We start from the raw sequence: 55826 nt of genomic DNA on the forward strand, positions 1-55826 counted from the left end.
ACCGCGTTTCCAAGGTCGTCAAGGGTGGTCGCCGGTTCAGCTTCACCGCGCTGGTGATCGTCGGCGACGGCAAGGGCATGGTCGGCGTCGGCTACGGCAAGGCCAAGGAAGTTCCGGCGGCCATCGCCAAGGGCGTCGAAGAGGCTCGCAAGAACTTCTTCCGGGTTCCGCTGATCGGCGGCACCATCGTGCACCCGGTGCAGGGCGAAGCCGCCGCCGGTGTCGTGATGCTGCGTCCGGCCAGCCCCGGTACCGGTGTGATCGCCGGTGGTGCGGCGCGTGCGGTGCTGGAATGCGCCGGCGTGCACGACATCCTGGCCAAGTCGCTGGGCAGTGACAACGCGATCAACGTGGTGCACGCCACGGTTGCCGCGCTGAAGCAGCTGCAGCGTCCCGAAGAGGTGGCGGCCCGTCGCGGCCTGCCGATCGAGGACGTGGCGCCGGCCGGCATGCTGCGCGCCCGTCGGGAGAGCGAAGCGCTGGCCGCCGCGGCAGCGCGTGAAGGAAATGGCTGATCATGGCTGAATTGAAGATCACCCAGGTGCGCGGCACCGTGGGGGCCCGCTGGAAGCAGCGCGAGACCCTGCGCACCCTGGGCCTGCGCAAGATCCGCCAGTCGGTGGTTCGCGAGGACAGCCCGCAGACCCGCGGCCTGATCCGCGTGGTCGACCACCTCGTGGAAGTGGAGGAGGTCCAGTGAGCGACGTCATCAAGCTGCACGACCTGAAGCCCGCCCCCGGCTCCAAGAAGGCCAAGACCCGCGTCGGTCGCGGTGAGGGCTCCAAGGGCAAGACCGCCGGTCGCGGTACCAAGGGCACCAAGGCGCGCAAGAACGTGCCGGCGGCCTTCGAGGGTGGCCAGATGCCGATCCACATGCGTCTGCCCAAGCTCAAGGGCTTCCGCAACCGGTTCCGCACCGAGTACGCCGTCGTCAACGTCGGCGACATCGCCAAGGCGTTCCCGAACGGCGGCACCCTGGGTGTCGACGATCTGGTGGGCGCGGGCCTGGTCCGCAAGAACGAACTGGTCAAGGTGCTCGGCGACGGCAAGCTGTCCGTCAAGATCGACGTCACCGCCAACAAGTTCTCCGGCAGCGCCCGGGAGGCGATCACCGCCGCCGGTGGTACCGCCACCGAGCTGTAGTCGCAGCATTTTCCGTCGCAGGGCCCCGCTTCGGCGGGGCCCTGCGACGTATCCGGCACCGGCTTGGGCCGGGATCCCTCGGTAGGCTCGGCGCCATGCTCTCCCTGCTTTCCGGGCTGCCCGGATCCCACGACCTCAAGGCATTGGCCCGCCGCGTCGACACCGCTCGCCACCACGGCATCCCGGCCGGCGTGGTGCTCGAACTCGACCTCACCCGGATGCCGGCGGAGACCGCCGGGTTCGATCCGGTGACGGCGCTCGCCTCGCTGGCCGGAGCCAAACGACCGCTGGTGCTGCGGGAGACCATCGCCGCCATCGAGCGCGCAGCCGCCGACGACCGGGTGGCGGGGTTGATCGCCCGGGTCCAGCTGGAGGCCGCGGCCCCGGGCGCGGTGCAGGAACTGCGGGCCGCGATCGCCGCGTTCAGCGCCGTCAAACCCTCGCTGGCCTGGGCCGAAAGCTACCCCGGCACGCTGTCGTACTACCTGGCGTCGGCGTTCGGTGAAGTCTGGATGCAGCCGTCGGGCACCGTCGGCCTGATCGGCTTCGCCACCAGCAAGATGTTCCTGCGCAACGCCCTGGACAAGGCCGGCATCGAGGCCGAGTTCATCACCACCGGCGAATACAAATCCGCGGCGGCGATGTTCACCGAGGACGGCTACACCCCCGCCCACCGGGAGGCCGACACCCGGCTGCTGGAGAGCGTCGCCGAACAGGTCTGGGCCGGCGTCGCCGAGAGCCGCGGCATCGACATCGCCGACCTCGACGCCCTGGCCGACCGGGCACCGATCCTGCGCGACGACGCCGTGGCCGCCAACCTGGTCGACCGGATCGGCTTCCGGGACCAGGCCTACGCCCGCATCGCCGAACTGACCGGCACCGAGGCCACCGACCCCGACGACGAGGACGCCCCGGACCGGCTGTTCCTGGCCCGCTACGCCCGGGCCGGCAAGTCCGAGCTGCCCACGCCGCCCATCCCGGGCCGCGGCGCGGGCACCACGATCGCGGTGGTCAACGTCGTCGGCCCGATCGTCAGCGGTCGCGGGGACCGCACACTGCTGCCGCTGGGGGAGAGCAGCGCCGGCGGTGACACCATCGCCGCCGCCCTGCGCACCGCGGCCGCCACCGACGGGGTGGCCGCCATCGTGCTGCGGGTGGACAGTCCCGGCGGGTCGGTCAGCGCGTCGGAAACCATCTGGCGGGAGGTGGTCCGGGCCCGCGAGCGCGGCATCCCGGTGGTCGCGTCGATGGGCGCGGTCGCCGCCTCCGGCGGCTACTACGTCTCCATGTCCGCCGACGCGATCGTCGCCAATCCGGCCACCATCACCGGATCCATCGGGGTGATCACCGGCAAACTCAACGCCCGCGACCTCAAGGACCGGCTCGGGATCGGCTCCGACGGCGTGCGCACCAACGCCAACGCCGACGCCTGGTCGCTGGACGCGCCGTTCACCGAGCAACAGCACGCCCAGATCGCCGCCGAGGCGGACCTGCTCTACGACGACTTCGTGCAGCGCGTCGCCGACGGCCGCGGTCTCGGCATCCCGGAGGTGCAGCAGGTGGCCCGCGGCCGAGTGTGGACGGGCGCCGACGCCCAGGCACGCGGCCTGGTCGACGAACTCGGCGGACTGCAGACGGCGATCCGTCGCGCCAAGGTCCTGGCCGGCCTGGATCCCGACAAGAAGGTGAAGGTCGTCGAGCTGCCGGGCGGCTCGCTGCGCGACATGCTGCGGCCCAAGGCCTCCTCGCGGCCGGCGGCCGGGCTCACCGAGCTGCTGTCGAACGCGGTCGTCGGATCGGTCACCGGCATGATCGACGGCGCCCAGCGGCAACTGACCGGAACGACGGCGCTGTGGCTGGGGCAGGCCAGGTTCTGAGCCGGCCTCAGCCGGGGGTGGTCGCGCTCACGTAGACGATCTCGCCGAGCGCATCGCCTTCGCCCGCCGGCGGGAGCGCGAGGCCGTGGCGGGTGAACAGCTCGGTCCGCGACACCCCGGTCACCTGCCAGCCCTTCTCCGACAGGTAGTCCATGACGTGGCTGCGCTGGCCGGGATAGATCAACGCCGTCATGTCCAGATCCAGGCCGTGTTCGCGCAGCACCGCCGAGGATTCGCGGGCCTTGTCCTCGTCGAAGTCGAAGATGCCCGGGACGTACTCGGTGGCCGCGGCGCTGCCCGGGGCGGACAGCGCGGTGATGGTGTCGAACAGGGCGTCCTGGGCGGCGGGCGGCAGATAGATCAGCAGCCCCTCGGCCAGCCACGCCGTCGGCGCCGACGGGTCGAACCCCGCGGCGGTCAGCGCCGCCGGCCAGTCCTCGCGCAGGTCGATGGCCACTGTCCGGCGGGTCGCCCGCGGGCCGGCGCCAAGCTCGTCGAGCACCCGTGACTTGAAGGTGATGACGTCGGGCTGGTCGATTTCGTAGACCACGGTGCCGGCCGGCCAGTCCAGCCGGTAGGCCCGGGAATCCAGGCCCGACGCGAGGATCACCACCTGGCGGATACCGGCGTCGGCGGCCGCGGTGAAGTAGTCGTCGAAGAATTTCGTCCGCACCGCCATCCCGTCGATCATCGCGCGGGCACGCTCCGGCGAGGCGTTGGGGAACGCGTCGGGGTCGATGTCGCCGTCGAGGACCTTGGTGAAGAACTCGATGCCGACCGCCCGGACCAACGGCTCGGCGAACGGGTCGTCGATCAGCGCGTCCGGCTCGCGGCTGGACAGGGCGCGGCCGAGGGCCACCATGGTCGCGGTGGCGCCCACGCTGGACGCCAGATCCCAGCTGTCGTTGTCGGTACGTGCCACGGGGCCCTCCTAGATCTTCACGGCGGTGACGGCCACCGAGTCGCTGAGCGGGACGACGGCGGGATCGGACGGGAGCGCGCGACCGTAGTCGGCGAACACCTGCGTCCGCGGGCGGGCGTGCACCTCCCAGCCGCGTTCGCGCAGAAAGTCCGACACGTGATTGCGTTCGCCCGGATAGAACAGCTCGGTGAAATCCACCACCGCGCCGTCGCCCTGCCAGGCCGCGGCGATGTTGCGGGCGCGGTCGGCCAGCGCCGCGCCGAAGTCACCGCCGTGGAACTCGGTGGCGACCCGGCTGCCCGGCGCCGACAGCGCGGTGATGTTGTCGAACAACCGGTCCTGGGCGTCGGCCGGCAGGTACATCAGCAGGCCCTCGGCGCTCCACGCCGACGGCTGGTCCAGGTCGAAACCGGCCGATCGCAGCGCCGCCGGCCAGTCGTCGCGCAGGTCCACGGCCACCGCGCGCCGCGTCGCGGTGGGGGTGGCAGCCAGTGCGGTCAGCGCGGCGTCCTTGCCGGCCAGCACCTGCTCCTGGTCGATTTCGTAGACCACGGTGCCGGCGGCCCAGGCCAGCCGGTAGGCCCGGGCGTCCAGGCCCGAGGCCAGGATCACCGCTTGGCGCACCCCGGCCGCCCCGGCGTCGAGGAAGAAGTCGTCGAAGAACTTCGTGCGCACCGCCATGGTGGCGGTCATCAGCGCGATCCCGCTGGCGGTCTGCTCGTCGGGCAGCGTCGCGGTGCCGTCGACCAGCGCGGTGAAGTAGTCGATACCGATCGCCCGGACCAGCCCGGCCGCGAACGGGTCGTTGATCAACGGGTCGGGCTCGGCGGTGGCCAGTGCCCGGGCCGCGGCCACCATCGTCGCCGTCACCCCCACGCTGGAGGCCAGGTCCCACCGGTCGTCGTCGGTCCGCGTCATCTGCCGATCCCTACCGTGTCGCCGTGATGTAGATCGGCCGGCCGGCGTTCTCGTCGCGCTCCACCGGGTCCAGCCCGTACCGGGTCAGCATGTCGTTGCCGTCGAGGACGGTGGTCTGCCAGCCCAGGCCCCCGAGATAGGCGGGCACCTCGGTGCGCGCGTCGGTGTACACCAGCTCGGAGAAGTCCAGGTCAAAACCGTGGTTGCGCCACCGCTCGGTGGACTTGAGCGCGCGTTCCCGCTGTTCGTCGGGGTCCAGCGGCACCTCCGGCGGGGAGACGGCCTCGACGGCCAGCCAGCTGCCGGGTGCGCTGAGCTCGGTGATGGCGTCGAGCAGCCGGTCCTGGGCGTCGGCGGGCAGGTACATCACCAGCCCCTCGGCGATCCACGCCGTCGGGGCGGTCGGGTCGAAGCCCGCCTCGGCGAGTGCGGCCGGCCAGTCCTGGCGCAGGTCGATGGCGATCGGGCGCAGGTCTGCGGTCGGCGTGGCGTCCAGGGAGGCCAGGGTGGCCGTCTTGAAGGCGATCACCTCGGGCTGGTCGACCTCGTAAACCACCATGTCGGCCGGCCAGTCCAGCCGCCAGCCGCGGGCGTCGAGCCCGGAGGCCAGGATGACGCCCTGGCGCACCCCGGTGGCGGCGGCGTCGGCGAAGACGCCGTCGAAGAACAGGGTCCGGGCGGCCATCGCGTCGGCGAACCGGTCGATGCCGAAGCGGCCGTCGTCGGAATCGAGCGCGTCGGCGTCGAGTTCACCGGCGGCCATCCGGCTGAAGAAGTCCACCCCGACGGCCCGGACCAGCGGCTCGGCGAACCGGTCGTCGATGACGGCCTTCGGGCTGCGGGTGGCGACTGCGCGGGCGGCGGCGACCATGGTCGCGGTGGCGCCGACGCTGGAGGCCAGGTCCCAACTGTCGTCATCGGTGCGGGCCATCGGCCACCTCGTTTCGGGGAGAACGATTATTTGGTTAGCGAATATAATCATGGTACCGGGTGCGATTGTGAAGTCGCTGTATCGGCGGTGATGGGGGACCCGCAAGCTTCAGCTGTTAGTCTCGTAGACTGTTCGGCGCCCGACTCCGACGGCATTTCAGCCGGTCGGTGTCGACGCGTGACACTGGACTATCCGATGCTGGCCAGGCCAGCCCCACCGGCATGCCGCGACCCGTTTCGGCTGCCCAGGAGGAACTGAGTGCTCTCGGCTTTCATCTCGGCGATGCGGACACCCGACCTTCGGCGCAAGATCCTGTTCACCCTCGGTGTCATCGTGCTGTACCGGGTCGGCGCGTCGCTGCCCTCGCCCGGCGTCAACACCGCCAACATCCACTACTGCCTGGAGAAGGTGTCCGACAACGGCATCTACTCGCTGATCACCCTGTTCTCCGGTGGTGCGCTGCTGCAGTTGACCGTCTTCGCGGTCGGCGTGATGCCCTACATCACCGCCAGCATCATCGTGCAGTTGCTCGTCGTGGTCATCCCGCGGTTCGAGCAGCTGCAGAAGGAGGGGCAGGCCGGCCAGGCCAAGATGACCCAGTACACCCGCTACCTGTCGATCGCGCTGGCCGTGCTGCAGGGCACCAGCATCGTCGCGCTGGCCGCCAACGGCGGGCTGCTGCAGGGCTGTGACCGCGGCACCGAGATCCTGGTCGACCACGAGATCTTCACCGTGGTGGTGATCGTCATCGTGATGACCGCGGGCGCGGCGCTGGTGATGTGGATGGGTGAGCTGATCACCGAGCGCGGCGTCGGCAACGGCATGTCGCTGCTGATCTTCGCCGGCATCGCCGCCCGCATCCCGTCCGAGGGGCAGAGCATCCTGCAGAGCCGCGGTGGGGCCACCTTCACCCTGGTCTGCGTCGCGGCGCTGATCATCATCATCGGCGTGGTGTTCGTCGAGCAGGGCCAGCGCCGCATCCCGGTGCAGTACGCCAAGCGCATGGTCGGCCGCAAGATGTACGGCGGCACCTCGACGTACCTGCCGCTGAAGGTCAACCAGGCGGGCGTCATCCCGGTCATCTTCGCGTCGTCGCTGATCTACGTGCCGGGCATGATCACCAAGCTGGTCCAGGGCGGTGACCCGAACAAGGGCGGCGGCTGGTGGGACAAGTTCGTCACCGGCCATCTGACTCAGCCGGCCGACCCGATCTACATCGCCGTCTACTTCGGCCTGATCATCTTCTTCACCTACTTCTACGTCTCCATCACGTTCAACCCCGACGAGCGGGCCGACGAGATGAAGAAGTTCGGTGGCTTCATCCCCGGTATCCGGCCGGGTAAGCCGACCGCGGACTACCTGCGGTACGTGCTCAGCCGGATCACCCTGCCCGGCTCGATCTACCTCGGTGTGATCGCGGTGCTGCCCAACCTGTTCCTGGAGATGGGCAACGGCAGCGGCGTGCAGAACCTGCCGTTCGGCGGCACGGCCGTGCTGATCATGATCGGCGTCGGTCTGGACACCGTGAAGCAGATCGAAAGCCAGCTCATGCAGCGCAACTACGAGGGTTTCCTGAAATGAGAGAGGGTTCTGCCGTGAGAATTGTTCTGCTCGGCCCGCCCGGTGCGGGCAAGGGAACCCAGGCCGAGAAGCTCGCCGAGCGCCTCGGCGTCCCGCAGATCTCCACCGGAGACCTGTTCCGGCACAACATCAGCACCGGCACCCCGCTGGGCATCGAGGCCAAGAAGTACCTCGACGCCGGCGATCTGGTCCCGGCCAGCCTGACCAACGACCTGGTCGACGACCGCCTTGATCAGGCCGACGTCGCCGACGGCTTCATCCTTGACGGCTACCCCCGGTCGGTGGCGCAGGCCGAGGCGCTGGCGGCGATGCTGGCCCGCCGCGGCCTGTCGCTGGACGCGGTGCTGGAGTTCCGGGTGCCCGAGGACGAGCTGGTCGCCCGGCTGCAGGGCCGCGGCCGCGCCGACGACACCGAGGACGTCATCCGCAACCGGTTCCGGGTGTACCGCGACGAGACGGCTCCGCTGCTCGACTACTACCGCGCCGAGCTCAAGACGGTCGACGCCGTCGGTGAGCTCGACGACGTGTTCGCCCGGGCCCTGCAGGCGCTGGGTAAATAACCCGTGGGGTTGCCCGGCCTGCGCAGCCGCAAGGTGGTGCCCCAGCGCACCCCCGGTGAGCTCGACGCCATGGCCGTCGCCGGCGCCCTGGTGGCCGCGGCGCTGGCCGCGGTGCGCGACGCCGCGGTGGCCGGGGTCTCCACCAAGGCGCTCGACGGCGTCGCCGAGTCCGTCATCCGCGACGGCGGTGGCATCCCGTCGTTCCTCGGCTACCACGGCTTCCCGGCCACCATCTGCGCGTCGGTCAACGACCGCGTCGTGCACGGCATCCCGACGGCCACCGAGATCCTCATCGACGGGGACCTGGTGTCCATCGACTGCGGCGCCATCGTCGACGGCTGGCACGGCGACTCCGCGGTCACCTTCGGGGTGGGCGAGCTCAGCGCGGACGACGCCGCCCTGAGCGAGGCCACCCGGCTGTCCCTGGAGGCCGGCATCGCCGCGATGCTGCCCGGCAACCGGCTCACCGACGTCTCGCACGCCATCGAGGGCGGCACCAAGGCCGCCGAGAAGCAGCTGGGCCGGCGCTTCGGCATCGTCGCCGGCTACGGCGGCCACGGCATCGGCCGCGAGATGCACATGGACCCGTTCCTGGCCAACGAGGGCGCCGGCGGCCGAGGGCCGCTGCTGGCTGTCGGTTCGGTGCTGGCGATCGAGCCGATGCTGACCCTGGGCACCACCAAGACCCGGGTGCTGGCCGACGACTGGACCGTGGTGACCACCGACGGCAGCCGGGCCGCACACTGGGAGCACACCGTCGCCGTCACCGCCGACGGGCCCCGGATCCTCACGATCGGGTGAAGCGGTGTCCGACAGCCCGCAGAAGCCGGACCCGATAGCCACCGCCCGCGCCAACTGGGTGCGGGCCGGCTGGGGCAATGTGGCCGACGGGATGGTCGCGGTGACCTCGGTGATGCGGGCGCACCAGATCCTGCTGGCCCGGGTGGAGACCGCGCTGCGGCCCTACGATCTGAGCTTCTCCCGTTTCGAACTGCTGCGGCTGCTGGCGTTCAGCCGGCTCGGTGCGTTGCCGATCGCGAAGGCGTCGGCGCGGCTGCAGGTGCACGTCACCAGCGTCACGCACGCCATCCGGCGGCTGGAGGCCGCCGGGCTGGTGCGCCGGGTGCCGCACCCCACCGACGGGCGGACCACGTTGGTGGAGATCACCGATCGCGGCCGGGACCTGGTCGCTGAGGCGACCGGCACCCTCAACGAAGAGGTGTTCGCCGACATCGGGATGCCCGCCGAGCAGTCACGCGCGCTGGTCGAGGCCATCGATACGCTGCGCCGTCACGCCGGGGACTACTGACACCCCGGTCGCCTGTGACCATTTTCTCAGCGGCCTGCGTAACCTAAATTACCTAGCTTGGCTTAAGATGATTCTCAGCACACGCGGCCCCGATGGCTGCAGGTGTGAGAAGGAGTTCGGTGTGGCTGCACATTGGAGTGCCGCGCGCTGGGCGATGCGGATACTGGGTACCGTCGCGCTGATCGGCGCGGCCGTGGTGATGCTCTACCCGGTGGCCGTTCCGGCCGGCCCGTTGGCCACGAGCATGTTGTCCTGCGGCACCGCGGTGTCCATCGACACCGCCGGGGCGGGCGAGCGCGCCTGCGTCTCCGCCATCGCCGATCAGCGCACGCTCGCACTCGCGCTGACCGCGATCGGCATCCTCACCCTGCTGAGCTGCGCCAGGCTGGTGCTCTCGCCGGCCACCCGGGCGCCGCAGGGCGAACCCGGGCGCCCGGACTGGGTGACGGCCTAACTGCTGAGCGCCTCGCTGGCCGCCCCTAGGCGCGGAGCGCCTCAATCACCGCGGAGAAGTCCAGGCCGGCGTGCTCGGCGGCGAAATCCGCATAGATCTGCGCGGCGTGGCTGCCCAGCGGTGCCGCCGAGCCCGTCGAGGCCACCGCCGACATGGCCAGCTGCAGATCCTTGTGCATCAATGCGGTGGCGAAGCCGGGCTTGAAATCGTTGTTGGCCGGTGAGGTCGGCACCGGCCCGGGCACCGGGCAATTCACCGCGACGGCCCAGCAGTTGCCGGTGGCGCCGGTGATCACGTCGAACAGCGACTGGGCGGACAGGCCCAGCTTCTCGGCCAGCACGAACGCCTCGCCGACGGCGATCTGCTGCACCGCCAGCACCATGTTGTTGCACACCTTGGCGGCCTGGCCGGCGCCCGCGGCGCCGCAGTGCACCACCTTGCCGGCCATCGGCTCCAGCACCGGGCGCGCGGTCGCCACGGCGTCGTCGGCACCGCCGACCATGAAGGCCAGGGTGCCGGCCACCGCGCCCTTCACGCCGCCGGAGACCGGGGCGTCGAGCTGGGCGAACCCGGCGTCGGTGGCCAGCTTGTTCACCTCGCGGGCGTCGTCGACGGCGATCGTCGAGCTGTCGATGAGCAGTGCGCCCGGTTTGGCCGACGGCAGGATCTCGTCGTAGCAGCTGCGCACCAGGGCGCCGTTGGGCAGCATGGTGATGACGACGTCGGCGCCGACGACGGCCTCGGCGCCGCCGGGGAAGGTGCTGATCCCGGCGGCCTCGGCCGCGGCGACGGCCGCCGGCACCGGGTCGAAGCCGCGCACCGTGAACCCGGCCTTGACCAGGTTGGCCGCCATCGGCCCGCCCATGTTGCCCAACCCGAGGAACGCCACCGTCGTCGCTGCCATTGCCTGCCTTTCGTCGCCTCTGCTCGTGTTCACGCCAGGTCGCGGGCGCGGGTCGCCTCGGCCCGGCCGACGACCACCCGCATGATCTCGTTGGTGCCCTCCAGGATCCGGTGCACCCGCAGATCCCGGAGGATCTTCTCGATTCCGTATTCGCGCAGGTAGCCGTAGCCCCCGTGCAGCTGCAACGCCGAATCGGCGACGTCGTAGCAGGCGTCGGTGACGTACCGCTTGGCCATCGCGCACAACTCGACCTTGTCGGGGGCGCCCGCGTCCAGCGCCGCCGCCGCGCGCCACAGCAGCAGCCGGGAGGTCTCCAGCGCGGTGGCCATATCGGCCAGGGTGAACCGGATGGTCGGTTCGTCGATCAGCGCCCCGCCGAAGGCCTGGCGGTCCCGCACATAGGCGCAGGCCCGCTCGTGCGCGGTGCGGGCACCGCCCAGCGAGCAGGCGGCGATGTTGATCCGCCCGCCGTTGAGCCCGTTCATCGCGATGCCGAACCCGGTGCCCTCGCCGTCGGGCCCGCCGAGCATGGCCGACGCCGGCACCCGGGCACCCTCGAAGATGACCTGGGCGGTCGGCTGGGCGCTCCAGCCCATCTTCGCCTCGTTGGCGCCGAAGCTGACGCCGGGCGTATCGCGGGGCAACAGGAACGTCGAGATGCCGCGCGGCCCGGGCACCCCGGTGCGGGCCATCACCACGTACAGATCCGACACCCCGGCCCCGGAGATGAACTGCTTGACCCCGTCGAGCACGTAATGCTCGCCGTGACGGACGGCGCGGGTACTGAGCCCGGCGGCGTCGGATCCGGCACCCGGCTCGGTGAGGCAGTAGCTGGCGATGGTCTCCATCGAGGCCAGTCTCGGCACCCAGTGCGCCCGCTGCTCGTCGGTGCCGTAGCTGTCCACCATCCACGCGCACATGTTGTGGATGGACAGGAACGACGCGATGGTGGGGTCGGCGGCGGCCAGCTCGGTGAAGATGCGCACCGCGTCGACGCGCCGCAGCCCCGAACCACCCACCTCCTCGGCGCAGTACACCGCCGCCATGCCGAGTTCGGCGGCCTCGCGCAGCACATCGACGGGGAAGTGTTTGGTCTCGTCCCACTCGGCGGCGAACGGGGCGATCCGCTTGGCCGCGAACGACGCGGCCGTCTCGGCGATGACCCGGTCGTCCTCGTCGAGCTCGAATGTCGCGGTCAAGGCCCCTACTTGAACGTCGGGATGACGAACTCGGCGCCATCCTTGATGCCCGACGGCCAGCGCTCGGTCACCGTCTTGACCTTGGTGTAGAACTGGATCGACGCCGTCCCGTACTGGTTGAGGTCGCCGAAGCCGGACCGCTTCCAACCGCCGAAGCTGTGGTAGGACACCGGCACCGGGATCGGCACGTTGACGCCGACCATGCCGACCTGCACGCGGGAGACGAAGTCGCGGGCGGTGTCGCCGTCGCGGGTGAACACCGCCACGCCGTTGCCGTATTCGTGCTCGCTGGGCAGGCGCAGGGCCTCCTCGTAGTCCTCGGCCCGCACGATGCACAGCACCGGGCCGAAGATCTCGTCGGTGTAGATGGACATGTCGGGCCTGACGTGGTCGAACAGGGTCGGCCCGAGGAAGAAGCCCTTGGACAGGTCGTCGTCACCGAAGGTCAGGTCGTCGCTGCCGCGCTCCCGGCCGTCGACCACCAGCTCGGCGCCCGACGAGACGCCCTCGCCGATGTAGGTCAGCACCCGCTCGCGGGCGGCGCCGGTGACCAGCGGGCCGTAGTCGGCCTTGGGGTCCAGGCTGTGGCCCACCCGCAGCGCGGTGATCCGCTCGACCAGCCGGTTGCGCAGCCGGTTCGCGGTCTCCTCGCCGACGGGCACCGCGACGGAGATCGCCATGCAGCGCTCACCGGCGCTGCCGTAGCCGGCGCCGATCAGCGCGTCGACGGCCTGGTCCAGGTCGGCGTCGGGCATCACGATCATGTGGTTCTTGGCGCCGCCGAAGCATTGGGCCCGCTTGCCGTGGGCCGCGGCGCCGGAATAGATGTACTGGGCGATGTCGGAGCTGCCGACGAAGCCGATGGCCTTGATGTCGGGGTGCTCGATGATGGCGTCGACGGCTTCCTTGTCGCCGTTGACCACCTGCAGCACGCCCGGCGGCAGACCCGCCTCGAGGAACAGTTCGGCCAGCCGCAGCGGCACCGAGGGGTCACGCTCGGAGGGCTTGAGGATCAGCGCGTTGCCGCAGGCCAGCGCCGGTCCGGCCTTCCACAGCGGGATCATCGCCGGGAAGTTGAACGGGGTGATGCCGGCGACGACGCCCAGCGGCTGGCGGATCGAGTACACGTCGATGCCGGTGCCGGCCCCCTCGGTGAACTCGCCCTTGGACAGGTGCGGGATGCCGACGGCGAACTCGATGACCTCGATGCCGCGCTGGATGTCACCGTGGCTGTCGGCGACGGTCTTGCCGTGCTCTTTGGACAGCAGTTCGGCCAGCTCGTCGACGTTGGCGTTGACCAGCTCGATGAACTTCATCAGCACCCGGGCGCGGCGTTGCGGGTTCCAGGCGGCCCAGCCCTTCTGCGCCTCGACCGCGGAGGCGACGGCGGCGTCCACGTCGGCGGCCGAGGCCAGCAGGACCTGGGCCGCAACTTCGCCGGTGCTCGGGTTGAGCACGTCGGCGGTGCGGGTGGAGGACAGGGTGGAGCGCTTGCCGTCGATGAAGTGCGGGATCTGGTTGGTCATTTTCTTCCGTCCTGGCGAGTGTGTGCCGGGCCATGTGCAGGTTACTAGGATATCCTAGTAATTTAGTGGGATGGATGGCAAGAGTTGTCGGCGAAGTTTTCAGCGAGCGGTGAATTCCGCGAGCGCGCGGGTGTTCTCCGGCGCGCCGAGCAACTCATCCAGGCAGGCATCCTCGCGTTCGAGCGCGGCACGGATCCCGGCGAGACGAGGGGCCATCATGGTCCGCTTGACCGCGAGCAGGCTCGAAAGCGGAACTCCTGCCAGTACTTCGGCGTGCCGACGGGTCTCGGCGAGCAGATCGGTTGGCTCGGATATCCGCCAGGCCAGCCCCATCGCGTGCGCCTGCGAAGCGTCGATCCACTCCGAAGACAGCAGTATCCAGGCGGCGTTCTGACGGCCGACGAGAGCCGGTAGCAGGTAGGAGGAGGCCGCCTCGGGGGCCAGCCCGAGAGCGGTGAACGGACACTTCAGCCGAGCAGTGCGGGCCATGAAGACCAGATCGGCGAACCCGAGGATCGTGGCGCCGATACCGAGCCCGACGCCATTGACGGCGCAGATCAGCGGTTTGGAGAAGTCGGTCAGAACCTCCATCAATCCGGTGAAGCCGTACCGGCCGGGCGTGAACCCGCTGCCCGAGGCGCGGGCCTGCAGCTCGTGCAAGTCGGTGCCGGCGCTGAACGCACGCCCTGACCCGGTCAGGATGACGACGGACACGGTGTCGTCGGCCGCAGCGGCGAGAAATGCCTCGGCGGTCGCGTCGTAGAGCGCTTCGTTGAACGCGTTGAGAGCTTCGGGCCGGTCCAGCGTCAACGTGCGGACGCCGTTTCGGTCATCAACGCGGATCATGCTGGGGCTCCTAGGGATGCGATCGTGCGGATGTGTTCGGGACTGCGGGCCTTCACCACCACGGTGGTGACGCCGGCGGCCGCCCAGCGGGCGACCTCAGCCCGGGCGTGGTCGATGTTGCCGACGATCGCGGCGTCGTCGACCAGTTCGTCGGGGATGACGGTGGCGGCTTCGTCCTTGCGGCCGGAGCGGAACAGCCGGGTGACGTCGTCGACCACCTCGGCGTAACCCATCCGGCGGTACACGTCGGCGTGGAAATTGGTGTCCTCGGCACCCATGCCACCCATGTAGAGCGCCAAGAAGGGTTTGATGGCGGCCAGCACCGCGGGCCGGTCGTCGGTGACCACCACCTGCGCGGTCGCGCAGATCTCGAAGTCGGCGCGGCTGCGCCGGGCGCCCGGGCGGGCGAAGCCCTCGTCGAGCCATTCGTTGTACATCGGTGCCAGCCGCGGGGAGTAGAAGATCGGCAGCCAGCCGTCGGCGATCTCGGCGGTCATCGCGATGTTCTTCGGCCCCTCCGCACCCAGCATGACCGGGATGTCGGCGCGGAGTGGGTGGGTGATCGGCTTGAGTGGTTTGCCCAGGCCGGTGGCGCCCTCGCCGGTCAGCGGCAGCGGATAGTGCGGGCCGTCGCTGGTCACCGCGGCCTGCCGCGCCCACACCTGGCGCAGAATGGAAATGTATTCGCGGGTCCGGGCCAGCGGCTGGCCGAATTTCGCGCCGTACCAGCCCTCCACCACCTGCGGCCCGGACACGCCCAGGCCCAGGATGTGCCGGCCACCGCTGAGGTGATCCAGGGTCAGGGCCGCCATTGCGCAGGCGGTCGGGGTGCGCGCGGACAGCTGCACCACCGAGGTGCCCAGCCGCAGCCGGGTGGTCTCCCGACCCCACCAGGCCAGCGGGGTGTAGGCGTCCGAACCCCACGCCTCGGCGGTGAAGACGGCATCGAAACCGGCGGCCTCGGCCGCGGCCACCAGTTCACCGTGATTGGTCGGCGGCTGCGCGCCCCAATAACCCAGCTGCAAAGCGAATTTCATGGATCTCCTAGCCGGTGGTGATCGATGGTTCAGTACGATCGGGGCAGGCCGAGGCTGTGCTGGGCGACGTAGTTGAGGATCATTTCCCGGCTGACCGGGGCGATCTGCAGGAGTCGGGCCAGGCCCCACTGCGGAAGTAGGCCGTATTCCTGCGAGATGCCGTTGCCGCCGTGCAGCTGAATCGCGCTGTCGACCGCGGCCACCGCGGCCTCGGCGGCGAAATACTTGGCGATATTGGAGGCTTCGCCCGCGGGTCGGCCCTGATCGTAGAGCCAGGCCGCCCGGGCGGTGGCCAGCGCGGCGAGATCGACGTCGATCTTCGCCTTCGCCAGCGGATGGGAGATCCCTTGGTGGGCACCGATTGCGGCTCCCCAGACCGTACGGGTGCGCGCGTATGCCGCACCTTGATCGATGGCGTGTCGGCCGACGCCGACGCACACCGCGGCACCGGTGATCCGCTCGGGATTGAGTCCGTCGAACACCTGGCGAAACCCCTCGTCTTTGGTTCCGACCAGACTCTCCGCCGGTACCCGGACATTGTCGAAATGCAGGGTGTATTGCTTTTCGGGCAGGCTGATGCCAACTGGCAGGCGGTGTTTGACCAGCCCGGGGGCATCGGTGGGTACCAGAAACAGCGACAACCGCTCTTCTCCGGTGCGGGTGACCACGATCAGTGCGTCGGCTTCGTCGACACCGGAGATGTAGTACTTGGTGCCGGTGATCAGGAAGTCGCTCCCGTCGGCGGTGGCGGTCGTGGTGATCCGGCGTGTGTTGGAGCCCGCGTCTGGCTCGGTGATGGCGAACACCACCTTGGTCTGTCCTGCCGCCATCCGGGGTAGCCAATGGGCCCGCTGCTGGGGACTGCCGTAGCGGGCCAGTAGCTCCCCGGATATGGCACTGGACACCAGCATCAGCAGCAGTGGGCACCCGCGAGCAGCCGTTTCCTCGCAGACGATGGCGAGTTCGGCCATCCCGGCGCCGCCACCGCCGTACTCCTCGGGGAAGTTGATTCCGATGAACCCGTGCTGGGCCAGCTCCAACCACAGCTCGGTGGTGGGCTGGTACGCGACGGCTCGTTTTGCGTAGTAACCCGGCCCGTATTTGTCGGTGACCGCGGCGACGGCTGCGCGCAGATCGTGATGCTCGGGAGATTCTGAGAAGTCCATCGGCTACACCAGCTTGTCGGGGATGTCGGTGTGCAATGCGCGCAGGAACTCGCCCATGCTCTTGGCCTGCGCGTCCGGCCGGGTGCAGGACGCGACGCCCTCACCGAGGAATCCGACGACGACGAAGTTGAGCGCCCGCAGGTTGGCGAACTCGTACCGGTGCACCGGGTACCCGGCGGCTTCGCAAACCAGCTCGCGGAACTTCTCCACACTCAGATGCGACCGCAGCCACTCCCATCGTTCGTCGGTGTCGGCCCATAGGCCGATGTTGACGTTGCCGCCCTTGTCCCCGGACCGTGCGGCCACCACGGTGCCCAGGGCGCGCCGGCTCCTCGGGCCGAAGTCCTCCGGTTCCGGCGCCGGCTGCTCCACGTAGGGCACCGGCGGGGAGCACCGTGGCGGATGAGGGATCACCTCGCGGGAACCGTCACCGTGAACGACGACGTGCTCGACCGCCGCCGCCGGCACCAGAGTCGGCCAGTAAACCCCGAATTCGCTTGCCGAGGCGGGCGAGGTGGTGGTGTAGAAGCCCGGATAGCCGGCCACGTAGAGCTCGATGACTGCGTTGGAGAAGGCGCGATCGACCTTCGCCCGGTCGCGGTCCTTCACTGTCACCCGCAGGTGCGCGGTGGCGTCGCTCATGCGGGTGGGGTCGGGCCGGTCGTAGCGCAGCAACTGCACCTCGAAGGAGTCGAATTGCTCGGTGCCACCCAGGATCTCGGTGAGTTCGTCGATCGCCCAGGCGGCCTTCTCGTCAATGTCCAGACCGGTCAACGCCATCGTCATCGTGTTGCGGTAGCCGCCGACGTAGTTCATCGCGACCTTGAGAGTGTCCGGGGGAGGCGTGCCGGTGGTGCCGGACACCAGGACCCGGTCCGGTCCCGCCGACGCCACGCTCAGGGTGTCGAAGTGCGCCACCACATCCGGGTTGGCATAGGCCGGTGTGGACACCTCGTAGAGCAGCTGGGCGGTCACCGTCCCCGGCGATACCAGCCCGCCCGATCCGGGTGGTTTGGTAATGACGAAGCTGCCGTCGTGGGCGAGTTCGGCGATCGGCGAGCCCGGGTAGCGCCGGTCGGTGATCTCGCTGAACCGTGAGTAGTTACCCCCGGTGGCCTGCGGACCGCATTCGATGATGTGCCCGGCGGCGACCGCCCCGGCCAGCGCGTCGTAGTCGGTCCGGGACCAGCCGTGCCACCAGGCTCCCACCCCGACCACCAGCGCCGCGTCGGTGACCCGACCGGTGACGACGACGTCGGCGCCGCCCGCCAGCGCGGCCGCGATACCCCAGCCGCCGAGGTAGGCGTTGGCCGAAACCGGTGTCACCTCGGCGATGTCGAGTTCGGCGCCGGTATCCAGATGGGTGAAGGCAAGCCCGGCCGCGTGCAGGTCGTCGAGACTGGGCAGCAGATCGTCGCCTTCGACATGGGCGACGTCGAGATCGACGTGCAGTTCGGCGGCGACGGTGCGGAGCTGCCTCGCCAGCCCCGCAGGGTTGAGCCCGCCGGCATTGACGACGATCTTGATGCCGCGCTGCGCGCAGGCCGCGGCGACGTCGCGAAACTGGGTCACGAAGGTCTGGGCGTAGCCGGTATCGGGATTCTTGTTGCGGGCCTTCCACAGGATCAGCATGGTCAGCTCGGCGAGGTAGTCGCCGGTGATGACGTCGATGTCGGCGTGTTCGACGAGGTCTTTCATCGCCGAGAGTCGATCACCGTAGAACCCGGAGGCATTGCCGATCCGAACCGGGCGCCTCATCGCTGCACCGCCCCGGGGCTGCGACGGCTGGCGGCACCGGCGTACGCCTGGGCGATGTCGAGCCATCCGGTGGCAACCGGACCCCTCACTGCCAGCCCGGTTTCGGTCCAGTGTCGGCGTTGGGTCACCACGAGGACGAAATCCTCGGCGTCGCCGGAGACGGTGTCATCGGCATCCGAGGGCCCCCATTCCCACTGTGCCCCGGACGGCGCGCGGAGTTCGATCCGTACCGGCTCCGTGGGCACATCGAGTCCGTGGTGGATGTGGGAGAACGCGAAGGTTGCCACTCCGAGGTGGGCGATGCTCCGCAGACCTGGACTGGCCGGGTGCGGCGTGTGAACGGTGTCGTAGATGTCGTGGCCGTGCGCCCAGGTTTCCATCAGCCGGGCGGTGGCGCAGGACGCTACGCTCATGTCCGGACCGAACCATGGAATCCGCCGCTTCGGGTCGTCGGTGCCGAGAGTTGCCAGCAGAGTGCGTCGTGCCTCGCGAAACCACTGCAACGATGCCATCGGGGCCAGTGACCGGTACTGCTCGGCGAGTCGGTCGGGAAAATCCATGCCGCCGGCAATCAGGGCGGCTGCCTGCGTGCCGAATTCATCGGGTCGGGTCAGGGCGAGGACGGCGGCGTCATCGAAGAACGCCAGGTGCGACACCTGGTCCTGAATGGACCAGCCGCGGGCGGGAGTCTCCAGCGCCCACCGATTGCCGTCCAGCCCCTGCAGTCGCCGGGTCAGCTCGTCGGATTCTGCCTGCAGGTCCGCCAGTAGCCGCGGGTAGTCGAGGCTCATTACACGCCCTTCCAGACGGGTTGTCGTTTGTCCTTGAAGGCCGACATGCCTTCCTGGGCGTCCTGGCTGAGATACACGGGAGCCCAGATGTTCTCGGCCCGGTCGAATGCCTCGCTGAGCGGGTACTCGGCGGTCAGGACGGCGGTCTTCTTGCCTGCTGCCACCGACAGCGGCGCGTTCGCGGCGATCCGTTCGGCGAGCCGCTGGGCGGCCTCCCGGAGGCCGGCGGGCTCGGCGAGTTGATTGACGAAACCGATCTGGTAGGCGCGCTCAGCCGACAGCGGCTCGCCGGTCAGCGCGAGTTCGGTGGCAACGCGCCGGGGAACCATCAACGGCAGCGGGGCCGCCCACGGCGATCCCCGACCGACCTTCACCTCGGTGATGCCGAACTGCGCGGTGGTGGCCGCGACGCAGAGATCACAGGTCTGAGCCAGCAGGAAGCCGCCGGCAAACGCCACGCCATTCACCGCGGCGATCGTCGGTTTGTCCACGGTGATGTTGCGGCCGAACTGCGGGACGAAGTCGACCGGGGGAATGGTCAGCTGGGACTCCGACATCTCCTTGAGGTCTCCGCCGGCGCAGAACGCTTTGTCTCCGGCGCCGGTGAGAACCAGGACCTTGGCGCTGTCGTCGTCGTTGAACCTGCGGACACCGGCGAACAGCCCGTCGCGGACCGCCTTGTTCAGGCTGTTGCGCGCCTCCGGGCGGTTGATGGTCAGCCAGGCGATCTCGTTGTGAACCTGGTACGTCACGCTCATGAGTCGGCTCCGGCGGGCAAATCCTGATCGGTGCCGCTGACCACGGCCAGCACCTGCCCGGTTTCGACTTGGGTGCCCACCCGCACCGAGATGCCCGACACCATGCCGTCGGCTGGCGCGCGCACTGTGTGCTCCATCTTCATCGCCTCAAGAACAACGATCGGCATCCCGGCGGTGACCGGTGTCCCCTCGGCGACCTCGATGCGCACGACCGATCCCGGCATCGGCGCCAGCAGTGAGCCGGATTCCTGGACCGAGCTTGGATCCGGGAACCGTTCGATCTCCTTCAGCGCCGTTGCGCCCAGGGCGCTGTCGACGTAGTGGATGTTGCCGCACCGGGTGATCCGGTAGCGGCGGCGGACACCCTCGATCTCGGCGTCCACCAGTTCCGAGGTCGCCGACAGTAGGTGAACCTCGGGCTGCCAGTCGTGCACCGTGGCGTGCAAGGTGGAGCGGTCGAAGCGATAGCGGACCGTGAGGTCCTCCGAACCTGCCGCATACGTCACGCACTGGTCCTGACTGGGCAGGGTGCGCCAGCCCGACGGCAGTCCGGGCAGGACGGTCGTCGATGCTCGCCGTCCGGCCTGGTCGGCCAGGGCGGCGACGAGTGCATGCGTGCGCCACCGCGGGTGGCCGGTTTCCTCGTCGCCCATCAGCGTCGCGGGACGGTGACGTTCGAGGTACCCGGTGTCGATGGCGCCGGCCAGGAACTCGGATTCGCCAAGGATGCCGATCAGCAGATCACGGTTGGTCGATACACCGTGGATCCGGGTATCGCGCAGCGCGCGGGCGACCCGGGCACACGCCTCGTCGCGGGTGCGTCCGTATCCGATCACCTTGGCGAGCATGGGATCGTAGAACGTGCTGACCGTCGATCCCGAGGTGAAGCCCGCGTCGACGCGCACGTTCGGCGAATCCGGGAATTCCAGTGTGGTCAGTTCACCGGACGCCGGGATGAACCCTGCCGCAACATCTTCGGCGTACAGGCGTACCTCGACGGCGTGTCCGTTGGGGACGGTGTGCAACATCTCGGGGGGAAGGGGATAGCCGGCGGCAACCAGCAACTGGGCGCGGACCAGGTCGATGCCGGTGACCAGTTCGGTCACCGGGTGCTCGACCTGCAGCCGCGTATTCACCTCCAAGAAGTAGAAGGTGCCGTCGGGTGCCATCACGAACTCGACTGTCCCCGCACCTTCGTAGGACAGGGCCTTGCCCGCGGCGACCGCGGCGCGTCCCAGTTCGTCGCGCAGTGCTTCGTCTACGGCGGTGGACGGTGCTTCCTCGATGATCTTCTGGTAGCGGCGCTGGATGGAGCATTCCCGCTCGCCGAGATGGACCAGGGTGCCGTGACGGTCCCCGAAGATCTGGACCTCGATATGGCGGGGGGATTCGACGAACTTCTCCAGGAATACCGTTCCGTCGCCGAACGCCGAAGCAGCTTCGCGCCGGGCGCCGGCGACGGCTTCGGCCAACTCGGATGCGTTGTGTACGATGCGCATTCCGCGCCCGCCGCCCCCGAAGGCGGCCTTCACCAGGATCGGGAACCCGATTCCGGCGGCCGCTTCGGCCAGCAGTGCCGGATCGGCGTCGCCGTCGGATTCGACGGTGACGCCGGGCAGCACGGGTACCCCCGCGGCGCGCATCATGTCCTTGGCGGCGATCTTGGACCCCATCGCCTCGATGGCTTCGGGGCTGGGGCCGACGAACCGGACTCCGGCGGCGACGCACGACCGGGCGAAACTGGCGTTCTCGGACAGGAATCCGTAGCCCGGGTGGATCGCGTCGGCTCCGGTTGCGGCCGCCGCTGCCAGCACCAGATCGGCGCGCAGATAGGTGTCGGCCGGCGTGGTGCCCGGAAGGTGCACGGCCTCGTCGGCGGCCGCCACGTAGGGCGCGAATCGGTCGGCGTCGGAGTAGAGCGCGACGGTCGCGATGTCCATATCGCGGGCGGTGCGGATGATCCGCGCCGCGATCTCCCCGCGGTTGGCGATGAGCAGCTTCTTGATGGGAGCGGTCCGGTCGTTGGTCACGGTGGTGGTCATCCTTCTCACATCCGGAACACGCCGAAACCGCGGCGGCCGGAGACGACATTGGAATGTGCTGCGGAAAGGGCCATTCCGAGCACGGAGCGGGTGTCGCGCGGGTCGATGACCCCGTCGTCGTAGATCCGTGCGGAGACGAAGAACGAACTCGACTCGTTCTCGATCTGCGCCTCGATCTCGGCGGTACGCTTCGCGTCGGCCTCGTGATCGAATTCCCGCCCGGCGGACTGGGCGGCGGCCTTGCCGACGATGGACAGCACCCCGGCGAGCTGCGCGGCTCCCATGACCGCGAGTTTGGCGTTGACCCAGCTGAACATGAACCGGGGATCGTAGGCGCGCCCGGACATCCCGTAGTTGCCCGCGCCGAACGAGCCGCCCATATTGATGGTGATGTGCGGGACGGTGCTGTTGGTGACCGCGTTGATCATCTTCGCGCCGTCCTTGATGATGCCGCCCTGCTCGTATTCGGTGCCCACCATGAAGCCGGTCACGTTCTGCAGGAAGATCAACGGGGTGTCGGTCTGGTTGGCAAGCAGAATGAATTCTGTTGCCTTCTTGGACTCCTCGCTGAACAGGACACCGCGGGTATTGGTCAGGATGCCGACCGGGAAGCCGTGGATAAAGGCCCAACCGGTGGCAAGGCTGGTGCCCCAGCGAGGCTTGTATTCGGAGAAGCGCGAACCGTCGACGATGCGTGCGATCACCTCGCGGGGGTCGAACGGGACGCGCGGATCACCCGAGGCGATGCCTAGCAGTTCCTCGCTGTCGTACAGCGGCTCGTCGGCGGGTTGGCTGGGGCCCGGGCCCAGCTTGCGCCAGTTCAGGTGTGCGACGATATCGCGGCCGATGCGGATGGCATCGACCTCGTCGACGGCGAAGTAGTCGCCCAGACCGGACACCCGGGTGTGCATGTCGGCCCCGCCGAGGGATTCGTCGTCGGCGTCTTCACCGGTGGCCATCTTCACCAGCGGCGGCCCGCCGAGGAATACCTTTGCCTGCTGGTCGACCAGCACGCAGTAGTCGCACATGCCGGGGACGTAGGCCCCGCCGGCAGTCGAGTTTCCGAAGACCAGGGCGACGGTCGGGATGCCCTGCGACGACAAGTCGGTGAGATCGCGGAAGATTCGCCCGGCATGGACGAACAGTTCGGACTGGGTGGGCAGGTCGGCGCCACCCGATTCCACCAGATACATCACCGGCAGGCGGTTGACCCGGGCGATCTCCAGGGCGCGCAGGTTCTTGCGCAGGGTGTACGGGTTCATCGTGCCCCCCCGCACGGTGGGGTCGTGGGCGATGATCATGCATTCGACCCCGCTGATGACGCCGACACCGGTGACTATCGCCGCGCCGACGTTGAATTCGGTGCCCCACGCGGCCAGCGCCGATAGCTCCATGAACGGCGCGTCGCGGTCCAGTAGCAGTTCGATCCGTTCCCGGGCGAGTAGCCGGCCGCGCTGGTGATGGCGGGCGACGTAACGCTCGCCGCCACCGGCGGCGGCAACTGCCATTTGTTCATTCAGCGCCGCGACGGCCGCCGATTGAACCTCGTGATTGTTGAGGTAGATATCGGAGGTGGTGTCCACCTGCGAAACGAGACCTGGCATCGATGTCCTTAAGGTCAAAGGTGAATACAGACACAGTCATGTCTGCGATGGTCGAGTTCAAGGGAATCTCCGATATGCACCCCCAAGAGGTGACAAACGAAGCCCCAGGGGGAGATTGGTTGTCTCAGGTGCCGGCGGAGGGCAGCTTCCTGGTGGTGGCGCGGGCGTCGCGGTATTCGCGGGCCAGGGTGTCGACCAGCTCGGCGACGCCGGATACCGCATGTATGCCGGAGACGCTGTGCCCGGCGCTCCACGCGTCGCCGTTGTCGAGCAGCCGATCCTGGGCGAACCCGTCGCCGGATAATTCCGGGTGTCTCTGTTGATCGAGCCAGCAGGCGAGCAGGCTGGCGGGGATACCGCCGACCCGGTCCGAGAGCCGCACGTCATCGAGGGTGGCGGTGGTCAGGGCCTGCCGGTAGTCGTCGGCCGCCAGGCTTTCCCGGGTGGCGATGAATCTGGTCCCCAGGTAGGCGAGGTCGACCCCGAGTATCTGCGCCGCGTACACCGCGTGGCCGTCGCTCATGCCACCGGCCAGCACCAGTGGTCCGTCGAAATGTTCGCGGACGGCGCGGACGAAGGCAAACGGATTCAGCCAGCCGGTCTGGCCGCCGGCGCCGGCGGTGAGCAGGACCAGACCGTCGGCACCGGCCTCGAGGGCCTGCCGGGCATGGCGCAAGGTGGCGACGTCGGTGTAGACCTGGGCGCCGGCGGCGTGTAGCGGCTCCACCACCGCGGCGGGGTTGCCCACGCTGGTGATGACCAGTTCGACACGGTGGGTGACGACGCAGGCCAGGTCGGCGGCAAGTCGTTTGTTGCTGCGGTGCACGACGAGGTTGGGCGCGACCGGTGCGGCCGTGTCCGGGATCTCTCGCCGGAAGCGGTGTAGCCAGTCGTCGAGGATCTCCGGCGTTGCGGCGTTGTGGGTGGGGAAGGACCCGATGACACCCGCCCGGCAGGCGGCAATCACCAGGTCGGGGCCGGAGACTGCGGTCATGGGGGCGGCGATTGCGGGTAGGGCCAGCCGGTCCAGCCACGAAGAGGTGAGGGCCAAGGTGTCTCCCGCTGTCGGATTCCGCCGTTATTAGTGAATCAAGATTTACTAAGCGCCGAGGGCGTCTGTCAACTCTTGCGCTGGCGACGAGGGGGTAATCCCTAGTCAGAAGGTAAAAACCGGCGTTGAATCCGAACGTTGACAAAGTGACTCGCATCACCAATGATGAGGCGGATAGTTACTCAGAATCCGCATTTGTTCTCTCTTGGAGGGAGACGCTCCAATCGGTACCGACCTTCTGCCGGAACTGCCGGAACTGCCGACCGCGGCCGAGATTGCGCGATTTGTCGCGCCGCCGGATGATCTCGTTGCCGACGGCGTCGCGGCGGTGTTGGGGGCGTCGGCGCGGGTCCGCGGGATGGAGACCGCCCGGGCGGTCCTCGACGGCGCGTCTCGCGAGCTCTGTGCCGCAGGAATATTCGACCGGGTGATGTTTTCGCGGGTGGTCGGCTCGGTATGGATACCGCAGGAGTATCACCTGGCCGGCAGGGACGGGCGGGTGCGCAGGTACGTGGTGGTGTCGTCGGATGGCCAGCCCGAGGAACTGAGAATCGGCCTGGCTTCGCCGTTGGTTGAAGCCGAGGTGGTGCGGCGCAGGCTTCCGGCGCTGGTCACCGATGCACAGGGCGAGGCACGCGTGTACCGACCGCTGGCCGAGCGCTCGGGGACTCGCGAGTACGTGGTGGCGCCGGTGTTGGCGGGATCCTCGACGATCGCGCTGATCCACGCCGATGCCGGCGCGGGTGGTCGTCCACTCGCCCCGGTCCATCGCGATCTGCTCAGGATGTTCGCCGACGCGGTGGGGCTGGCGTACGAACGGGCCGTGATTGCCGAACGCTTTGCGGTGCAACGACAGCAGGTGGCCGACGTCTGCGGTCGCGCCTGCGCCGAGTTGGAGGACTTCGGACCCGGTTCGCTGTCCCGGACGCGCATCGCGGCGCTGGCGGTCGTCTCCGGGGACACCGGCGCCGAGCTCGTCGCGCCGGAGCGGCAGCGGCCGGCGGAGCTGCGGAGCTCTTCTCGCTTGGCCCGGCTGACCGGCCGTGAGCGCGAGGTGTTGGGTCTGATGGCCAGCGGTGCGTCCAATGCGCAACTGGCCGACCAGTTGACGGTAGCGGAGAGCACGGTCAAATCCCACGTGAAACACATTCTGCACAAGCTGGGTGCGGCCAACCGGGCGGCGGCGATCGCGTGTTTCCTGCACGAAACACGCAGTGAGGGACGGATGCAGCGATGACTGTCTTGATGGCGGGAGAGTCCACGCGGACCGTCGGCCCCGGCCGGGTCAGATCTGACTGGTGCGCCAGGGAACTCGAGCTCGTGGAGCGACTGAGGGTTTTGCGGGCTCGAGCCGCCGTCGCGTTGGGCGTCGACACGACCTTGCCGACCGTGGAATGGGATGTACCCCGACGCTCGGTGGCGGTGGTCGCCGAGCTCGCTCATGCCTGTCTGGATCGACTGCACACCACCACCACCGCCGACGTCGAAGCGGTGCGAGAGCTCGGCGAACTGCTGCTGGGCTTCCAGGGACTGGTCATCGACTGGTATCTCGGCGACACCGCGATGCGAAGCCAGCGGCTCGCCGGTTGCGCCACGGCGCTGAGCCGGTTGTCGACACTGCCGAATTCGGCGGCGTTGATCGAGGGTGCCTGTCAGGAATTGGTGACGCGGTGCGGCTTTCACCGGGCAGTGCTCTCCACCGTGGAAGCCGGTGCATGGAAGCCGATGATTCTCCTGGACCGATCCGAGCCGGCAGAAGGTTCCTGGTTCCAGCCCTGGCGCAACCAGACGATTCCACTGGAGGAACGGACGCCGGAAGCCGAGGCGAGGGCCCGTCGGCGCCCGGCGCTGATCCAGGACACCGACGACGCCCCGGTGTTCCGGCCGCTAATCGTCCAGGCGGGGAGATCGCGTTCCTATGTGGTCGCGCCGATCGTGCTCGGTTCCGACGTGATCGGTTTCCTGCACACCGACCATCATCCGCATTCGCGCCGTGTCGGGGAGGGGGACCGCGACGTACTGTGGGCCTTCGCCGACGGTTTCAGCCACATCTATGAGCGCGCGGTTCTGTTGGAGCGGATCCGCGCCCATCGAGACAGTGTTCGGGAGCTTTTCTTCGGTGCGGTCGGTCGCCTGGATGCGTTGTGCGAGTCCGGTTTCAGCACTTCCCTCAGCGCCGAACAGGACCGCGGCCTGCCCTTCCGCGCGGATGCTCAGGGCTTCGGCAGGGATGCGCGGGTCGAGCTGACCGAGCGTGAGGTCGAGGTGTTCGAACTGATGGTCACCGGGGCCAGCAATCAGGAGATCGCCGATCGGCTGGTGATCACCGAGGGCACCGTCAAGTCGCACGTGAAGCACATCCTGCGAAAGTATGGAGCCGTCAACCGTGCCCAGGCGATCGCCATCGCGCTGCGGCAGAACTGACGGTCGCTCAGTCGATCGGGACCGCACGGTGGTACCCGCCGTCGTGGTAGATCAGCGGCCCGGGGGTGGTCGCGTCGCAGTGGATCTGTTTCACCCCGGCGATCGCGAGGGTCGAGTCCCCGGCGGGAATGAGTCGATCGATCTCGGCGCGCAGCCAGGTCGTTGCGCCGACCAGCACCGGCTCCCCGGAATCGATGATGGTCCAGGTGCTCCGATCGGCGAACCGCTCCTCCGCGGACCGGGAGAACCGTTGCGCGACGGGGAGTTGGCTCGCGCCGAGCAGATGGACCACGACGGATGTCGCCTCACGCAGGGCGTCGATGCTAGACGACGTGTCGGTGATATTGAACGAGACCAGCGGCGGGGTCAGGGACACCGACGCGAATGAGGTCGCGGTGAATCCTACTGGGCCCGTCGGCGCCATCAGGGTGATCACGGCGACGCCGGCCGGGTGACGACGCAGCGCGGCGCGGTACTCGGAGGCGGAGATCGTCACCGGCTCATCCTGGCGTGTAACTCCGGTACCACAACCTGGTGCAGCAGCTCGATGGCGTCGGGATCGTTGCGGACCGGATGGATCACGGCGCCCTCGGCGATGCCGAGGCTGTGGATGTCGGCGATCAATCCGGCCAACCCGGTCGGCGTCCCGACGTAGAACAGGGTGTCACCGTGGTGGCTGCCGGCGGCGGACATGGCCTCGTGCGCCGATGGCGCGATGAGCGCGTCGATATCGACGACGATGTCGGTTTCCGGGTACTCGTCGCGCACGTCGGCGGCGACCCGAGTCAACGCGCGCAGGTCTGCCGCGCGGACGCGAACTGACTCGGCCGAGCTGTTCATCCAGAGGCGGTCGCCGACGGAGATACCCAAGCGCAACGGTCTGCGGCGAAGGGTGGCGCACGGCGTCATCACGGTCATCACGACTCCGGATCGATGACGATGGCGAATGCCTTGTTCTCGATGCCGCCGGACCGGTCCAGCGCGATGAACTTCTCCTCGGTGTATTCGCCGAGGGCGTCGGGTCCACCTTCGCGGCCCAGGCCACTCTCCTTGTAGCCCCCGAAGGGATAGGCGGGGTGGATGACGTGCCAGTTGTTCACCCAGACCATGCCGGACTCCAGCCTGCGGGCCATCTGCAGCGCCCGCGGTTCACTACCCCACACACCGGCCGAGAGTCCGTATCCGGTGTCGTTGGCGATCTGGACGGCTTCGTCGTCGGAGTCATAGGTGAGGACCACCAATACCGGACCGAACACCTCCTCCCGGGCAATCCGCATGTCGTTGGTGACATCGGTGAAGATCGTGGGCTCTACCCAGTAGCCTTTACCGAATCCCGGTCCGTCCGGCGCCTTTCCGCCGAGGGCCAGCGTGGCGCCTTCTTCGGCGGCGATTTGGAAGTAGCTCAGGATCCGGTCTCGCTGGGTTGCCGAGATGATCGGCCCGACGTGGGTAGTGGGGTCCATCGGATCACCGAGTCGTAAGGTGGCGGCGCGGTTGAGCAACTTGGCGACGATCTCCTCACGCCGCGAGGAGGGGATGAGCAGCCGGGTGCCGGCTTCGCAAGCCTGGCCGTTGTTGGCCATGCAGGCGAACAGTGCACCGTCCACGGCCATGTCGATATCGGCATCGTCGAGGATGATGTTGGCGCCCTTGCCGCCCAGCTCCAGGGTGACTCGTCGGATGTTGTCCGCGGATTGCCGCAGGATGCTCTTGCCCACCGCGGTGGACCCGGTGAAGGCGACCTTGCGCACGTCGGGATGCCCGGCCAGATGCGCTCCGACCGGCTCGCCGTCCCCGGTGATCACATTGAGCACCCCCGGGGGCAGACCGGCGGATTCGAACTCGCGGGCCAGCTCCAGCGCCAGCAGCGGAGCGTGCTCGTCGGGTTTGAGTACCACCGAGTTGCCGGCTGCCAACGCCGGCCCGATCTTCCACACGGTGGTCAGCAGGGGAATGTTCCACGGCACGATCGCCGCAACGACGCCCAGTGGCTCCCGGACCACGACGCCCTCGGCGGCAACCGGCTCGATCGCCGGTCCGGAGGTTTCCCACTGGTACTGCTCGGTGATGGCGGCGAGATACTGCAACTGCGCCACGGACAGGCCGATGTGGAAGGCCCCGGTGATCCTGATGGTGGCGCCGTTTTCGTTGCTCTGCAGCGCGGCTAACTCATCGACGCGTCCGCCGAGGCGCTCGGCGACGGTGTTGATGAGTGCGGCACGCTCGGCCGGCGCGGTGTTGCGCCAGCCGCCCTGATCGAAGGTGCCTTTGGCGGCGGCCACCGCGGCATCTACGTGAGAGACGTCGCCCTTGGCGACGGTGGCGATCAGCTCTTCGGTTGCGGGACTGCGCAGTTCGTAGACATCGTCGGCATCGACCCACTTGCCGTCGATGTACATGCAGTAGTGCGGTGTCATGTTTGAGTCCTTTCTCAGCCGACCTGGCGGGATCGGTGGTGCCAATAGGGTCTGCGGAGTGCTTTCTTGTCGACCTTGCCGGCCGGATTGAGCGGCAGGGCGTCGGTGAAAAGGACGGATTTGGGTGCGTGCACGCTCCCGAGTGCCGTCTTCACATGGCCGATCAACTCCGAGCCGAGGTCCGGACCGGTGATTTCGCCGGACCGGGCCACCACGAACGCCAGCACCGCTTCGCCCCACTTCTCATGCGGAATACCGATGACCGCGGACTGGGCGACGGCGGGATGGGTGGCCAGCGCGTCCTCCACCTGACGGGGGAACACGTTGAATCCACCGCTGACCACCATGTCCTTCTTGCGGTCGACCAGGTGGAGGTACCCGTCCTCGTCGAGACGGCCGATATCGCCGGTGTGCACCCAACCGTCGCGCAGCGTTTCGATGTCGCGTTCGGGGTCCAGATAGCCCAGCATCTGTCCGAGTTGGTGCGAGCAGATCTCACCGGAAGCCCCGATGGGCAGGATGTTGTCGTTCTCGTCCTGGATGCTGACCTGGACCGGGAACATCGGTTGGCCGGCCGAGGCCAGGCGCGCCGTCCAAGCCTCGGCGGATTCCCCCGCCCGCTGCAGGTGGTCCTGCTTGCGCAGGCAGGACACGTAGCCGGGTTCGCTGCCGGCGTAGGTCTGAATGAAGATCGGGCCGAACGTTTCCAGCGCCTGCCGCAGCCGTTCGGGGGCTATCGGTGAACCGGCGTAGACGACGGTCTGCAGTGAACTCAGGTCGTTGTCGTGGGTGCGCGCATGATCGATCAACAGGTAGATGATGGTGGGGACCAGCGCGACCGCGGTGACACCGAACTTTTCGATGTTCGATGTCAACCCGGCGACGTCCAGGCCCGGCAGCATGACGTTGGTGCCGCCTCGGACGAATGTGGGCATAACGAAGATCTGGGAGAAATGGGTCAGCGGCGCCCCGTGGGCGAAGACTTCGCCGAACCGGATGTCGCCGATGTCCAGGCCCGCGGAGATGGCGTAGTGGCTCCAGCTCAGGTGGGAATTCACCACGCCCTTGGGTTCCCCGGTGCTGCCGGAGGTGAACAGTACGTAGGCTTCGTCGTGCTCATCGATGTACACCGTCGGCCTGGTGAGGGGCTGTTGCGCGACGAATTCGTCGAAGTCGACGGCATCCACCAGGAGCTCGCTCCGGGGTTGGCCCAGGCGGATCAGGATACGCAGTTCGGGCAGATCCTCGCGGATCGTCGCCACGGCCGCCTCGAACTTCGCGTGGTAGATCAGCGCCGTGGCGCCGGTTTGCGCGAGGTTCGCCTTGAATCCCTCGGGGGCCGAGCGGGTGGCCATCTGCACCAGTGACGCGCCGGCCGCCCAGATTCCGTGCTGCGCCGGAATGAATTCCAGGCAGTTCGGCATCAGCAGGCCGACGCGTTCACCTTTCTCGACCCCGGACTTGATGAGTCCGTTGGCGATTCGGTTGCGCCAGTGGTTGAGCTGGCGGTAGGTCAGGGATCGGCCGTCGGCGGCGTCGAGGATCGCGGTGCGCCCCGCGTAGTAGGTGCATGCGCGATCCAGGACGTCCGGTAGCACGCCCCACATCCCGGTGGCGTGTGCTGCCGTCGTCATCCCGACACCGACGTGGGGTCGAATCCCTCGACCCAGTACTCCGGAGTGACGATGGGCAGGCGGAGTTCCTGGAGGACCGGGGTGTCGTTCCAATAGGTGGTTTCGCGGGCGATCCTGCCGGTGCTGTCGAGCTGATGCCAGGTGATTCCCCGGGTGCTCAGCGTCCGGCCGGCCGAAGGTACGCCGCGGAAGGTCGCCAAACCCTCGCCCGTCCAGCTCCACAGGATGACCACGGCGGGATCTCCGCCGGTCCCCGCCAACTGGAACGCCTCGTCGACGACGAAGCGGTGTTGGCCTGCACCGTTTTCGGGGTTCTTGTTGGCAAACGGTGCCAGACGCGGTTCCAGCTCGGCCTTGGTGATGGCCGTGTCGACCATGTGGTCGGAGTCCCCGTGGTCGTCGTAGACCAGGTCGTCGTTATAGAGGGCCACGGCGGCCACCGTGTCGGTCGTCAGTGCGGTGGTCCAGCGCTGTGCGTGTTCGCCGGCCAAAGAGGTATTCAGGCTCATCGGGTATTTCCTTTCAGGCGGTGGCGTCGGTCCGGGCGACCGCGCGGGGGTCGACGGGCAGGCCGAGGTCGCGAACGGCCGTGGAGACGTCCCAGAAGCTCGCTTCGCGTTTGATCCGGCCGTCGCTGTCGTAGACGTGAAAGGTGATGCCGCGCGCCCCGGGTACCTTGCCGTCGGTGGGTACGCCGACGAATGCGGTGGCGGTCGGAGCCTGCCAGGTCCACCGGTAGATCGCGGCGTTGGCATCGCCGACCACCTCGTCGATCCGGAAATTGTTGATCCCGATGCCGTTGTCGGTGTCGGTGTTGGCGTATGGCGCGAAGACCCGCAGCAGCTCCTCTTTCGAGGTGATCTTTTGGCCGAGAATCGGGTCCTCGAATAGGAAATCGTCGGCGTAGAGCGCGACAACGGTTTCCGGGCTCGTCCGGAAGGCTTTCAGCCATTTCACGGCGAATGTGTGACTCATCGTCGGGTACTCCCTGGGCGTTGTGTGCAAGACCTGTCTGACGCTATGGAGCACACCGGACCGGTGGCGACTACCGGAGGGGGGAAACCGGACGCCCGTCGGGGGGACATGCCCGATTACCGCTCCTGAGGGCGGGCCGGAGCCGGCCTGGTGGCTACCCCGATGCCGGATCGAGTTCCCCCCTGTGAGGGGTGTGTAGGGGCGGTGCGCGGGCGGAACATCGGGAAGGAAGCGATGCACTCGTTTGCCGCCATTCGTTTGACAGGGAGCAAAAATGCTGGAACAAGACATGACCGATGAGGAATTCGTCCCGTACTTCGCCAAGGCGCAGGAGGTCTCGCAATTCTTCCGGGAGATCGGTCCCAAGTACGACACCGAGAATACGTTCGCCTACCCCTCCATCGAGGTGTTCAAGAAATCCGGATTGGGGGCGTTGCCGGTGCCGCGGGCGTTCGGCGGGCCCGGCGGCAACATCCTGCAGGTCTCCAAGGTCGTCTCGGAGCTGTCCAAAGGCGATTCCGCGATCACGCTGGCCTACAACATGCACTACATCATGCTGGGCATCGCGGGGAACCTGATGACCGAGGAGCAGAACAAGTACTGGCTGGGCCGGGTGCTCGACGGTGAGCTGATATTCGGGCCGTTCTCCGAACAGCGGGCCGGGTTCTCCGGGCTGGCCGATATGACGGCGGTGCCGCAGCCCGGCGGCGGCTGGCGACTCTACGGCAAGAAGACGTGGGGAACCCTGTGCGAGGCCGCCGACATCATCACCACCAACGCCACCGAGACCGACGCCGACGGGAACCTGCCGGAAACCTTCGAGGGCCGGGTGGCGGCGGAAAAGCTGTTCATCGGCGATTTCACCGTCGATGCGGACGGAGTGGGCGACGGGATCCGCATCGAGAAGACCTGGGATGCCCTGGGGATGCATGCCACCGGGACGCAGACCATCGTGTTCGACGGCTACTTCGTGCCCGAAGACGGCTTCGTCGCGCCCTGGCGGGCGGGCGCCTTCGGCGTCCTGGAGTGGGCGTCGCTGATGTTCGCCAGCATCTACCTGGGCATGCAGGACCGCATTCTGGAGGAGACCACCCGGGCACTGTCCAAGAAGCACCTGGGCGCCACTTTCGGGGCCATCGTCGCGGCCGACACCGCGGTCAAGAATGTCGGCCACGTGATCGACGGCATCGGAGACATGGCGTCGCGCTACGAGTTCTCCCGGCGGGTGCTCTACCAAACCTGTCAGGATCTCATCGAGGGCAAGGACAAGCGGTGGGCTCCGGAACTGCGCTTTCCGTACCTGGGCCTGGCCAAGACGTTCATCGCCGACAACGTGATGCACATGTCGCGGCACGCGATGAGCCTGCTGGGCGGATCGTCGTTCCGCCGGGGCACCATTTTCGAGCGGCTCTACCGTGATTCCGCGGCGTCGATGTTCCAGCCGCTCAACGCAGACCAGTCCCGCACCTACATCGGTGAGTTCCTACTCAACACGGCTGCGGCGCAGCAGTAGCCGCGCGTATCCCCTCGACGACCTCGGCTCGCGCGGAGTCGTCGAGGGGATAGGGCGTGTAGAGGGTGAACCGGTCGATCAGTCCAGCGAACCGAGCGGTGATCTCGCATGCCACCGCGCCGGGTTCACCCACCACCGCAAAGGTGTTCAGCGCCTCGTCGTCGATGAGGTCGGTCATCGTCGCCCAGTCGCCGGACTTCGACAACCGGTGCAACTCGGTGTGCAGCTCGCCCCAGCCGTGCAGATCCAGCACGGCGCGGTAGGCCGGCGTCGCGCCGTAGAACGCGATCTGTCGACGCACCCCGGCGATCGCGTTGTCCAGGTCACGCTCATCGCGGCCGGTCGCCACCAATCCCGGATAGCACACGGTGAAATTCGCGCGGCTTCGCCCCGATTGCGCCAGGCCGGCCGCGACGATCGGGGTGGTCACCTCGCGCAGATACCTGGCGGTGGTGAACCCGTGCACGAGCAGTCCGTCGGCGTATTCGGCAGCTACCGTCGTCATCTTGTGGCCGACCGCGGCGAGCACCACCGGTGGTGGTCCGTAGGGGTGCGGTTCCGGGGTGAACATCGGCGTCATCAGGGTGTGCCGGTAGTGCTCGCCGCGGAAGTCGAGCCGCTCGCCGGTATGCCAGCTGCGCCAGATCGCTTGCAGCGCCATGATGTATTCGGCCATCCGCTCGACGGGGGCCGACCACGGCATCGAGTAGCGGCGCTCGATGTGCGGCCGGATCTGCGAGCCCAGACCGAGGATGAAACGCCCGGCGCTCAACGACTGCAGGTCGTTGGCGGCAAGCGCGGTGGTCATCGGGCTGCGCGCAAACGCCACCGCGACCCCGGTGCCCAGGCGCAACGTGGTGGACTTTTCGGCTGCGATTGCCAAGGGCAGGAACGGGTCCCGGTTGACCTCGGTGGACCACAGACCGTCGAAGCCAATGCGTTCGGCCGCCCGCACCTGGCCGGTGAGGGTGACGGTATCCGCACCGGAGGTGCCGTCGATTCCGCCACCGATGTTGGTGTCGATGAACATGCCGGAAGGCTCGCACAACCGGCGGGGTGAGTGACCAGTTATTCCCCGGATGGGGGAGCGATATCCATCGTCGTGGGGCCGTCGGGAGTGTCCCAGGTCACTAGCGTTGGGTCTGCTCACCGCGGGAATGCCGGGCAGCGGTTTCTCTGCCGAGTGAGCAATCCAACTGAGGAGGGCCCGTGGGCCGGATGTCGCTCGACGTGCGAACGCATGAGCTGGACCTGATATGGCAGAACGTCTTCACCTGGGTCAGTTGGGCGATCGTGGCGGTGATGGTCGTCATCGCGATCCGGATGGGCATCCGGCAGCGGACGCCGTTCTATCTGATCGCCTGTCTGGCCGCCGGTATCGCCGCGTATGCCGAGCCGCTCTACGACGTGGCTTTCGACCTCTGGTTCTACGACGCCCACGATGGCCAACCCGGTGCCGGCTACATGCACTTCTCGGCATTCGGTGTGGTCCAACCGAACTGGACGCATAGCGGCTACATCATCCTGTACGCCAGTGCGTGCCTCTACGCGGGCCGGCGGATCTACGAGGGACGGCTGGGTCGCCGGGGCCTGTTTCTGGTGTGGGGCGCAGAGGTCGCCGCGTCCTGTCTGTTCGAGGTGATCGGCACCGGTACCAACGTGTACACCTACTACGGTCCGTTCGTTCTCCGATTGTGGAACTACCCGATGGTCATCGGGATCCTGGAGGGCACCCAGGTCGTCCTGTTCACCGTCGTCGCGGTTCTGGTGTGGCGGAAGGTGACCACGGCGTGGGGCCTGCTGAGTCTGTTCCTGGTGTTCCCGATGACCTTCTTTGCAGCCAACTTCGGCATCGGCTTCCCGGTCATCATCGCGATGCACCTGGACAACGGCCTGGCCACCGGGGGAATGATCTGGTCGGCAACGTTGCTGACCATTGCACTGTGCACCGTCGTGGTCAACGGTTTGAGCCGGTTCCTGCCGACTGCGCCTCCCCCGGCCGATCCGATCGCCGCCGACGCGGTGGCGGTGCCGGTTCCGTCGAGGCCGATGGTGTAGTCGAGTCAGTCCGAGACCGCGAGGTCGATACCGAGGATTGCGTGTGCTGCGTCGGTGAGCAGCACACGCAATCGGTCTTCGGCGAGTCCGGTGTTGTGAAACAGCGGGGACTGGACCGCACCGATGGTGGCGTGCACGATGGCCCGTGAGTCGGTGTCACTGAGCTCCCCGCGCAGTTCGTTGACCAGGTGGACCCACTCTTCGAGATACAGCCGTTGTTTGCGGCGAAGCCGCCGACGGTCCTCGTCGGGCAGGTTGTTGACCTCGTTGTGATACACCTGGGCGAGCTGGCGCTGACCCACCACGAATTCCACCTGGCCGGCGACCAATTGCGCCAGGGCGGAGGGCAGGTCGTCGGATTCGGCAAGGATTCGCTGCTCGTCGTTCAGGAGGTCATCGATGACCTGGTCGAACAGGGCCACCAGGATCGCTGATTTGCTGCCGAAGTGGCGGTACACCCCGGAACCGGTGATGCCCGCTGCGGCGCCGATCTCGGCGATGGACACCGCGTGGAAACCTCTCCGGCCGACAAGATCCGCCGCTGCTCGCAGTATCCGGTGTTTGCGTTCCGGATCCCGGGTTCGCGCGCGGCCGCTTGAAGCGGCGATGGCGTCGGCGGCGATGGTTCCCCCCTTTAGCGGATTTGAATTCATCAAAAGGCCGGATCGGACAGGTATTTTAGCGTGTTTCTAGTGAACTTCTGGTCACTGTCCCGGATAGGCCGGGGGAGGGTAGACCCCGCGCAGGATGAACGGCAGCCAGGAGATTGCGTATTCCACCTCGTCGGTGCCGTCGTAGTCGGGGACCGGCGACAGCGGGGTGTTCTCGGCGAGCACGGTGCCCGGCGGTAGGCCGGCATCGGGACCCACGTAGGGCGCCGGCGGTACCGCCGGCTGCCCGTACATTGCGACGACGACCGTTCGATCGAGGCTGTTCACCGACCACACGCCGATCTCGGTGTTCGCGCAGTTCTGCATGATGGCCAGATCCGTGGGGTCGCCGTGCCAGCGGTTGAGCAGTTCGACGCCGCTGATCGCCAGCGCCGGGTGGATCGCCACGGTTTCGGCGGCGACCCCGCGGTAACCCGCGGCGTCGGCGCGGCTCTGCGGAGTCGAGCCGTCGGTGCCGATATCGCCGTCGAGTTCGCGGTTGTTCAGCACATCCTCGGCGTGCCATTGGGCGGCCAGCTGCAGCTGCGGGTTGATCTTCACGTCGTTGACGCAGCCCGCCTGGTGTTGCACGGTGTACACGTTGGCGACCACGCCGTCGTTGAGGCGTTTGTTGTCGGCGTGCGCCGCAGGTGCCTCGATGGTCAGTAGCAGGGCCGTGGCCGCGGTGGCCGACAGAAGTGCTGTGCGGTAGTGCATCTCGGCGTCCCTCCGGATCAGGAAGCAGGGGTCGGTGATCGGTATCCGGCGGCGGATTCACGCAGCCGCCAGATTTGGGCGGGACACAGTTCGTTGGTCGCCTGGGAGATCAGGTACAGCGCCTGGTATTCGTCGGTCGTGTCGAAATCGGTGCGTACTTCGGCCATCAACTGTGCGAACGGAACCGCGGCGGTCACCTTTTCGCAGATGCCGTTGCCGTAGGCCAGTGCGGTCTCGGCATCGGGGAATCCGTAGCCCGGGCGCATGTGCACATTGACCAGGTATGCCACCTCGTCGGCGCGAGCTGTTCCTGCGGAGCCGGTGGCCGCGGCCACCGCGGCGACGCCCAGGATCGATGCCAGCAGACATCGGGCCGGTGCCGGGCTGCTCATTGCGCTCACACCGGCTTGAATTCGGAGATCAGCCAGCGTTGGCCCACCCTGTCCAGGGTCACCCGCACGCTGGAGCTGGTGTTCGCCGGCGCGTCATGGCCGACCGTCACGGTCTGGTCGACAAACAGCAGAACCACGGCGTGGTCGGGGCCGGCGGAAACCGATGACGCGGCCGGGACGGTGGCGTTGGCGGTCACCTTCTTCAGTCGGGCGCCCGGTATGACGACATCGTGGGCAAGTTTGGTGTATTCGTCGAGGAATGAGCCGGTCAGCCGGTCCTTGGCCGCGTCCAGGTCCTGCTCGACGGAATCCGGATGGTAGGTCAGCATGGCGACCGCCCCGTCGGCGGCTGCCCGTACCGCTGTGTCGTCGGGATCGGGCCCGGTCAGTGTGCCGGTTTGGTACTTCACGAATCCGGAACCGAGGGCCAGCAGCATCGCCGTCACGGGCACGGCGAGGCGGGCGAAGGTCCGCAGACGGCCGGCCCGTGCACCGGCTTCGGCGTCCGGTTCGAGGTCCTCGATTTCGAGTTCGTCGATATCGACGCTGTCATCAATGATTTCGTTCGTCATGAGGGAGCCTTCGTCCATGATTTCGGTGTGTCGTTCGTCGGTCATGGCCCGGCTCACGCAACGAACTCGACGTTGGAGACCCGTACTTGATCGTCGACCTGGGTGACGTACACCCGCAGTCGCCAGTACCGAGGCTGGGGATCAGGGGTTCCGGCGTTCGAGGTCAGCACCGAGACCGCCACCAGAGCCTGTGCAGCATCGTCGGACACCGCCTCCAGGCCGGCCTCGACGATCGTGCCGACCGTCACCGCCCGGGCCTTCTGGATCACGTCGATGAATGGCCCGGAGCGTATTGAGAAATCGTCGTGGAACTGACCCGTGGCGCTGTCGAGAATCCGTTGGACGTCGTCTTGGGCATGCTGCCAGTCGATGGTGGTCAGATTCAGCGCTCCCTGCTTGGCCACCTGCAGCAGCGCGGCGCGGTGGGCCTGGGCCAGGCGCGCCTGATGGTCCTGGAATGCGAGCCAGCCCAGCAATGTAGCCAGCGCCACCGTCATGACAACGCTGATTGCCGCTGCGGACCGCCATCTGGGCCGCGCCGGCGCATCGGTGGTGTCGTCTGCGGCGTCTTCCTCGGTGTCCTCGTCGGGTGCGTCGGCGAGGCAGGGTTCGTCGCCGACCGTCTCATCGATATCGAGCGAAAGGGTCATCTGCGCTGCTCCTTGTCGTGAATTCGTTACTGCCCCGGCGGCGCCAGCATCGACTGCCAGGTCTGGTCTCCGGCGTGTCGACCGAGATCGGTCTGGGTGTAGCTGCGACCGTCCGGTCCGGTGTACGAGCCGGTCGCCGGGTTGTACTCGGCGATGGCGATCGGGGGCCGCACGTCGACCGCTCGCGGCGCCGGTGCCGTCCCGGGAGGGAACTGGGGAATGTCCTGGTTGGTCCAGGTGGCGTTCGGATCGCCTTTCCAGTTGTCGCCGTCGTTGAGCGGCACGTACTCCTCGTTACTTTCGCAGAGCTTCACCGTCGGGGCGCGCTTCCCGGGACGAGTCGCGCACGGGGCGTTCTTCGCGCCCCGGACGTTGTACGCACCGTTCTGCGGTGTGCGGCAGTACAAGTCGCCCGCCGGCCGGTCCGGATAGTCCTCCGAGACCGGGGTCCGCCGTTGGTCTGCAGGCAGGAACCCGGTGGTGCACGGGGGAGGCAGATTCAGGTTCAGGTTGAAGCTCAGGTACTCACCCCGGTAGTCCTGCTTGGTGTTCTTGTTGGCCACGAAGGTTCCGCCGGCCTCGGCGGTGACCTGGGGGAACAGCACCAGCAACTGCTCGATGTTGGGCTGGTAGGTCAGTGCCACCTGGCCGATGCTGACCATGTTGGTCAGCAGGATCGGCAGCGTCGGCCGGAGTTCGGCGATCAGCTTGGTGCCCTCGGCCAGCCCCGTTCCGCCGTCGACCAGCAGTCCGGTGAGGTCGGCGTCGCGGTTCTTCAATCCGGTGGTGAGGCCCGCCAGGTTGGATGTCCAGGTGTTGATCGCACCGGCGGTGTGGGACTGAGAATCCATGACGGGTCCGGACTTCTCGATCAGCGCGATCATCGGATCGAGGTTGTCGCGGGCGTCGATCGACAGCGCGATGGAGCCGTCGACCAATCGGTTCAGCTCAGGCCCGAGTCCGCCGACCGCGGTGCTCGACTCGTCGATGACGGTCTTGAGGTTTTCCTTGGGGATCGCCTGCAGCCCGGTCACCACCTGGCCGAGGATCGTGTTGATGTCCGTTGGCACGCTGGTGTCGGCGGCGGCGATCACGTCACCGTCCCGCAGTGGCGGTGCGTCACCGGTGCGGGGCAGCAACAGGACGTACTGTTCGCCGATCGCCGACTGGCTGTGCACCTCCGCCCTCAGATTCGAGGGAATATCGATCCCGGACGTCAGCGACAGGGTGGCGGCCACCCCGGTGTCGGTGAGTTCCACCGATTGCACCCGGCCCACCTCGACACCCCGGTAGGTGACGTTTCCGGTGGCGTAAAGTCCGGCGGCGGTGGGTAGTTCGAGTGTGACGGTGTAGCGCCCGATGCCGAACAGCCGCTCCGGCAAGCGCACGAACTTGAGCCCCATCACCGTCATCGCCAGCAGCGCCAGCACCGTGAAGAGTGCGAGCTGGATCCGGATCGTCCTGGTCAGATGCATCTATGGCCCCTGGTCCATGAGGTACGGCGCGACCAACGGGTTCCCGGCGTTGCGCGGCCCGCCCGCGGTGCACGGACTGGGGAACTGGCCGATGGTCCGGCCCCACTGCAGTTCGAGTTCGGTGAGGTTGCATTCCCACCGGGTGCCGGTGAACCAGGCCGCGTCGATACGACTCAGTGTGAGGTCGATGATGGCGGTCAGGTTGGCGAAGTCGCCGCGCTGCCATTTCTCGATCGTTTCGTTGGGGAACGGGAAGGTCGCCAGGCCGCTGAGCGCGCGGGTCATGCTGGGACCGGCGTTGGCCGCCGACTCCAGCACCGGTCCGGCGGCCCGCAGAATGCGGGCGATGTCGGCCCCGGAGTCGTTGATCGTCTCCGCGAGCAGGGCGGTGAAGTTGCCCGCCTTGTTGGCGGCGTCGACGATACTGTCACGCCGGGCGCTGAGCACCTCCAGGGAATCCGGAATGGTCGCCAGCGCACGATCGAGGACCGGCCGGCGGTCGGCGAGCTGACCGACGAGGCGGTTCAGGCTGTCCGATGCGGCGATGATGTCGCCGGACTGGAGATCCAGGTTCGTACTCAGGGTGTCCAGTTGGCCGATCAGGCTACGGAAGTCGGCGGTCCGGCCGTTCAACGCGGTGCCGAAAGCCTCGGTGATGTCCTGGATCTGTCCGATGCCACCGCCGTTCAGCACCGATGAGAGCGCAGCCAGGGTCTGCTCGGTGGTGGGGTAGGCGCCGCTGTGTTCCAGTGGGATCACCGAGCCGTCGTGCAGCCGCCCCTGCGGTCGTTCGTTCTTCGGTGCCGCCAGTTCGACGTGTTGTGAGCCGAGCAGGCTGGTCTGTCCGAGCCGGGCCGTCGCATTCTGGGGGAGGTCGACGTCGGCGTTGAGGTGCACGGTGACCAGTGCATGCCAGCCCTGGCGCCGAATCCGGGTGACATTGCCGACCGTCACGTCGGCGACCCGCACCCGCGAATTCTGTTGCAGATTGTTCACGTCGGGCATCTCGATCTGTACCTCGAACGCGCCGGGGCCCTTGCCCTCGGTGCCGGGCAGCGGCAGCGAGTTCAGCCCTCGCCACTCTGCGCAGCCGGAAATCCCGAACAGTGCGGTACCCGCGACGATGGCCGTGGTGAACACGCGGAATCGGAATCGGAATCTCATCGGCCGGCTCCGTTCGGGATCATCATCCCCGACAGTCCGTCGTCGGGGTTCGTCGGAACAGCGGAACTTTCCGCGGGGACGGGTGGGACGAAATCGGGTCGCATCCCCGGCTCGCTGTAGGTGACCTCGTTGGGCCGGGCCTGCGCTCCGACAACCGGATTGATGCCGATCGGCGGGAAGTTGTACTGGCGGTTCTTGACGATTGGGGCGAGATACTGCACGCACAGCTTCGATGCCTGTTCGGATCCCAGCCGGGAGGCCGCCTGGATGGCGCCGCACAGGAAGGTGATCGGGTCGGCGAAGTTGTTGACCGCCAGTGCGCCGGTGAACGACCCGTTCGCCGGCTCGTAGATATTGCTGAAGTTCTGCAGGGCCGTCGGCGTGATGTGCAGCACCTGCTCGATGTCGGGACGACTTTCGTTCAGCGCCGCCATCACCGACGACAGTTTCTCCCCGGTGGTTCCCAGCGCCTCCCGATTGTCCGCGGCGAAGGTCCGAAGGTCGGCCATGGCGCTGTTGAGGTCGGTGACGGTGCGGCCCACCTTGTCCGGGTCGTCGGCCAACAGCGCCGAGACCGCCGCCAGGTTGCCATTCAGTTCCTCCAGCAGATCCGTGCTATCACTGAGGCCGGACACCAGGGTGGACAGGTTCTTGAAGGTGCCGAACAGATCCTTGCTGTGGTCGCCGAGGGCCGAAATTGTCTGGGACAGTTTGACGACCGTGTCGCGGATGGTCGCGCCCTGACCGCGCAGATTGTCCGCGGCCGTGTTGATGAACTGGCCCAGCGTGCTGACGCCACCGGGCGTGGTGGGTTTGAGCAGTTCGTTCACCCGCTGCAGCTGCTTGCGTACGTCGTCCCACTCGACCGGAACCGCCGTCCGTTCCTGTGGAATCTCTGCTCCGTCGGACAACTCCGGGCCACCGGTGTAGGCCGGGGTCAGTGCGATGGCCCGACCGGTCACCAATTGAGGGGACAAGATGATCGCGGCGGCATTGGCGGGAACGCGATACTTGCGGTCGAACCAGAAGGAGATCTTCACCCGTTCGGGTTCGGGCTCGATCTTTTCGATCTTGCCCACCGGCACCCCGAGGATCCGGACGTCATCACCGGCGAACACCCCGATGCTGGTGTCGAAGTAGGCGACCACCGCCACCCGGGAGCGCTCGCTCACTACCCGTGTCGCAGCTACCAGCCCGCCGGCCAGCACCGCGACGAGAATCAGCGTGAGCACGGCCCGTGGCGGCCGCCGTCTCATCATGGGGTCGCCTCCGAATCGGGTGCAGCCGGCTGCGCCGGGGGACCAGGCGGAGGACCGCCGGGCTCGGGTGCCGGGAGCGGCTCGCGGTAGGGGTACCGACCCGGGGACTGGGCCGGCAGATTCGGGTCGGCGTTGCCGGTGATCGCTTCGGGGAGATTGAGTTTGGGCTCGCCGCCCTGGCCGGTCCGCGGCATCGGCATCGGCAACGGCGGGGTGGCGCGCTGACCCACCTGCGGATCGGTCAGTTGCGAAGGCAACAGGGTTGCCGGATCCAGACCCAGGTCGGAGAAGGCCGCCTCCACGAACGGCTGGACGAACTGTCCGGGCAACAGGTTGACGACATAGGCCTTGAAGAAGGGACCCGAACCGACCGATTCTCCCAGGGAGAACGCGTAGGTGCCCAGCCCCTTGATGGCCTCCTGCACTCGCTGCTTGCGGTTGTCGATGATCGTGAGAACTCCGTTGAGCCGTTCCAGCGTCGGTTTCAGGGTCTGGCGGTTCTCGGCGACGAATCCCCGGAGTTGTTGCGCGGCGGCCGAAAGGCTGGTCCAGACTCGGCTCAGTGCGGCGCTCTGCGTGCGCAGTTCGGCGAGTAGCAGGTTGGAGTCGTGCAGCAGCCGAACCACCTGCCCGGTCCGGTCGGCCAGTACGGTGGTGGCGTTGTGGGCGTTCGTCAGTAGGGTGCGCAGGTTGGCGTCCCGGGCGTTCAACGTGTCGGCGAGCCGGGAGACCCCGCGAAGCGCGGCCCGCACCGACTCCGGGGTGTCGGCAAAGGTCTGAGCGATCGTCGCCAATGAATCGGATAATCCTGCGGTGTCGAGACCGTCGATGGTTTTCGCCAGATCGCCGACGGCATCGGGAAGCTGATAGGGCGACTGGGTCCGCTCTCGCGGAATCGGCCCGTCGAGAGCAGCCTCGCCACGGGGCAGGACCTCCAGCACCTTGGTGCCGAGAGCACTTTTCGCCCGGATCCGGGCCTCGGACCGATCGCCGACGAAGACGTCGTCGTCGATCTGGAAGCTGACCCGAACCTGATCGCCGTCCAGATCGATGGCGGAGACCTTTCCGGTCGGATAGCCCGATACCTCGACGCTCGCCCCGGTGAACAGACCCCCGGCCTCGGCGAAGTAGGCGGTATAGGACTTGCCGTCGCCCAGGAACGGCAGTTTCGTGTAGTTGAGGGCCGCCAGCGTGATGGCCAGCACCAGCGAGATCCCGACCATCCCCACGAACAACGGGTTGCGCTCTTGGAAGGCTTTCATTTCGGCGCGCACCTTCCTGTGTTCTGCCCCGCCACCTTGACGTACACGGGTTGACCGCCCTTGCCGTTGAGCTTCAGGACCGCATCGCAGAGATAGAAGCTGAAGAAGTCGCCGTAGATCGCCTGGCGGTTCAGTGCCCGGTACTTGTCCGGGAGCTTGTCAAGGAAGGTTTCCAGGTACTCGTGGTCGTTCAGCGCGAGTACCGAGGCGCGGTCGAGTTCGGTCGTCAGTTTCTGGACCGGCCGGCGGATTTCGGCGAACAGGTCGGCGAACGAGGAGGCTCCGGCGTCGACCGCGGCCACCGCCGTGGACAACTCACCGCGGTGTTCGGCGAGTCCGTGAACCAGCTCTGACAGTGAGGTGACCGCCTTGTCGAATCGGGCGGCCTGCCCGCCCACGGAGCCGAGGACGACATTGAGGTTGTCGATGACCTGGCCGATCAGCTGATCGCGATCGGCGAGAATGTTGGTGACCGCGGCGGTCTGGGTGAGGAAGGAGTTGATCGTCGGGCCTTGGCCCTGCAGCGCCTGCACCAGCTGGCCGGTCAACTCGTTGACCCTTTCGGGGTCCAGCGCCCGAAACAGCGGGCGGAAGCCGCCGATCAACGCGTCCAAATCCAAGGCCGGTTCGGTGTGGTCGAGGCCGATGGTGTCCCCGGGCTGCAGTACCTTCAGCCCGCCCGTGCCTTCCTCCAGCGCCATGAATCGGTTGCCGATCAGATCGTCGTAGCGGATGACGGCCCGGGATCCATCGGTGAGGGTGATGGTGTCATCGGCACTGAACTCGACTCGGACCCGGGTGTCGCGTTGCACGGAGATTTTGGTGACCTTGCCGACCTCGACGCCGGCGATCCGGACGATGTCACCGTTGCGGAGACCCGAGACGTTGGCGAACTCGGCGAAATAGGTTTCGCCCTTGTTGAACCGGAAGTCGGCGAAAACGGTGACCAGCGCGAAGGTCCCGAGCAGGCACACGGCGAGGAAGGCGCCCAGTCGCCAGGCGGCGGGCTTCATCTTCTGCACGTCGTTCTCCCTTCTGGTCGGTGGGCGCGGGTCATGGTGGGCTCTGTCCGTTCTCCTCGGGCCGGACCGGACCCGGCTCCGGCCCGGCCGGACTCACTCCCGGCCAAAGTGCTTGGCCGCCAGGTGCGTACATCGGCGCGCCATAGGGAGGGGTATCCGGGCCGGCGCTCGGGCCGATCGCCGGCCCCGGGAGGCATTCGGAGACGCCGGGGCGCTCCGGGACCGCACGCGTCACCGGGAACCAGTTGGCAGCGCACGGATACCCGATCCCCGGATTGGGCCGGGCATCCAGACCGGTGCCCCAGCCGGTGTTGGTGATGAGTTGACGGACCGGGAAATTCTTCGAAACATCGGGCAGGGAACCGCAACTCGGCTTTCCTCCCGGGCCTCCTTTGGCGGCGACGATCGGCAGGTTGTCGGGGAATCGGTAGGGATCATTGCCGGGCAGCAGCGCCACGTCGAACTGCAGAGAACGCCCGTCGGCGCCGCCGAAGGCCGAGTACGCGCCGTCCTTCAGGTTGTTGGTGGTGCCCACCAGCATGCAGGTGAAGGTGGGGCTGTACTCGAACAGCAGATCGGCCGTCGGGGCGAGCAGATGCGCGACCGACTTCAGGTTGTCCTTGTTGGTGGCCAGCAGATCCGTTGCGGCATCGCCGAATCCAATTGCATTCATCAACAGGACATCCAACGCGGAGGACTGCCGCACCAGCGTTTCGCTGGTGGTGTTGAACGAGTCGAGGATGGTGAGGATGTTCTGGGCGGCACCGGCGTAGGTGTCGTTGAAGCGTTTGAAGGAACGCCAGTCCCGCTGGATCAGGTCGTTTCGGGCATTGAGTTCGGTCAGCACCCGGTTCAGCGCGGTAGTGGCCTCACCCATCCGGTCGCCCTTGCCGCGGACGGCTTCGGCGACCGCGGTCAGGACCGAGTTCAGCTTGGCCGGGTCGATCATCTTGACCAGTTCGACGACGTTCTCGAAGACGGAGTTGATCTCCGCTCCGCCGTTGGTGGCGCGCAGCAGCGCGCCCGCCGCCAGCCGCTGGTTCGAGGGCTCGGCTGGGACCACCAGGTTGACGAACTTGGAGCCGAACGCGGTGGTCACATCGATCCGGGGCTCGACATTGGCCGGGATGAGCCGGAGCTGATCGGGCTGGATGTGCAGTTCGAGCAGAGCGCCATCGGCAGTGTTGGAGATCCGGTCGACCCGGCCGACCTCGACGCCGCGCATCTTCACCTTGGCATTGGGCTCCATGATGATTCCGGAGCGTTCGGCGGACACGGTGACCGTCACGTAGGAGCGGAACACCCCGGCGAAGGTCGCCGAGGTGACCGAGATGAATACTCCGACGGCGACGAGCAGAATCAGCGCGGACCACCCCGGTCCGACGCGATGATCTCCTGGTCGCTGTTCCATCGCGCTAACCGGCCAGGTTGAAGTTGCCGGACTGACCGTAGACGGCCAGTGAGATGAAGACGATCTCGATCGCGGCGATGACCATCGAGATGCGTACGGCCCGCCCCACGGCCTCGCCGACGCCGGCAGGCCCGCCGCCGGCGGTGTAGCCGTAATACGTGTGCACCATCATGATGACCACCGCGATCGCCACCACCTGACCGAAGGACCAGATCAGATCGGTGGGGTTGAGGAAAGTGTTGAAGTAGTGGTCGTACACCCCGGCGCCTTGGCCGTATATCGCGGTGGTTCCGGTACGGGCGGCGAGGAAGGCCATCAGCACCGCGACGCAGTACAGCGGGATAACGACGATCACCCCGGCGATGACGCGGGTCGATGCCAGATAGGAGATGCTCCGGATGCCGATGACCTCCAGCGCGTCGATCTCCTCGTTGATCCGCATGGCACCGATCTGTGCGGTGGCGCCGGCACCGATCGTCGCCGACAGCGCGATCGCGGTGGTGCCGGGCACGATCAGCCGCACGTTGAAGAAGGCCGACGCGAAGCCGGTCAGCGCCTCGAATCCGACCGATGCGAGTTGGTTGTAGCCCTGCACCGCAACCAGCGCGCCGGTGGTGATCGTGAGGAACCCGACGATGGCCACGGTTCCGCCCACCACCGCCAGTGCACCGGTGCCCAACCCCATCTGGGCTATCAGGCGAAACAGTTCGGTGCGGTAGCTGACTAACACGTCGGGGACGGATGACAGTGTCTTGGAATAGAACTGGGCCTGGAGGCCGATGGTCTTCCACCCGGAGACGACATCGGCGACCAGGCGATGCACGCGCGGGTGCAGGGTGCTGGGCAGGGTTGCGGTCACGAGAATTCCCTCAGTTCAGCGTGAACTGAATGCCGACGGCGGTCACCACGATGTTGATGGCGAACAGCACCATGAAGGTGAAGACCACGGTTTCGTTGACGGCGTTGCCGACACCGGCGGGCCCACCGCCGACCGAAAGTCCCTTGTAGCAAGCGATCAGTCCGGCGGCCGTGCCGAACAGGGCAGCCTTCACCAGGGCCACGATCACGTCGGGTAGACCGGTCAGGAGGGTCAGGCCCGCAACGAAAGCGCCGGGGGAGACGTGCTGGACGTAGACGGTGAACAGAAACGCCCCGGAGAGGCCGACGAGGATCACCGAGGCCGATAACGCCAGCGCGACCGTGGTCGCCGCCAGTACCCGCGGCACCACCAGCGCCTGGATCGGATTGATGCCCATGACCCGGAGTGCGTCGATCTCGTCACGAATGGTGCGGGCGCCGAGGTCGGCACACATGGCTGTCGCCCCGGCGCCGGACACCACCAGCACGGTGACGATGGGGCCGATCTGGTTCACCGTGCCGATGGCCGAGCCGGTGCCGGCGAAGTCCGTGGCACCGAATTCGGTGAGCAGGATGTTGAAGGTGAACACCAATAGCACCGAATAGGGCATGGTCAGCATCAGGGCCGGCAGTACCGACACCCGTGCGACGAACCAGCTCTGGATGATGTACTCCCGCCACGCCAGAGGCGAGCGGAACACGGCGATGAATGTGTCGATTGTCATCGCGAAGAAGCCGCCCATGGCGCGGATCGGCTTGGCGGCCGCCTGTACCGACGTCATTGGCGGCGTCGCGGGTGACGTGAGACACACAACATGGCCGAAACGCTACGAAGGCCCGGCGGCGTTGTCGTCTCCCCGTCGGGGTGCTTGTGCTCCCCCGTCGGGGGTATTCCCCGCCGCGGACCTGGTTGGCGACCAGAAATCGGGGTTACGCTGCGCGCTGTTAGGGCCTTGGGATGCCTGTCTGAATACGAAGTTCCTGCAACTGATTTCGGAGAACATCATGGCGGGTGAGCATTTCGACCGGGCGGTGTGGGCCAGGTCGGGCGGGACGTGCGCCGGGCTGGCCGCGGTACTCATGCTCCTCGTCGCACTGGTTGCGCCGGTGCCCGCACGAGCAGCCGGCGTGGAATACCTGTCGGTGCCCTCGGCGGCGATGGGACGTGAGATCCCGGTGGCCTTCCAGGCGGGCGGTCCACACGCGGTCTATCTGCTGGATGCCTTCAACGCCGGCCCGGAGGTCAGCAACTGGGTGAGCGAGGGCAACGCGATGAGCGTGCTGGCCCACCGCGGGGTTTCACTGGTTGCGCCGGCCGGTGGTGGCTTCAGCATGTACACCGACTGGCAAGGCGACGGCAGTCGCCAGTGGGAGACGTTCCTGTCGACGGAACTGCCGGACTGGCTGGCGGCGAACAAGGGGTTGGCGGCCGGCGGGCACGGTGTCGTCGGCGCAGCGCAGGGGGGCACCGCGGCGCTGACGTTGGCCACCTTTCATCCGGGGCGGTTCCGCTACGCCGGGTCGCTGTCGGGGTACCTGAATCCATCGGCCACCGCGGTCAACGGCGCGCTGCGCGCCGGGATGATGCAGTTCGGTGGTGTCGACACGGATCTGATGTGGGGGATTCCGCAGGCGGGCGGATGGAAAGCGCATGATCCGTACCTGTACGTGCCGGAACTGGTGAACAACCGCACCCGGCTGTGGGTGTCCGCCCCGGCGACGCCAGAGTGCAGCGACCCCGCGGCGATGGTGGGTTACTGCGGGCTGGCCGTCGGCACCAACCGGGACTTCGCGGCCCAGTACCGGGCCATGGGCGGGGCGAACGGCACCTTCACCTTCCCGGCTTCCGGCGGCCACGACTGGGGAACCTGGGCGGCCCAACTCGCGGCACTGGCCCAGGATCTGGTGTCCACCGTCGCATGACGGTCAGTTCCGACGCTGGAACGGGCCCGGCAGCGGGCCGAACGGACCGTTGCTGGGGTGGATGTCGCAGACCTCCCAGCCGCCGTGATCCTCGGCGGAGAAACTGATGCCCAGGTCGGTGACGTGCAGGTACAGCCCGGCGACGATGGCGTGCGCGGAGTCCGACGAAGTGGTCTTCAGCTCGTCGGGGCCGTTGCTGTACAGCCCGTCGAAGGCGACGCGCACCTCGTCGTCGGAATGCCGGGCCATCTCCTCTGCCAGCGCCCCGCACGAGTCGGAGCGCAGGGCGGCGACATCGCCGGACCGGGCGGCGGCCAGGTGGGCGCGCACCGCCGCCTCGGCGCTGTCGTACGGGCCCGAGTCACCGGACGAACACCCCGCCAGCATCAGCAGCGCGGCCAGCGTCAGGGCTCTCAGCTCCACGACGGCAGCAACCCGGCTGCGGCGACCTGCGCCAGCGTCGGGGCATCCCGGTCGCGGTGGGACTGCAGGTGCACCGACCCGAACACGGTGTCGGGCCAGGTGATCCCGATCGCCGGGTCGGTCGCGCAGATGGTGTGCTCGCGGGTGGGGGAGTAGCCGGCCGAGCACAGGTAGAGCACCGTCGTGTCGTCCTCCAGCGCGAGGAAGCCATGCGCCAGCCCCTCGGCCAGGTACACCGAGCTGTGCCGCTCGGCCGACAGGGTCACCGCATCCCAGCGCCCGTAGGTCGGCGAACCGACCCGGACGTCGACGACGACGTCGTACACCGATCCGCGCAGGCAGCTCACGTATTTGGCCTGGCCGGGCGGTGTCTGCGCGAAATGCAGGCCGCGCAGCACCCCGGCCGACGACGTCGAGCAGTTGGCCTGTGCCACATCCAGCCGGTGCCCGGTCATCGCGGTGAACTCGGGTTGGGTGAACCACTCGAAGAAGCTGCCGCGGTCGTCGTCGTGCACGGTCGGGGTGAGCTCCCACGCGCCGGGAATCGCCAGTTCGCGGAATGCCATCATTGCCCCCGCACCGCGTAGCCGGCCTCGACGGTCTCTTTGCCCGGCGCCCACCAGGACTCGTTGTCGCGGTACCAGCTCACGGTCTGCGCCAGCGCCGCCGCGAAGTCGGTGTGCAGCGGCGCCCAGCCGAGCTCGTCGCGCAGCGCCGTCGGGTCGATCGCGTACCGCAGATCGTGCCCGGCGCGGTCGGTGACGTGGTCGAAGTCGTCCGGGTCCTGGCCCATGATCTCCAGCAGCGTGCGCAGCACCGTCAGGTTGGACCGTTCGCAGTTCGCACCGATCAGATACGTCTGCCCGATCCGGCCGTCGGCCAGGATCGCGCGCACCGCCCGGTTGTGGTCGGTGACGTGGATCCAGTCGCGCACATTGGCGCCGGTGCCGTACAGCTTGGCGCGCCGGCCGGTCAGCAGATTGGTGATCTGGCGCGGGATGAACTTCTCCACGTGCTGGTAGGGACCGAAGTTGTTCGAGCAGTTCGACAGCGTCGCCGCCACGCGAAACGAGCGGACCCACGCCCGCACCAGCATGTCGGCGCCGGCCTTGGTCGCGGAGTACGGGCTCGACGGGTTGTACGCGGTCTCGGCGGTGAATCGGGCCCCTGAGTCCAGCGGCAGGTCGCCGTACACCTCGTCGGTGGACACGTGGTGCAGCCGCACACCGTGGCGGCGCACCGCCTCCAGCACGGTGAAGGTGCCGACCAGGTTGGACCGGACGAACGCCGACGGGTCCGAAAGGGAGTTGTCGACGTGGGTTTCGGCGGCGAAGTGCACGACGGCGTCGGTGCGGGCGACCAGGTCGTCGACCAGCGGCGCGTCGGTGATATCGCCGACGACGAGCTCGACGGCGTCGCCCAGTGGAGCCAGCGCCTCGGCGCTGCCCGCGTAGGTCAGCGAATCGAGGACGGTGACGGTGTCCTCGGGATGTTCGTCGACGCATGCATGCACGAAGTTCGCGCCGATGAACCCCGCCCCCCCGGTAACCAGCAGACGCATGGGCTCAATGCTAGAGGCCGGGTGCGTCGAAGATCGCCCGCAGCGCCGCTTCGTCGCCGTCGATGTCGAGGAACGCGGCGAGGTCGGAAAAGGCGAGCGCTCCCGCCGCGAGCCCGAGCACGACGGGCGCCTCTCCGGTCAGCGTCGCATCGAGCGGGCGCCCGTCGGGCCGCGTCACCTCGATGCCCGATTCGGTGCCGGTGATCTGCGCCGTGAAGCCCTCGACGCAAATGCCCACGGCAACCGGCCGGTCGGCGGGCGCACGATTTTCGAACAGGGCGGGTAGTGCCACCAGGAGCCATTCGCCTCGAAACTCATCGCCCTCGGGCCCGCGGACCATCAGCGGTGTGGACCAGCGGACCAGCGCGTTGATGGGTTCGCGAAGTTGTGCGCCCCACGGGGTGAGTGCGTAGCTGATCGCGTTGGCGTCATCGGAGAGCCGGCGTTCGATCACCCCGGCGGTCTCGAGTTCGCGCAGCCGATCGGTCAGCAGGTTGGTGGCAATACCGGCCAGGCCGTCGCGGAGCTCGCCGTAGCGCGCCGGTCCCATCAGCAGCTGGCGGACGATCAACAGATTCCACCGGTCGCCCACCACACCCAATGCTCGGGCCAGCCCGCAGTACTGGCCGTAGCCTCGCGCCATCGCCACCTACTTGCTAATCTAAAGTGAACTTGATTATATCAGCATAGCGAGGGGGCAATGTGACCGAGGCGCACCGGCCCACGTGGGTCGACGACGAGCTGTTTCCGTTCGAGAGCCGATTCATCGACATCGACGGGCACCGCATTCACTACGTGGACGAAGGGGCGGGGCCGGTGCTGCTTTTCCTGCACGGCAATCCGACCTGGTCGTTCGACTATCGGAAGGTGATCGACGCGCTGCGGACGGAGTTCCGTTGCATCGCCGTGGACTACCCCGGCTTCGGATTGTCCGCGGCGGCACCGGGATACCGGTATCTGCCCGCCGAGCATGCTGAGGTGATCGGCGGTTTCGTGGACGCGCTGGATCTGCGTGGCGTGACGCTGGTGGCCCACGACTGGGGCGGCCCGATCGGGCTGGCCGTGGCGCAGCGGCGCCCGGAGCGTTTCGATCGCCTGGTGCTGACCAACACCTGGGCGTGGCCGGTGGAGTCCCTGCTCGTGCAGACCATGTCGCATGTGATGGGCAGCCCGATCGGCCGGCTGCTCATCCGGCAGCTCAACCTCTTCGTCAACGCCATGATCCCCATCGGGCACCGGCTCACCAAGCCCACCGACGACGAGATGAACCACTACCGCAATGCTCTCGGCAACCCGGCGCGGCGGGAGGCCTCGGCGGTGTTCCCCCGGGAAATCACCGCCAGCCGGGAATTCCTCGGCGAGGTCGAAGCGGGGCTGCCCGGTATCTCGGGGCTGCCGGCATTGATCGTGTGGGGCGACGCCGACTTCGCCTTCGGCGACGACGAACTGCGGCGCTGGCAGCAGATCCTCACCGACCACCGGACCGTCATCGTCGACGGCGCCGGCCACTTCGTGCCGTCCGACGCACCCGAGCAATTCGGGGCGGCGATCCGCAGTTGGCACGGGTCGGCGTAGTGGCCCACGACGCGCACCTCGCCGCTCGGGTGCGGGCATCGTTCGGTGGCGACCCGTCGCTGAGCGAGAAGGCGATGTTCGGCGCGCTGGCCTTCCTGGTCGACGGCCGGATCGCCGTCGTCGTCAACGCCGGCGGACTGTGGGTCCGCGCTGGTGACGCCGCAGGCGCTGCCGAGCTGTTGCGGACCACCCCGGCCCGCCCGGCGGAGATGGGGGCCAAGGAGATGCGCGGTTGGGTCCAGGTCGATGCCGAGCACCTGTGGGGCCAGCCGGACCTCGATGAGTGGATCGCCATCGGCATCGCCGCGGCGTCCGCGAAGGCCGAACGTAGCCGAACACCGAACCAGGCCGCCAGCGAGTTTCACGCCTCGGTCAGCGCTTCGGCTCGGGCGGCGGCTCCGGGGTGCCCGTCCGCGACAGCAGCGCCGCCAGGTCGATGCCTGAGGCCCGCAGCGCCTCCACCACGTTGGCGACGGCGATCGGGCTGACCCCGAGCAGCGAACCGATCCCGGCCTGGGCGTCGGCGGACCCGCCGATGATGGACAGCCGGTCGATCGAGGACAGCGGGGTCGCCGCGGCCTCGGTGGCCTTGACCACCGATGCCAGCACATCGGGCAGGGTGAGCAGCCGGGCGGCCTCCGGGCTGTAGGAGTTCAGCGCCGCCGCGATCTGCTCCTTGCCCTCGGCCTCGGCGACCAGCTTGGCCTTGATGCCGTCGGCCTCGGCCTGCTGCTCGGCGCGCAGCGCCTCGGCGGCGATCTTGCGGGCGTCGGCCTCGGCGACCAGCTTGGCCTTGATGCCGTCGGCCTCGGCCTGGCGCTCCACCCGCAGCGCGTCGGCCTCGAACTTGCGGGCGTCGGCCTGGGACTCGCCGGCCTGGCGGGCCGCCTCCGCGGAGGCCTGCGCGGTGAGGATCGCGGCCTGGCGCGCGCCCTCGGCGCGGGCGATGTCGGCCTGGCGCTGGGCCTCGGCCGGGGCGATCACGTCGGCCGCCAACGCGGCCTGGGCCTGCTCGGCGCGGCGCTGCTCGACCTCGATGCGGGCCTGCACCCGGGCCGCCTCGGCCTGCTCGACGGCGATACCCACGTCCTTCTGCGCGCGGGCGTTGGCCAGCGGGCCGGCCTGGTCGGCCTGGGCGTTCTCCGCTTCGGTTTGGGCGCGCAGCCGGGCCAGCTCGACGTCGCGGCGCTGGTTGGCCGTGGCGATCGCGGTATCGGCCTCGGCCTGGGCGACGGCGCCGGCCTGGCGGGCCTTGGCGGACTGGATCTGCGCGTCGCGCTCGGCCTCGGCGGTGCCGACGGCGGCGTCCCGCTTGACCTCGGCGATACGGCGCTGGCCCAGTGATTCCAGGTAGCCGTTGCGGTCGGAGATGCCGGCGATCTTGAGCACGTCGACCTCCATGCCGATCCGCGCCAGGTCGCCGCCGGCCTCCTCGACCACGCTGCGGGCCAGCGAGTCACGATTGGAGTTGAGGTCCTCGACCGTCATTGTTGCGGTGATACCGCGCAGCGAGCCGGCCAGGATCTCGTTGATCTGGCGCTGCAATTCCTCCAGGTCGGAGGTCAGGAAGCGCTGCACCGCGGTCTGCACCGCCTCGTCGGCCGACCCGATGCGCACCAGGCCGACGGCCTCCACGTTCACCGGCACGCCGTCGTTGCTCAGGGCGTTCTGCAGGTTGATGCTGACGTTGAACGGCTCCAGGCTCATCACGTCGACGCGTTCGATGCCGGGCATCCGGAACCGTGCCCCGCCGCGCACCACCTTGGGCGTACCGCGGCCGGTGAACACCGCCACCTCGTTAGGCGGCACCTTGATGTAGTTCTTCACATAGATCAAGGGGAGCACCACCAGCAGGAGCAGCGCGGCGACCGCGGCGATGATGACGATCAGCAGGGTGGACAACGGGGCCTCCGGGTTCGGCGTTGGTCAGGACTCGGGAATGGCGACGACGTGCACGGCGTCGGGATCGACGTCGGCGATGTAGACCTTGGTGGTCTTGGGCAGGGCCGACGGCTCGGCGGTGACGGCCCGGGCGTGCACCCGGTTGCCGTCGGAGTCGACGAAGGACACCTCGCCCCAGCCGTCGGCCGGGATGTCGAGGGTGACGATGCCGAGCAGGCCGACGTAGGAGTCTCGCCCGAGGTGGGAGTTGGCCTCCTGCCGGCGCAGGTAGGGCAGCAGCAGGCCCTGGAACGCGGCCATCAACGCCAATCCGCCGGCCACCGCGATCGCGCCGGCGCCCAGCGGCGGAATTCCGGCCCAGCCGCTGATCAGCCCCCCGGTGCCTGCGCCGAGCAGCCCCGCCGACACCCCGGTCAGGCTCAGGAACGGCAGTCCGTCGTGGTGCAGGCCGAGGTCGAGGTCGGTCGCCAGCAGCGCCACCAGCACGGCGATCCCGCCGATGGCGAACATCGCCACGTATACGGTGGTCACAGGGTCCCCTTCGGCTCGCCGGATTCCATTGTCCCACCCTTCGGCGATCGCCGGACGCGCGATTTTGGGCCTGGCCGCACAGAGGGTATCGTGGTCAGACGGTGCGGTCGTCGCGCCGGCTTTTTTGTGTGTTTTCTTCGTTCGGCGGAATGCCCAGGTTGGAGCCCACGTTTTTAGTCGGAGCGCCTGCCGTGCCCGGACAGGTGTAGCAACCGACGAAGATACGAAACCGAAACGACAGGATCGCCAGAGAGTATGGCCAAGAAAGACGGCGCCATCGAGGTCGAGGGCCGCGTGGTCGAGCCTCTGCCCAATGCGATGTTCCGCATTGAGCTGGAGAACGGACACAAGGTGCTCGCCCACATCAGCGGCAAGATGCGGCAGCACTACATCCGCATCCTGCCCGAGGACCGGGTGGTGGTGGAGCTTTCGCCCTACGACCTATCCCGGGGTCGCATCGTCTACCGCTACAAGTAGCAACAACCCGAACAACGTCGTTGCGGACACCCGTGCCCGCAGCACCGGATAGTGAAAAGGATCGACAGCCGTGAAGGTGAACCCGAGCGTCAAGCCGATCTGCGACAAGTGCAGGGTGATCCGCCGGCATGGGCGGGTCATGGTGATCTGCTCCGATCCCCGCCACAAGCAGCGGCAGGGCTAGCAGCACCGCCTGCAGACGCAGTACCGACAACTGAATGATGAACTCCCAGCACCACCGGGTGGATCGCCACCCGAATACGTCCGGCACGGAGGCCGGACCCCGATTCAGGGAACGGGCTGGGACCAGACCTCCGCATTGAAGAAGGAAACACTGCCTGATGGCACGTCTCATGGGCGTTGATCTCCCGCGCGACAAGCGCATGGAGATCGCGCTGACCTATATCTACGGCATCGGCCGTACCCGCTCCCAGGAAATCCTGGCGGCCACCGGCATCGACCGGGACCTGCGCACCAAGGATCTGACCGACGACCAGGTCACCCAGCTGCGCGATTACATCGAGGGCAACCTCAAGGTGGAAGGTGATCTGCGCCGCGAGGTGCAGGCCGACATCCGCCGCAAGATCGAGATCGGTTGCTACCA

The 55826-nt window shown here is 67.8% G+C and carries 60 protein-coding genes (2 of these 60 running past the window's edge); 19 read left to right on the forward strand and 41 right to left on the reverse strand.

From position 1 onward, the window contains the following. The 4 genes from rpsE to sppA form a co-directional block, all read left to right on the forward strand. Window positions 1–515: the 3' portion of a 30S ribosomal protein S5 gene (rpsE, locus tag G6N16_RS06805; protein ID WP_179961185.1), read on the forward strand. Its footprint begins 172 nt before the window's first position; 515 of the gene's 687 nt are visible here — the last part of the coding sequence; its start codon lies beyond the left edge, outside the window; its stop codon occupies window positions 513–515. Between the two features lie 2 nt (window positions 516–517). Next, window positions 518–700 (forward strand): 50S ribosomal protein L30, encoded by a 183-nt coding sequence (gene rpmD / locus G6N16_RS06810; protein ID WP_083031293.1) that lies wholly within the window; start codon window positions 518–520, stop codon window positions 698–700. Then, window positions 697–1143 carry a 50S ribosomal protein L15 gene (rplO, locus tag G6N16_RS06815; RefSeq protein WP_083031292.1) on the forward strand — a complete coding sequence of 149 codons (447 nt, stop codon included), beginning with the start codon at window positions 697–699 and terminating at the stop codon, window positions 1141–1143. The genes rpmD and rplO overlap by 4 nt, the downstream gene beginning before the upstream one ends. A 95-nt stretch (window positions 1144–1238) precedes the next feature. Further along, window positions 1239–3020: a signal peptide peptidase SppA gene (sppA, locus tag G6N16_RS06820; RefSeq protein WP_083031290.1), complete on the forward strand. Its 1782-nt coding sequence runs from the start codon at window positions 1239–1241 to the stop codon at window positions 3018–3020. A gap of 7 nt (window positions 3021–3027) precedes the next feature. Here sppA and G6N16_RS06825 read toward each other — a convergent pair whose 3' ends face one another. From G6N16_RS06825 to G6N16_RS06835, 3 genes are read right to left on the reverse strand one after another with little or no spacing between them, the layout of a single operon-like run. Then, window positions 3028–3942: a class I SAM-dependent methyltransferase gene (locus tag G6N16_RS06825; RefSeq protein WP_083031289.1), complete on the reverse strand. Its 915-nt coding sequence runs from the start codon at window positions 3940–3942 to the stop codon at window positions 3028–3030. 9 nt (window positions 3943–3951) lie between these two features. Then, window positions 3952–4860 carry an SAM-dependent methyltransferase gene (locus G6N16_RS06830; protein WP_083031287.1) on the reverse strand — a complete coding sequence of 303 codons (909 nt, stop codon included), beginning with the start codon at window positions 4858–4860 and terminating at the stop codon, window positions 3952–3954. A gap of 10 nt (window positions 4861–4870) precedes the next feature. Continuing rightward, window positions 4871–5791, reverse strand: a complete 921-nt coding sequence (locus G6N16_RS06835) for an SAM-dependent methyltransferase (RefSeq protein WP_083031286.1) — start codon at window positions 5789–5791, stop codon at window positions 4871–4873. 258 nt (window positions 5792–6049) lie between these two features. On the opposite strand from G6N16_RS06835, the gene secY reads away from it, so the two are divergent. The 5 genes from secY to G6N16_RS06860 all read left to right on the forward strand — a co-directional run bounded on the left by secY (window position 6050) and on the right by G6N16_RS06860 (window position 9695). Next, the gene (secY, locus tag G6N16_RS06840) at window positions 6050–7372 is read left to right on the forward strand and encodes a preprotein translocase subunit SecY (protein ID WP_083031285.1); all 1323 of its coding nucleotides are present in this window, start codon (window positions 6050–6052) and stop codon (window positions 7370–7372) included. A 14-nt stretch (window positions 7373–7386) separates the two neighbouring features. Next, window positions 7387–7932 carry an adenylate kinase gene (locus tag G6N16_RS06845; RefSeq protein ID WP_083031284.1) on the forward strand — a complete coding sequence of 182 codons (546 nt, stop codon included), beginning with the start codon at window positions 7387–7389 and terminating at the stop codon, window positions 7930–7932. 3 nt (window positions 7933–7935) lie between these two features. Then, on the forward strand, window positions 7936–8733 hold the full coding sequence (gene map / locus G6N16_RS06850; protein WP_163787808.1) for a type I methionyl aminopeptidase: 798 nt from the start codon (window positions 7936–7938) through the stop codon (window positions 8731–8733). Between the two features lie 4 nt (window positions 8734–8737). Then, window positions 8738–9241, forward strand: coding sequence for a MarR family winged helix-turn-helix transcriptional regulator (locus G6N16_RS06855; RefSeq protein WP_083033932.1), 504 nt, complete (start codon window positions 8738–8740; stop codon window positions 9239–9241). 121 nt (window positions 9242–9362) lie between these two features. Beyond that, a complete protein-coding gene (locus G6N16_RS06860; protein ID WP_133053033.1) occupies window positions 9363–9695 on the forward strand; it encodes a hypothetical protein in 333 nt (110 codons plus the stop codon). A 25-nt stretch (window positions 9696–9720) separates the two neighbouring features. On the opposite strand, the gene mmsB is transcribed toward G6N16_RS06860, so the two are convergent. From mmsB to G6N16_RS06920, 12 genes are all read right to left on the reverse strand, one after another. Beyond that, a complete protein-coding gene (mmsB, locus tag G6N16_RS06865; RefSeq protein ID WP_083033930.1) occupies window positions 9721–10599 on the reverse strand; it encodes a 3-hydroxyisobutyrate dehydrogenase in 879 nt (292 codons plus the stop codon). Between the two features lie 29 nt (window positions 10600–10628). Then, window positions 10629–11798, reverse strand: coding sequence for an acyl-CoA dehydrogenase family protein (locus G6N16_RS06870; protein WP_083033929.1), 1170 nt, complete (start codon window positions 11796–11798; stop codon window positions 10629–10631). A 5-nt stretch (window positions 11799–11803) separates the two neighbouring features. After that, window positions 11804–13324, reverse strand: a complete 1521-nt coding sequence (locus G6N16_RS06875; protein WP_083033928.1) for a CoA-acylating methylmalonate-semialdehyde dehydrogenase — start codon at window positions 13322–13324, stop codon at window positions 11804–11806. A gap of 99 nt (window positions 13325–13423) precedes the next feature. Then, window positions 13424–14170: an enoyl-CoA hydratase/isomerase family protein gene (locus tag G6N16_RS06880; RefSeq protein ID WP_083033927.1), complete on the reverse strand. Its 747-nt coding sequence runs from the start codon at window positions 14168–14170 to the stop codon at window positions 13424–13426. Next, entirely contained in the window at window positions 14167–15207 is a 1041-nt protein-coding gene (locus G6N16_RS06885) for an LLM class F420-dependent oxidoreductase (RefSeq protein ID WP_163787809.1), read from the reverse strand. The genes G6N16_RS06880 and G6N16_RS06885 overlap by 4 nt, the downstream gene beginning before the upstream one ends. A gap of 29 nt (window positions 15208–15236) precedes the next feature. Continuing rightward, entirely contained in the window at window positions 15237–16373 is a 1137-nt protein-coding gene (locus G6N16_RS06890; protein ID WP_083032389.1) for an acyl-CoA dehydrogenase family protein, read from the reverse strand. A gap of 3 nt (window positions 16374–16376) precedes the next feature. Beyond that, entirely contained in the window at window positions 16377–18131 is a 1755-nt protein-coding gene (locus G6N16_RS06895) for an acyclic terpene utilization AtuA family protein (RefSeq protein ID WP_083032388.1), read from the reverse strand. Beyond that, window positions 18128–18922 (reverse strand): TIGR03084 family metal-binding protein, encoded by a 795-nt coding sequence (locus G6N16_RS06900; protein ID WP_083032386.1) that lies wholly within the window; start codon window positions 18920–18922, stop codon window positions 18128–18130. Before G6N16_RS06900 ends, G6N16_RS06895 begins: the two co-directional genes overlap by 4 nt. Continuing rightward, window positions 18922–19680, reverse strand: coding sequence for an enoyl-CoA hydratase/isomerase family protein (locus G6N16_RS06905; protein WP_083032385.1), 759 nt, complete (start codon window positions 19678–19680; stop codon window positions 18922–18924). The genes G6N16_RS06900 and G6N16_RS06905 overlap by 1 nt, the downstream gene beginning before the upstream one ends. After that, complete coding sequence (locus G6N16_RS06910) at window positions 19677–21722, reverse strand: acetyl/propionyl/methylcrotonyl-CoA carboxylase subunit alpha (protein ID WP_083032383.1); 2046 nt, start codon at window positions 21720–21722, stop codon at window positions 19677–19679. The genes G6N16_RS06905 and G6N16_RS06910 overlap by 4 nt, the downstream gene beginning before the upstream one ends. 5 nt (window positions 21723–21727) lie before the next feature. Beyond that, the gene (locus G6N16_RS06915) at window positions 21728–23326 is read right to left on the reverse strand and encodes an acyl-CoA carboxylase subunit beta (protein ID WP_083032381.1); all 1599 of its coding nucleotides are present in this window, start codon (window positions 23324–23326) and stop codon (window positions 21728–21730) included. A 124-nt stretch (window positions 23327–23450) separates the two neighbouring features. Further along, a complete protein-coding gene (locus tag G6N16_RS06920) occupies window positions 23451–24377 on the reverse strand; it encodes an NAD(P)H-dependent flavin oxidoreductase (protein WP_234805950.1) in 927 nt (308 codons plus the stop codon). 205 nt (window positions 24378–24582) lie between these two features. On the opposite strand from G6N16_RS06920, the gene G6N16_RS06925 reads away from it, so the two are divergent. Continuing rightward, window positions 24583–25614 (forward strand): LuxR C-terminal-related transcriptional regulator, encoded by a 1032-nt coding sequence (locus G6N16_RS06925; RefSeq protein WP_083032377.1) that lies wholly within the window; start codon window positions 24583–24585, stop codon window positions 25612–25614. A 152-nt stretch (window positions 25615–25766) separates the two neighbouring features. After that, complete coding sequence (locus G6N16_RS06930) at window positions 25767–26801, forward strand: helix-turn-helix transcriptional regulator (protein WP_234805949.1); 1035 nt, start codon at window positions 25767–25769, stop codon at window positions 26799–26801. 7 nt (window positions 26802–26808) lie between these two features. On the opposite strand, the gene G6N16_RS06935 is transcribed toward G6N16_RS06930, so the two are convergent. Genes G6N16_RS06935 through G6N16_RS06960 form a run of 6 tightly spaced genes read right to left on the reverse strand, consistent with a single transcriptional unit; the run spans window position 26809 to window position 31827 of the window. Further along, window positions 26809–27297, reverse strand: a complete 489-nt coding sequence (locus tag G6N16_RS06935) for a flavin reductase family protein (protein ID WP_083032374.1) — start codon at window positions 27295–27297, stop codon at window positions 26809–26811. Continuing rightward, entirely contained in the window at window positions 27294–27719 is a 426-nt protein-coding gene (locus G6N16_RS06940) for a hypothetical protein (protein ID WP_083032373.1), read from the reverse strand. The genes G6N16_RS06935 and G6N16_RS06940 overlap by 4 nt, the downstream gene beginning before the upstream one ends. Continuing rightward, window positions 27719–29218, reverse strand: a complete 1500-nt coding sequence (locus tag G6N16_RS06945; protein WP_083032370.1) for an aldehyde dehydrogenase family protein — start codon at window positions 29216–29218, stop codon at window positions 27719–27721. The genes G6N16_RS06940 and G6N16_RS06945 overlap by 1 nt, the downstream gene beginning before the upstream one ends. 14 nt (window positions 29219–29232) lie before the next feature. Then, window positions 29233–30825, reverse strand: a complete 1593-nt coding sequence (locus G6N16_RS06950; RefSeq protein ID WP_083032367.1) for an AMP-binding protein — start codon at window positions 30823–30825, stop codon at window positions 29233–29235. Between the two features lie 23 nt (window positions 30826–30848). Further along, window positions 30849–31361 carry a ketosteroid isomerase-related protein gene (locus G6N16_RS06955; RefSeq protein WP_083032365.1) on the reverse strand — a complete coding sequence of 171 codons (513 nt, stop codon included), beginning with the start codon at window positions 31359–31361 and terminating at the stop codon, window positions 30849–30851. A 13-nt stretch (window positions 31362–31374) separates the two neighbouring features. Further along, on the reverse strand, window positions 31375–31827 hold the full coding sequence (locus tag G6N16_RS06960; RefSeq protein ID WP_083032363.1) for a ketosteroid isomerase-related protein: 453 nt from the start codon (window positions 31825–31827) through the stop codon (window positions 31375–31377). 274 nt (window positions 31828–32101) lie between these two features. Between G6N16_RS06960 and G6N16_RS06965 the strand changes: the two genes are divergently transcribed. Further along, window positions 32102–33340: an acyl-CoA dehydrogenase family protein gene (locus G6N16_RS06965; RefSeq protein WP_083032362.1), complete on the forward strand. Its 1239-nt coding sequence runs from the start codon at window positions 32102–32104 to the stop codon at window positions 33338–33340. Here the strand turns inward: G6N16_RS06965 and G6N16_RS06970 are convergent. Continuing rightward, window positions 33315–34370: a TIGR03617 family F420-dependent LLM class oxidoreductase gene (locus G6N16_RS06970; protein ID WP_083032360.1), complete on the reverse strand. Its 1056-nt coding sequence runs from the start codon at window positions 34368–34370 to the stop codon at window positions 33315–33317. The genes G6N16_RS06965 and G6N16_RS06970 overlap by 26 nt on opposite strands. Before the next feature lie 179 nt (window positions 34371–34549). Here G6N16_RS06970 and G6N16_RS06975 point away from each other — a divergent pair, with 179 nt between their 5' ends. Beyond that, window positions 34550–35398 (forward strand): hypothetical protein, encoded by an 849-nt coding sequence (locus G6N16_RS06975; RefSeq protein ID WP_083032359.1) that lies wholly within the window; start codon window positions 34550–34552, stop codon window positions 35396–35398. A 5-nt stretch (window positions 35399–35403) separates the two neighbouring features. Here the strand turns inward: G6N16_RS06975 and G6N16_RS06980 are convergent, their stop codons facing one another. The 13 genes from G6N16_RS06980 to G6N16_RS07040 form a co-directional block, all read right to left on the reverse strand. Further along, window positions 35404–36021 (reverse strand): TetR/AcrR family transcriptional regulator, encoded by a 618-nt coding sequence (locus tag G6N16_RS06980; RefSeq protein WP_407663680.1) that lies wholly within the window; start codon window positions 36019–36021, stop codon window positions 35404–35406. A gap of 81 nt (window positions 36022–36102) precedes the next feature. Then, window positions 36103–36765: a CAP domain-containing protein gene (locus G6N16_RS06985; RefSeq protein WP_083032356.1), complete on the reverse strand. Its 663-nt coding sequence runs from the start codon at window positions 36763–36765 to the stop codon at window positions 36103–36105. Between the two features lie 17 nt (window positions 36766–36782). After that, window positions 36783–37157 carry a DUF732 domain-containing protein gene (locus G6N16_RS06990; RefSeq protein WP_083032354.1) on the reverse strand — a complete coding sequence of 125 codons (375 nt, stop codon included), beginning with the start codon at window positions 37155–37157 and terminating at the stop codon, window positions 36783–36785. Between the two features lie 5 nt (window positions 37158–37162). Beyond that, window positions 37163–37729 (reverse strand): Rv1363c family protein, encoded by a 567-nt coding sequence (locus G6N16_RS06995; protein ID WP_083032400.1) that lies wholly within the window; start codon window positions 37727–37729, stop codon window positions 37163–37165. A 53-nt stretch (window positions 37730–37782) separates the two neighbouring features. Then, window positions 37783–38379, reverse strand: coding sequence for an Rv1363c family protein (locus G6N16_RS07000; protein ID WP_083032353.1), 597 nt, complete (start codon window positions 38377–38379; stop codon window positions 37783–37785). A gap of 26 nt (window positions 38380–38405) precedes the next feature. Next, on the reverse strand, window positions 38406–39854 hold the full coding sequence (locus tag G6N16_RS07005) for an MCE family protein (RefSeq protein WP_083032351.1): 1449 nt from the start codon (window positions 39852–39854) through the stop codon (window positions 38406–38408). After that, window positions 39855–41018, reverse strand: a complete 1164-nt coding sequence (locus tag G6N16_RS07010) for an MCE family protein (RefSeq protein ID WP_083032349.1) — start codon at window positions 41016–41018, stop codon at window positions 39855–39857. Further along, window positions 41015–42277 carry an MCE family protein gene (locus G6N16_RS07015; RefSeq protein ID WP_083032347.1) on the reverse strand — a complete coding sequence of 421 codons (1263 nt, stop codon included), beginning with the start codon at window positions 42275–42277 and terminating at the stop codon, window positions 41015–41017. Before G6N16_RS07015 ends, G6N16_RS07010 begins: the two co-directional genes overlap by 4 nt. After that, window positions 42274–43539 carry an MCE family protein gene (locus tag G6N16_RS07020; RefSeq protein WP_110810915.1) on the reverse strand — a complete coding sequence of 422 codons (1266 nt, stop codon included), beginning with the start codon at window positions 43537–43539 and terminating at the stop codon, window positions 42274–42276. Before G6N16_RS07020 ends, G6N16_RS07015 begins: the two co-directional genes overlap by 4 nt. Further along, entirely contained in the window at window positions 43536–44552 is a 1017-nt protein-coding gene (locus G6N16_RS07025; RefSeq protein ID WP_083032398.1) for a virulence factor Mce family protein, read from the reverse strand. The genes G6N16_RS07020 and G6N16_RS07025 overlap by 4 nt, the downstream gene beginning before the upstream one ends. Before the next feature lie 40 nt (window positions 44553–44592). Continuing rightward, window positions 44593–45972 carry an MCE family protein gene (locus G6N16_RS07030; protein ID WP_163787810.1) on the reverse strand — a complete coding sequence of 460 codons (1380 nt, stop codon included), beginning with the start codon at window positions 45970–45972 and terminating at the stop codon, window positions 44593–44595. Between the two features lie 4 nt (window positions 45973–45976). Next, entirely contained in the window at window positions 45977–46807 is an 831-nt protein-coding gene (locus G6N16_RS07035; RefSeq protein WP_283165172.1) for an ABC transporter permease, read from the reverse strand. 34 nt (window positions 46808–46841) lie between these two features. Beyond that, window positions 46842–47612 (reverse strand): MlaE family ABC transporter permease, encoded by a 771-nt coding sequence (locus tag G6N16_RS07040; protein WP_083032340.1) that lies wholly within the window; start codon window positions 47610–47612, stop codon window positions 46842–46844. Between the two features lie 223 nt (window positions 47613–47835). Here G6N16_RS07040 and G6N16_RS07045 point away from each other — a divergent pair, with 223 nt between their 5' ends. After that, window positions 47836–48753 carry an alpha/beta hydrolase gene (locus tag G6N16_RS07045; RefSeq protein ID WP_407663620.1) on the forward strand — a complete coding sequence of 306 codons (918 nt, stop codon included), beginning with the start codon at window positions 47836–47838 and terminating at the stop codon, window positions 48751–48753. 3 nt (window positions 48754–48756) lie between these two features. Here G6N16_RS07045 and G6N16_RS07050 read toward each other — a convergent pair whose 3' ends face one another. Genes G6N16_RS07050 through G6N16_RS07065 form a run of 4 tightly spaced genes read right to left on the reverse strand, consistent with a single transcriptional unit; the run spans window position 48757 to window position 51380 of the window. Further along, window positions 48757–49176 carry a hypothetical protein gene (locus G6N16_RS07050; protein WP_234805948.1) on the reverse strand — a complete coding sequence of 140 codons (420 nt, stop codon included), beginning with the start codon at window positions 49174–49176 and terminating at the stop codon, window positions 48757–48759. Next, window positions 49167–49742, reverse strand: coding sequence for a dTDP-4-dehydrorhamnose 3,5-epimerase (gene rfbC / locus G6N16_RS07055; RefSeq protein WP_083032392.1), 576 nt, complete (start codon window positions 49740–49742; stop codon window positions 49167–49169). The genes G6N16_RS07050 and rfbC overlap by 10 nt, the downstream gene beginning before the upstream one ends. Then, window positions 49742–50737 (reverse strand): dTDP-glucose 4,6-dehydratase, encoded by a 996-nt coding sequence (rfbB, locus tag G6N16_RS07060; RefSeq protein WP_083032338.1) that lies wholly within the window; start codon window positions 50735–50737, stop codon window positions 49742–49744. The genes rfbC and rfbB overlap by 1 nt, the downstream gene beginning before the upstream one ends. 10 nt (window positions 50738–50747) lie before the next feature. Then, window positions 50748–51380 (reverse strand): winged helix-turn-helix transcriptional regulator, encoded by a 633-nt coding sequence (locus G6N16_RS07065; protein ID WP_083032391.1) that lies wholly within the window; start codon window positions 51378–51380, stop codon window positions 50748–50750. A 59-nt stretch (window positions 51381–51439) separates the two neighbouring features. On the opposite strand from G6N16_RS07065, the gene G6N16_RS07070 reads away from it, so the two are divergent. Both G6N16_RS07070 and G6N16_RS07075 read left to right on the forward strand, forming a co-directional pair. Beyond that, window positions 51440–52312: an alpha/beta fold hydrolase gene (locus tag G6N16_RS07070; protein ID WP_163787811.1), complete on the forward strand. Its 873-nt coding sequence runs from the start codon at window positions 51440–51442 to the stop codon at window positions 52310–52312. After that, the gene (locus G6N16_RS07075; protein ID WP_083032715.1) at window positions 52312–52800 is read left to right on the forward strand and encodes a TfoX/Sxy family protein; all 489 of its coding nucleotides are present in this window, start codon (window positions 52312–52314) and stop codon (window positions 52798–52800) included. The genes G6N16_RS07070 and G6N16_RS07075 overlap by 1 nt, the downstream gene beginning before the upstream one ends. On the opposite strand, the gene G6N16_RS07080 is transcribed toward G6N16_RS07075, so the two are convergent. Then, a complete protein-coding gene (locus G6N16_RS07080) occupies window positions 52685–54214 on the reverse strand; it encodes a flotillin family protein (protein WP_083032717.1) in 1530 nt (509 codons plus the stop codon). The genes G6N16_RS07075 and G6N16_RS07080 overlap by 116 nt on opposite strands. Before the next feature lie 24 nt (window positions 54215–54238). Beyond that, on the reverse strand, window positions 54239–54724 hold the full coding sequence (locus tag G6N16_RS07085) for a hypothetical protein (protein WP_179961247.1): 486 nt from the start codon (window positions 54722–54724) through the stop codon (window positions 54239–54241). Between the two features lie 276 nt (window positions 54725–55000). Here G6N16_RS07085 and infA point away from each other — a divergent pair, with 276 nt between their 5' ends. The 3 genes from infA to rpsM form a co-directional block, all read left to right on the forward strand. Then, window positions 55001–55222: a translation initiation factor IF-1 gene (gene infA, locus G6N16_RS07090; RefSeq protein WP_003418601.1), complete on the forward strand. Its 222-nt coding sequence runs from the start codon at window positions 55001–55003 to the stop codon at window positions 55220–55222. 70 nt (window positions 55223–55292) lie between these two features. Continuing rightward, window positions 55293–55406 carry a 50S ribosomal protein L36 gene (gene rpmJ / locus G6N16_RS07095; protein WP_003879483.1) on the forward strand — a complete coding sequence of 38 codons (114 nt, stop codon included), beginning with the start codon at window positions 55293–55295 and terminating at the stop codon, window positions 55404–55406. A 157-nt stretch (window positions 55407–55563) separates the two neighbouring features. After that, window positions 55564–55826 carry the 5' portion of a 30S ribosomal protein S13 gene (rpsM, locus tag G6N16_RS07100; protein WP_060998921.1) on the forward strand. It continues 112 nt past the right edge of the window, so only the first 263 of its 375 coding nucleotides appear in the window; its start codon is at window positions 55564–55566; the stop codon falls past the right edge of the window.

This window comes from Mycolicibacterium insubricum (assembly GCF_010731615.1).
Lineage (GTDB): Bacteria > Actinomycetota > Actinomycetes > Mycobacteriales > Mycobacteriaceae > Mycobacterium > Mycobacterium insubricum.

What these genes read in the sequence shown, in the direction of transcription:
- G6N16_RS07015 (WP_083032347.1), bottom strand. Translation starts at nt 42,277, where the DNA reads ATGATGAGACGGCGGCCGCCACGGGCCGTGCTCACGCTGATTCTCGTC.
- G6N16_RS06915 (WP_083032381.1), bottom strand. Translation starts at nt 23,326, where the DNA reads ATGCCAGGTCTCGTTTCGCAGGTGGACACCACCTCCGATATCTACCTC.
- G6N16_RS06895 (WP_083032388.1), bottom strand. Translation starts at nt 18,131, where the DNA reads ATGAGGCGCCCGGTTCGGATCGGCAATGCCTCCGGGTTCTACGGTGAT.
- G6N16_RS06950 (WP_083032367.1), bottom strand. Translation starts at nt 30,825, where the DNA reads ATGTGGGGCGTGCTACCGGACGTCCTGGATCGCGCATGCACCTACTAC.
- G6N16_RS07020 (WP_110810915.1), bottom strand. Translation starts at nt 43,539, where the DNA reads ATGAAAGCCTTCCAAGAGCGCAACCCGTTGTTCGTGGGGATGGTCGGG.
- G6N16_RS06885 (WP_163787809.1), bottom strand. Translation starts at nt 15,207, where the DNA reads ATGAAATTCGCTTTGCAGCTGGGTTATTGGGGCGCGCAGCCGCCGACC.
- G6N16_RS07000 (WP_083032353.1), bottom strand. Translation starts at nt 38,379, where the DNA reads ATGACCCTTTCGCTCGATATCGATGAGACGGTCGGCGACGAACCCTGC.
- G6N16_RS06960 (WP_083032363.1), bottom strand. Translation starts at nt 31,827, where the DNA reads ATGAGTCACACATTCGCCGTGAAATGGCTGAAAGCCTTCCGGACGAGC.
- G6N16_RS06945 (WP_083032370.1), bottom strand. Translation starts at nt 29,218, where the DNA reads ATGACACCGCACTACTGCATGTACATCGACGGCAAGTGGGTCGATGCC.
- rfbB (WP_083032338.1), bottom strand. Translation starts at nt 50,737, where the DNA reads ATGCGTCTGCTGGTTACCGGGGGGGCGGGGTTCATCGGCGCGAACTTC.
- G6N16_RS06970 (WP_083032360.1), bottom strand. Translation starts at nt 34,370, where the DNA reads ATGTTCATCGACACCAACATCGGTGGCGGAATCGACGGCACCTCCGGT.
- G6N16_RS07045 (WP_407663620.1), top strand. Translation starts at nt 47,836, where the DNA reads ATGGCGGGTGAGCATTTCGACCGGGCGGTGTGGGCCAGGTCGGGCGGG.
- sppA (WP_083031290.1), top strand. Translation starts at nt 1,239, where the DNA reads ATGCTCTCCCTGCTTTCCGGGCTGCCCGGATCCCACGACCTCAAGGCA.
- mmsB (WP_083033930.1), bottom strand. Translation starts at nt 10,599, where the DNA reads ATGGCAGCGACGACGGTGGCGTTCCTCGGGTTGGGCAACATGGGCGGG.
- G6N16_RS07005 (WP_083032351.1), bottom strand. Translation starts at nt 39,854, where the DNA reads ATGCATCTGACCAGGACGATCCGGATCCAGCTCGCACTCTTCACGGTG.
- G6N16_RS07010 (WP_083032349.1), bottom strand. Translation starts at nt 41,018, where the DNA reads ATGAGATTCCGATTCCGATTCCGCGTGTTCACCACGGCCATCGTCGCG.
- G6N16_RS06835 (WP_083031286.1), bottom strand. Translation starts at nt 5,791, where the DNA reads ATGGCCCGCACCGATGACGACAGTTGGGACCTGGCCTCCAGCGTCGGC.
- G6N16_RS06910 (WP_083032383.1), bottom strand. Translation starts at nt 21,722, where the DNA reads ATGACCACCACCGTGACCAACGACCGGACCGCTCCCATCAAGAAGCTG.
- G6N16_RS07085 (WP_179961247.1), bottom strand. Translation starts at nt 54,724, where the DNA reads ATGTTCGCCATCGGCGGGATCGCCGTGCTGGTGGCGCTGCTGGCGACC.
- G6N16_RS06995 (WP_083032400.1), bottom strand. Translation starts at nt 37,729, where the DNA reads ATGACGAACGAAATCATTGATGACAGCGTCGATATCGACGAACTCGAA.
- G6N16_RS06880 (WP_083033927.1), bottom strand. Translation starts at nt 14,170, where the DNA reads ATGATCCGCGTTGATGACCGAAACGGCGTCCGCACGTTGACGCTGGAC.
- G6N16_RS06940 (WP_083032373.1), bottom strand. Translation starts at nt 27,719, where the DNA reads ATGACCGTGATGACGCCGTGCGCCACCCTTCGCCGCAGACCGTTGCGC.
- G6N16_RS06985 (WP_083032356.1), bottom strand. Translation starts at nt 36,765, where the DNA reads ATGCACTACCGCACAGCACTTCTGTCGGCCACCGCGGCCACGGCCCTG.
- rpmD (WP_083031293.1), top strand. Translation starts at nt 518, where the DNA reads ATGGCTGAATTGAAGATCACCCAGGTGCGCGGCACCGTGGGGGCCCGC.
- G6N16_RS06890 (WP_083032389.1), bottom strand. Translation starts at nt 16,373, where the DNA reads ATGGACTTCTCAGAATCTCCCGAGCATCACGATCTGCGCGCAGCCGTC.
- G6N16_RS06830 (WP_083031287.1), bottom strand. Translation starts at nt 4,860, where the DNA reads ATGACGCGGACCGACGACGACCGGTGGGACCTGGCCTCCAGCGTGGGG.
- G6N16_RS06990 (WP_083032354.1), bottom strand. Translation starts at nt 37,157, where the DNA reads ATGAGCAGCCCGGCACCGGCCCGATGTCTGCTGGCATCGATCCTGGGC.
- G6N16_RS07040 (WP_083032340.1), bottom strand. Translation starts at nt 47,612, where the DNA reads ATGACGTCGGTACAGGCGGCCGCCAAGCCGATCCGCGCCATGGGCGGC.
- G6N16_RS07065 (WP_083032391.1), bottom strand. Translation starts at nt 51,380, where the DNA reads ATGGCGCGAGGCTACGGCCAGTACTGCGGGCTGGCCCGAGCATTGGGT.
- G6N16_RS06955 (WP_083032365.1), bottom strand. Translation starts at nt 31,361, where the DNA reads ATGAGCCTGAATACCTCTTTGGCCGGCGAACACGCACAGCGCTGGACC.
- G6N16_RS07030 (WP_163787810.1), bottom strand. Translation starts at nt 45,972, where the DNA reads ATGGAACAGCGACCAGGAGATCATCGCGTCGGACCGGGGTGGTCCGCG.
- G6N16_RS06905 (WP_083032385.1), bottom strand. Translation starts at nt 19,680, where the DNA reads ATGAGCGTGACGTACCAGGTTCACAACGAGATCGCCTGGCTGACCATC.
- G6N16_RS07025 (WP_083032398.1), bottom strand. Translation starts at nt 44,552, where the DNA reads ATGAAGCCCGCCGCCTGGCGACTGGGCGCCTTCCTCGCCGTGTGCCTG.
- G6N16_RS06900 (WP_083032386.1), bottom strand. Translation starts at nt 18,922, where the DNA reads ATGAGCCTCGACTACCCGCGGCTACTGGCGGACCTGCAGGCAGAATCC.
- rfbC (WP_083032392.1), bottom strand. Translation starts at nt 49,742, where the DNA reads ATGGCATTCCGCGAACTGGCGATTCCCGGCGCGTGGGAGCTCACCCCG.
- G6N16_RS06875 (WP_083033928.1), bottom strand. Translation starts at nt 13,324, where the DNA reads ATGACCAACCAGATCCCGCACTTCATCGACGGCAAGCGCTCCACCCTG.
- G6N16_RS06965 (WP_083032362.1), top strand. Translation starts at nt 32,102, where the DNA reads ATGCTGGAACAAGACATGACCGATGAGGAATTCGTCCCGTACTTCGCC.
- infA (WP_003418601.1), top strand. Translation starts at nt 55,001, where the DNA reads ATGGCCAAGAAAGACGGCGCCATCGAGGTCGAGGGCCGCGTGGTCGAG.